The organism is uncultured Photobacterium sp., from assembly GCF_947039875.1.
Classification (GTDB): domain Bacteria; phylum Pseudomonadota; class Gammaproteobacteria; order Enterobacterales; family Vibrionaceae; genus Photobacterium.
The window spans coordinates 1-57,671 of sequence record NZ_CAMRAN010000018.1; the positions used below are offsets into that span (position 1 = coordinate 1).

General features: G+C 36.8%; 47 protein-coding genes and 1 pseudogene. 23 read left to right on the forward strand and 25 right to left on the reverse strand.

Annotation, left to right across the window (positions count from 1 at the left end; all coding sequences use genetic code 11):
• Both Q0V26_RS08200 and Q0V26_RS08205 read left to right on the forward strand, forming a co-directional pair.
• The coding region (locus Q0V26_RS08200) for an Ig-like domain-containing protein (RefSeq protein WP_297480464.1) at positions 1–2,489 on the forward strand (2,489 nt) is incomplete at its 5' end.
• 78 nt (positions 2,490–2,567) lie between these two features.
• On the forward strand, positions 2,568–7,952 hold the full coding sequence (locus tag Q0V26_RS08205) for a putative Ig domain-containing protein (protein ID WP_297480466.1): 5,385 nt from the start codon (positions 2,568–2,570) through the stop codon (positions 7,950–7,952).
• Between the two features lie 120 nt (positions 7,953–8,072).
• On the opposite strand, the gene Q0V26_RS08210 is transcribed toward Q0V26_RS08205, so the two are convergent.
• The gene (locus Q0V26_RS08210; protein WP_297480469.1) at positions 8,073–8,642 is read right to left on the reverse strand and encodes an SPOR domain-containing protein; all 570 of its coding nucleotides are present in this window, start codon (positions 8,640–8,642) and stop codon (positions 8,073–8,075) included.
• Positions 8,643–8,984: 342 nt separating this feature from the next.
• On the opposite strand from Q0V26_RS08210, the gene Q0V26_RS08215 reads away from it, so the two are divergent.
• Both Q0V26_RS08215 and Q0V26_RS08220 read left to right on the forward strand, forming a co-directional pair.
• Positions 8,985–9,221, forward strand: a complete 237-nt coding sequence (locus Q0V26_RS08215; RefSeq protein WP_297480472.1) for a hypothetical protein — start codon at positions 8,985–8,987, stop codon at positions 9,219–9,221.
• Between the two features lie 258 nt (positions 9,222–9,479).
• Complete coding sequence (locus Q0V26_RS08220) at positions 9,480–10,793, forward strand: anaerobic C4-dicarboxylate transporter (RefSeq protein WP_297480473.1); 1,314 nt, start codon at positions 9,480–9,482, stop codon at positions 10,791–10,793.
• A gap of 153 nt (positions 10,794–10,946) precedes the next feature.
• Here the strand turns inward: Q0V26_RS08220 and Q0V26_RS08225 are convergent, their stop codons facing one another.
• From Q0V26_RS08225 to Q0V26_RS08260, 8 genes are all read right to left on the reverse strand, one after another.
• Positions 10,947–12,662, reverse strand: coding sequence for an amidohydrolase (locus tag Q0V26_RS08225; protein ID WP_297480476.1), 1,716 nt, complete (start codon positions 12,660–12,662; stop codon positions 10,947–10,949).
• Between the two features lie 209 nt (positions 12,663–12,871).
• Positions 12,872–13,819 carry a putative sulfate exporter family transporter gene (locus Q0V26_RS08230; RefSeq protein ID WP_297480478.1) on the reverse strand — a complete coding sequence of 316 codons (948 nt, stop codon included), beginning with the start codon at positions 13,817–13,819 and terminating at the stop codon, positions 12,872–12,874.
• Positions 13,820–13,931: 112 nt separating this feature from the next.
• On the reverse strand, positions 13,932–14,273 hold the full coding sequence (locus Q0V26_RS08235; RefSeq protein WP_297480481.1) for a YdbL family protein: 342 nt from the start codon (positions 14,271–14,273) through the stop codon (positions 13,932–13,934).
• A 32-nt stretch (positions 14,274–14,305) separates the two neighbouring features.
• Entirely contained in the window at positions 14,306–14,521 is a 216-nt protein-coding gene (locus Q0V26_RS08240) for a YnbE family lipoprotein (protein WP_297480485.1), read from the reverse strand.
• 17 nt (positions 14,522–14,538) lie between these two features.
• Complete coding sequence (locus tag Q0V26_RS08245) at positions 14,539–18,015, reverse strand: YdbH domain-containing protein (RefSeq protein ID WP_297480487.1); 3,477 nt, start codon at positions 18,013–18,015, stop codon at positions 14,539–14,541.
• A 243-nt stretch (positions 18,016–18,258) separates the two neighbouring features.
• Entirely contained in the window at positions 18,259–19,119 is an 861-nt protein-coding gene (locus Q0V26_RS08250) for a DUF4344 domain-containing metallopeptidase (RefSeq protein WP_297480490.1), read from the reverse strand.
• Positions 19,120–19,218: 99 nt separating this feature from the next.
• Complete coding sequence (locus Q0V26_RS08255) at positions 19,219–21,930, reverse strand: bifunctional acetate--CoA ligase family protein/GNAT family N-acetyltransferase (RefSeq protein ID WP_297480494.1); 2,712 nt, start codon at positions 21,928–21,930, stop codon at positions 19,219–19,221.
• A 376-nt stretch (positions 21,931–22,306) separates the two neighbouring features.
• Entirely contained in the window at positions 22,307–22,816 is a 510-nt protein-coding gene (locus Q0V26_RS08260; RefSeq protein ID WP_297480497.1) for a DUF2301 domain-containing membrane protein, read from the reverse strand.
• Between the two features lie 218 nt (positions 22,817–23,034).
• On the opposite strand from Q0V26_RS08260, the gene Q0V26_RS08265 reads away from it, so the two are divergent.
• Both Q0V26_RS08265 and Q0V26_RS08270 read left to right on the forward strand, forming a co-directional pair.
• The gene (locus Q0V26_RS08265; RefSeq protein WP_297480500.1) at positions 23,035–23,775 is read left to right on the forward strand and encodes an SPOR domain-containing protein; all 741 of its coding nucleotides are present in this window, start codon (positions 23,035–23,037) and stop codon (positions 23,773–23,775) included.
• A gap of 225 nt (positions 23,776–24,000) precedes the next feature.
• Positions 24,001–24,999 carry a D-alanine--D-alanine ligase gene (locus Q0V26_RS08270; protein WP_297480502.1) on the forward strand — a complete coding sequence of 333 codons (999 nt, stop codon included), beginning with the start codon at positions 24,001–24,003 and terminating at the stop codon, positions 24,997–24,999.
• A 95-nt stretch (positions 25,000–25,094) separates the two neighbouring features.
• On the opposite strand, the gene Q0V26_RS08275 is transcribed toward Q0V26_RS08270, so the two are convergent.
• On the reverse strand, positions 25,095–26,060 hold the full coding sequence (locus tag Q0V26_RS08275; protein ID WP_297480504.1) for a tyrosine-type recombinase/integrase: 966 nt from the start codon (positions 26,058–26,060) through the stop codon (positions 25,095–25,097).
• Positions 26,061–26,235: 175 nt separating this feature from the next.
• Here Q0V26_RS08275 and Q0V26_RS08280 point away from each other — a divergent pair, with 175 nt between their 5' ends.
• The gene (locus tag Q0V26_RS08280) at positions 26,236–26,580 is read left to right on the forward strand and encodes a DUF3319 domain-containing protein (protein WP_297480507.1); all 345 of its coding nucleotides are present in this window, start codon (positions 26,236–26,238) and stop codon (positions 26,578–26,580) included.
• 50 nt (positions 26,581–26,630) lie between these two features.
• On the opposite strand, the gene Q0V26_RS08285 is transcribed toward Q0V26_RS08280, so the two are convergent.
• Together Q0V26_RS08285 and Q0V26_RS08290 are read right to left on the reverse strand one after the other, a co-directional pair.
• Positions 26,631–27,155, reverse strand: a complete 525-nt coding sequence (locus tag Q0V26_RS08285) for a RimK/LysX family protein (RefSeq protein ID WP_297480510.1) — start codon at positions 27,153–27,155, stop codon at positions 26,631–26,633.
• A gap of 97 nt (positions 27,156–27,252) precedes the next feature.
• Positions 27,253–27,858, reverse strand: coding sequence for an HAD family phosphatase (locus Q0V26_RS08290; RefSeq protein WP_297480513.1), 606 nt, complete (start codon positions 27,856–27,858; stop codon positions 27,253–27,255).
• A 121-nt stretch (positions 27,859–27,979) separates the two neighbouring features.
• On the opposite strand from Q0V26_RS08290, the gene yciH reads away from it, so the two are divergent.
• Complete coding sequence (yciH, locus tag Q0V26_RS08295; protein WP_080155930.1) at positions 27,980–28,303, forward strand: stress response translation initiation inhibitor YciH; 324 nt, start codon at positions 27,980–27,982, stop codon at positions 28,301–28,303.
• Between the two features lie 127 nt (positions 28,304–28,430).
• Here the strand turns inward: yciH and Q0V26_RS08300 are convergent, their stop codons facing one another.
• The gene (locus Q0V26_RS08300) at positions 28,431–29,513 is read right to left on the reverse strand and encodes a choloylglycine hydrolase family protein (protein ID WP_297480519.1); all 1,083 of its coding nucleotides are present in this window, start codon (positions 29,511–29,513) and stop codon (positions 28,431–28,433) included.
• Positions 29,514–29,911: 398 nt separating this feature from the next.
• Here Q0V26_RS08300 and dtpA point away from each other — a divergent pair, with 398 nt between their 5' ends.
• From dtpA to Q0V26_RS08320, 4 genes are all read left to right on the forward strand, one after another.
• Positions 29,912–31,366, forward strand: coding sequence for a dipeptide/tripeptide permease DtpA (gene dtpA / locus Q0V26_RS08305; protein ID WP_297480522.1), 1,455 nt, complete (start codon positions 29,912–29,914; stop codon positions 31,364–31,366).
• A gap of 398 nt (positions 31,367–31,764) precedes the next feature.
• Complete coding sequence (locus Q0V26_RS08310; RefSeq protein ID WP_297480525.1) at positions 31,765–34,134, forward strand: cellulose-binding domain-containing protein; 2,370 nt, start codon at positions 31,765–31,767, stop codon at positions 34,132–34,134.
• 459 nt (positions 34,135–34,593) lie between these two features.
• A complete protein-coding gene (locus Q0V26_RS08315) occupies positions 34,594–35,910 on the forward strand; it encodes an ISNCY family transposase (RefSeq protein ID WP_297480528.1) in 1,317 nt (438 codons plus the stop codon).
• Positions 35,911–36,072: 162 nt separating this feature from the next.
• Positions 36,073–37,425, forward strand: a complete 1,353-nt coding sequence (locus tag Q0V26_RS08320) for an ISNCY family transposase (protein ID WP_297480616.1) — start codon at positions 36,073–36,075, stop codon at positions 37,423–37,425.
• 181 nt (positions 37,426–37,606) lie between these two features.
• On the opposite strand, the gene Q0V26_RS08325 is transcribed toward Q0V26_RS08320, so the two are convergent.
• Both Q0V26_RS08325 and Q0V26_RS08330 read right to left on the reverse strand, forming a co-directional pair.
• Positions 37,607–38,908 (reverse strand): type II toxin-antitoxin system HipA family toxin, encoded by a 1,302-nt coding sequence (locus Q0V26_RS08325; RefSeq protein WP_297480529.1) that lies wholly within the window; start codon positions 38,906–38,908, stop codon positions 37,607–37,609.
• Between the two features lie 2 nt (positions 38,909–38,910).
• Positions 38,911–39,171 carry a helix-turn-helix domain-containing protein gene (locus Q0V26_RS08330; RefSeq protein WP_297480532.1) on the reverse strand — a complete coding sequence of 87 codons (261 nt, stop codon included), beginning with the start codon at positions 39,169–39,171 and terminating at the stop codon, positions 38,911–38,913.
• A 656-nt stretch (positions 39,172–39,827) separates the two neighbouring features.
• Between Q0V26_RS08330 and Q0V26_RS08335 the strand changes: the two genes are divergently transcribed.
• A complete protein-coding gene (locus Q0V26_RS08335) occupies positions 39,828–40,622 on the forward strand; it encodes an NERD domain-containing protein (RefSeq protein ID WP_297480536.1) in 795 nt (264 codons plus the stop codon).
• 158 nt (positions 40,623–40,780) lie between these two features.
• Positions 40,781–41,401, forward strand: coding sequence for a hypothetical protein (locus Q0V26_RS08340; protein WP_297480538.1), 621 nt, complete (start codon positions 40,781–40,783; stop codon positions 41,399–41,401).
• A gap of 85 nt (positions 41,402–41,486) precedes the next feature.
• Here Q0V26_RS08340 and Q0V26_RS08345 read toward each other — a convergent pair whose 3' ends face one another.
• Complete coding sequence (locus tag Q0V26_RS08345) at positions 41,487–42,374, reverse strand: LysR family transcriptional regulator (RefSeq protein WP_297480618.1); 888 nt, start codon at positions 42,372–42,374, stop codon at positions 41,487–41,489.
• Between Q0V26_RS08345 and Q0V26_RS08350 the strand changes: the two are divergent.
• Positions 42,322–43,071 (forward strand): annotated as a pseudogene (locus Q0V26_RS08350) (alkene reductase); the annotation flags it as partial. The gene Q0V26_RS08345 and the pseudogene Q0V26_RS08350 overlap by 53 nt on opposite strands.
• Positions 43,072–43,334: 263 nt before the next feature.
• On the opposite strand, the gene Q0V26_RS08355 reads toward Q0V26_RS08350, so the two are convergent.
• Positions 43,335–43,700, reverse strand: a complete 366-nt coding sequence (locus Q0V26_RS08355) for a hypothetical protein (protein ID WP_297480541.1) — start codon at positions 43,698–43,700, stop codon at positions 43,335–43,337.
• A gap of 229 nt (positions 43,701–43,929) precedes the next feature.
• Between Q0V26_RS08355 and Q0V26_RS08360 the strand changes: the two genes are divergently transcribed.
• Positions 43,930–44,289 carry a DUF6559 family protein gene (locus tag Q0V26_RS08360; protein WP_297480543.1) on the forward strand — a complete coding sequence of 120 codons (360 nt, stop codon included), beginning with the start codon at positions 43,930–43,932 and terminating at the stop codon, positions 44,287–44,289.
• Between the two features lie 723 nt (positions 44,290–45,012).
• Here the strand turns inward: Q0V26_RS08360 and Q0V26_RS08365 are convergent.
• Positions 45,013–45,753, reverse strand: coding sequence for an endonuclease (locus Q0V26_RS08365; RefSeq protein WP_297480621.1), 741 nt, complete (start codon positions 45,751–45,753; stop codon positions 45,013–45,015).
• Positions 45,754–45,898: 145 nt separating this feature from the next.
• Complete coding sequence (locus Q0V26_RS08370; RefSeq protein WP_297480547.1) at positions 45,899–46,096, reverse strand: YwbE family protein; 198 nt, start codon at positions 46,094–46,096, stop codon at positions 45,899–45,901.
• Between the two features lie 186 nt (positions 46,097–46,282).
• Between Q0V26_RS08370 and Q0V26_RS08375 the strand changes: the two genes are divergently transcribed.
• Complete coding sequence (locus tag Q0V26_RS08375) at positions 46,283–46,738, forward strand: protease inhibitor I42 family protein (protein WP_297480551.1); 456 nt, start codon at positions 46,283–46,285, stop codon at positions 46,736–46,738.
• A 58-nt stretch (positions 46,739–46,796) separates the two neighbouring features.
• Here the strand turns inward: Q0V26_RS08375 and Q0V26_RS08380 are convergent, their stop codons facing one another.
• The 4 genes from Q0V26_RS08380 to Q0V26_RS08395 all read right to left on the reverse strand — a co-directional run bounded on the left by Q0V26_RS08380 (position 46,797) and on the right by Q0V26_RS08395 (position 49,560).
• The gene (locus tag Q0V26_RS08380; protein ID WP_297480554.1) at positions 46,797–47,069 is read right to left on the reverse strand and encodes a hypothetical protein; all 273 of its coding nucleotides are present in this window, start codon (positions 47,067–47,069) and stop codon (positions 46,797–46,799) included.
• A 130-nt stretch (positions 47,070–47,199) separates the two neighbouring features.
• Positions 47,200–48,084 (reverse strand): LysR family transcriptional regulator, encoded by an 885-nt coding sequence (locus Q0V26_RS08385; protein ID WP_297480557.1) that lies wholly within the window; start codon positions 48,082–48,084, stop codon positions 47,200–47,202.
• A gap of 123 nt (positions 48,085–48,207) precedes the next feature.
• Positions 48,208–48,981 (reverse strand): helix-turn-helix transcriptional regulator, encoded by a 774-nt coding sequence (locus Q0V26_RS08390; RefSeq protein WP_297480558.1) that lies wholly within the window; start codon positions 48,979–48,981, stop codon positions 48,208–48,210.
• Positions 48,982–49,080: 99 nt separating this feature from the next.
• Positions 49,081–49,560 carry a YbhB/YbcL family Raf kinase inhibitor-like protein gene (locus tag Q0V26_RS08395; protein WP_297480561.1) on the reverse strand — a complete coding sequence of 160 codons (480 nt, stop codon included), beginning with the start codon at positions 49,558–49,560 and terminating at the stop codon, positions 49,081–49,083.
• A gap of 267 nt (positions 49,561–49,827) precedes the next feature.
• Between Q0V26_RS08395 and Q0V26_RS08400 the strand changes: the two genes are divergently transcribed.
• Entirely contained in the window at positions 49,828–50,076 is a 249-nt protein-coding gene (locus Q0V26_RS08400) for a DinI-like family protein (RefSeq protein ID WP_107275540.1), read from the forward strand.
• A 99-nt stretch (positions 50,077–50,175) separates the two neighbouring features.
• Positions 50,176–50,553 carry a cupin domain-containing protein gene (locus tag Q0V26_RS08405; protein WP_297480567.1) on the forward strand — a complete coding sequence of 126 codons (378 nt, stop codon included), beginning with the start codon at positions 50,176–50,178 and terminating at the stop codon, positions 50,551–50,553.
• 456 nt (positions 50,554–51,009) lie between these two features.
• On the opposite strand, the gene Q0V26_RS08410 is transcribed toward Q0V26_RS08405, so the two are convergent.
• Positions 51,010–51,549, reverse strand: coding sequence for a TetR family transcriptional regulator (locus tag Q0V26_RS08410; RefSeq protein ID WP_297480569.1), 540 nt, complete (start codon positions 51,547–51,549; stop codon positions 51,010–51,012).
• Between the two features lie 121 nt (positions 51,550–51,670).
• Between Q0V26_RS08410 and Q0V26_RS08415 the strand changes: the two genes are divergently transcribed.
• The 3 genes from Q0V26_RS08415 (at position 51,671) to Q0V26_RS08425 (ending at position 54,640) form a co-directional block, all read left to right on the forward strand.
• A complete protein-coding gene (locus Q0V26_RS08415; RefSeq protein WP_297480572.1) occupies positions 51,671–52,273 on the forward strand; it encodes a glutathione S-transferase family protein in 603 nt (200 codons plus the stop codon).
• A 33-nt stretch (positions 52,274–52,306) separates the two neighbouring features.
• Positions 52,307–52,816, forward strand: coding sequence for a carboxymuconolactone decarboxylase family protein (locus Q0V26_RS08420; RefSeq protein ID WP_297480575.1), 510 nt, complete (start codon positions 52,307–52,309; stop codon positions 52,814–52,816).
• 378 nt (positions 52,817–53,194) lie between these two features.
• Complete coding sequence (locus tag Q0V26_RS08425; protein WP_297480578.1) at positions 53,195–54,640, forward strand: tyrosine-type recombinase/integrase; 1,446 nt, start codon at positions 53,195–53,197, stop codon at positions 54,638–54,640.
• A 439-nt stretch (positions 54,641–55,079) separates the two neighbouring features.
• Here Q0V26_RS08425 and Q0V26_RS08430 read toward each other — a convergent pair whose 3' ends face one another.
• The gene (locus tag Q0V26_RS08430; RefSeq protein WP_297480625.1) at positions 55,080–56,297 is read right to left on the reverse strand and encodes an Nramp family divalent metal transporter; all 1,218 of its coding nucleotides are present in this window, start codon (positions 56,295–56,297) and stop codon (positions 55,080–55,082) included.
• A gap of 480 nt (positions 56,298–56,777) precedes the next feature.
• On the opposite strand from Q0V26_RS08430, the gene rpoS reads away from it, so the two are divergent.
• Complete coding sequence (gene rpoS, locus Q0V26_RS08435; RefSeq protein WP_297480580.1) at positions 56,778–57,656, forward strand: RNA polymerase sigma factor RpoS; 879 nt, start codon at positions 56,778–56,780, stop codon at positions 57,654–57,656.
• The last annotated feature ends 15 nt before the right edge of the window (positions 57,657–57,671 follow it).

Here is a 57,671-nt window from a genome sequence, read left to right on the forward strand (position 1 = left end):
TAACCGTTACTGTTGGCTCACAAACGTACACCACCACAGTGCAAACGGGTAATACGTGGACAGTGAATGTTCCGGGTAAAGTACTGGTTGATAATGGCGGACATGAAGTTCAGGCGTCGGTAACGACGACGGATGTTGCGGGTAACACAGCCACAGCGAATGCCGATCATCCATATACCGTCGATACTACGATTGCGGCAACAATCACAATCGATAATATTACGTCAGATGACGTGATTAATGCAGCGGAAGCCAAAACAGATATTCCTGTCCACGGTACAGTGGGTGCAGATGTTCAAGTTGGCGATATCGTCACAGTTAAAGTTGGCGATAATATATTTCATACAATAGTAAAAGAAGGCAATGTTTGGAGTGTATCCATATCTGGTTCAATTTTAGTTAATGCAGATTTAGATACTGTTTTTGCAAGTGTTGCCGCTCATGATAATGCAGGCAATATTGCTGTTGCTGATACTTCTCATGATTATAATGTGAGTCACATTAATGCTGTTATTACTATAGATCCAATTACTGGTGATAATATTATTGATGCTAAAGAATCAAGTCAGACAGAACCTTTCCTTATTACGGGCTCTGTTAGCGGTGATGCTAAAGTTGGTGATATTGTTGAAATAAAAGTTGGTGATCAAACTATATCTACGCATGTTATTTCAACTGCAGATGGTCTGGGCTATTCGACATCTATTGATGTTACAACGCTTGATGATTTAATTAATCAAAGTAATAATCAACATTTAGATATTTCAGCAACAGTACATGTTTCTAATCAGTATGGTGACACCGCTAGTGCAGAAATTAGCGAAGTTATTACTGGTAGTGGTCTTGTTGAAGAATATGGCAGTGAATCAAATACTATCACTGGTTCTGCTTTTAATGATGTTTTGTTTGCTGATGATTCATTACCCGTGGCAGTTAATCAAGATGTCGCTATTGTTTTAGATTCTTCAGGCTCAATGAGAGATTATATAATCTCTAGAACTGATTTAGGATTAAGTTCTGATATAAAAGAGATTCAAATTACAGTAAATGGATACAATGATCATTTACCACCAATTATTTATAATGTTACAGCTTCAGAGTTAGAGGCGGGGTATCATTTTTCTTATAATGATTTTTTAACAGCGAAAAATATTACTTACTCTGTGGATGGTGGTGATGTAAAACCACTTGATTTTACTAATATGCCAGATCGTGCTTTTTATGCAAAAGAAGCGATTGAAACATTAGTTAATGAAATGATCACTGATCAAATTCTGCATCCAGAAAGACACTTAGGCGCCGATGGGATTAATTTAATTGCATTTGCTACTGAAATTAAAATAAATGCTAATTTTTTATGGGACGATAAAGAAAAAACATTTCTAAATAGCGAACATCAAACAGTCAAAGATGTATTAGATAAGATTGATTTTTCAGGTGAGAATAATTTTGAAGAACCATTAATTGATGCGCTTAGCGGTTTCAAAGAAGGTAGCAAAAATGCCATGTTTTTTATTAGTGATGCTGATCGCTATGACCCATTAAATTTGAATAAAATTATTGCTGAAGTTGGAGAGCAGCATTTAAAAAATACACATCCACAAATTGTGACTGTTGGTGTTTCTACTGATTATACTGGTGATATTTTACAAAATATTGCTTCCTTAGGTGAAGATTATAAAGCAAATAATACTGGAGATAGCCACTTCATTAAAGTGGTTAACCTTAGTGATTTAAATGATATTTTCTTAGCTGAGGCAGATAAAATCACTGCAGGTAATGATACGGTTAATAGTGGTGATGGTAATGACATTATAATTTCAGATCTTATTGATTATGATTGGTTAGATGCTCAAATAGATCACCCTGTTGATAATCATCATAATATTATTGGATTAATTATTGATGCGGCGTCTCAAAAGCTTGGACATGAAATAACAAAAACAAGCACTGAATTTTATGATTATGTAAAAGATAATATTGATCAGCTTACTGGAGGAGACCAAGATTTTTATGGTAATGATATTATTAATGCTGGAACTGGTGATGATTTAATTTACAGTGGCGGTGGCAATGATATTATCAATGGACAAGAAGGTAATGATATAATTAATTCAGGGATAGGTGATGATGTTATTTATACTGGACAAGGTAATGATACAATAAATACTGGTTTAGGTGATGATACAATCATAATTTCTAAAGCTGCTCAAGGTGAAAGTTTTTCTACAACAATAGAAGATTTTTCTAAAGATGATCGAATTGATTTATCAGAATTCCTTGATAAAGATACAAGTATAGATAATATATTAAATAATATAACATCGGCATCAATAAAGAATGATTTATTAACTATTGACTTTAAAGGTAATGATAAGTCAATAAGTATTGAGCATATTAGTCAAAGTTATAATGATTTGGGTTCGTCTACAACAGATATTGTAACAAGCTTATTTAATCATAATGTATTTACGCCTGATATACATTAATAAGCAATAAAAATAACAACAAATACGTTCCTTTTTATTAAAGGAACGTGTTTTATTAACTATTAAGAATAATTAAATATGATTTTAAAAAAGACGCTGCTTTCATCGTTAATCTTGCTCACTCTTTCTGGCTGTCATGATGGCGATGGTGATAACGAATTAATTTCGCAAATACCTAAGCCGGAAACGCCGAATATTAAACCTAAAGATCCCATTATTGATTTAAAACCAGAGAAACCTATTTTTAATACTCAAGGTATTATTAACGGTATGGCTGGGCAATCAATTCATGGTCAAATTACAGCATCCGATAAACAAGGGGCTGCGATTATATATACCTTGTCAAATAATCCTAGTTGGTTAACTATTGATGCTCATACTGGTAAATTACTAGGTATTCCTGGACGAAATGATAATGGTCGTTATACTGTTACAGTAACAGCTTCTAATGGTAGTGTTTCTAGTCATCTTCAGATTAATGTAGTTATTAGTGATAGTAATCACGTACCTATTATTAAATCACCTGTGACTCAGACAATTGTTGTAAATACCCCTTTCTCTGTCGGAATAGTAGCAAAGGACAATGATGGCGATCGATTAACTTATCGTCTTATTAATGGACCTTCTTGGGCTAAAATTGATGCCAATAATGGTTTAATTTCAGGTCAACCAACAGTGTTAGGTAAACACCCACTAAATATTCAAGTTTCTGATGGTAAAGCAAAAGCTTTTGCATCAGTTATTATTGATGTTGTGGTAAATCCAACACCAATGATCTTGATGCCATCATCAATGACAGCTCAAACTCGGCATCTTTTTAGTAAAAAAATAGCCGCTAAAGATCCTAATGGTAAACAACTTCGTTATTCAATGTCAGGTCAACCGAGTTGGTTACACTTGAATCCTAATACCGGTGTTATTTCTGGTACACCAGGTATTAATGACGAGGGACATTTTTCTATTCTTATTTCTGTATCAAATGGAAAAGAAACAGTTACTAAGCAATTATCATTAACTATTAATGATGCAAATCATGCTCCTGTTGTTAATACTATTCCAGATCAAACCGTCATTGTAGATCAGAATGCGTTTATACGAATTGTTGCTCGTGATAGTGATAGCGACAACCTTATATATTCTTTAAACAATTCACCTTCATGGTTAAAAATTAACCCTAAAACAGGTGAACTATCTGGCACACCAATAGCGGCGAATATTGGCTCTAGCTTGATCCAAGTAATTGTTAGTGATGGTAAAGCTAGAACAGAAAAAAGTTTTAACTTGAACGTGCTTATTGATCCCACCCCCGTTTTTTCAGGAATGATGACATTTAATGCTTTAACACGTCAAGATTTTACGGCTAAAATAACTGCAACAGATCCAAATAATAAACCATTAACTTATGCATTATTAAATGCACCGGAATGGTTGAAAATAAATCCTAAAACAGGTTCTCTTAGTGGTAAGCCGGGTGTCGATGGTGCCGGTGATTTTAGTATTAATGTTACTGTTACTAACGGTAAAGAACTACAATCTGAAAAAATCTCTATACATGTTAAAGATGGTAATAAAGGTGCAAAAATTGATGCCGTTACTAAACAAACAATTGTAAAAGGGGATGCTTTCAGCGTTCAAATTGTAGCCGTCGATTCTGAGGGTGATAATTTAACTTATCGTTTAGCCAATGCGCCAACTTGGTTTAACATTAACAGTAGCGGTTTATTGCAGGTAAATGCTAGCGATGAGGTTCTAGGTAACTATACAATTCAAGTTGTTGTTAATGATGGTCGATTAGATAGTGTACTTAATATTCAAATAGACGTTGTGGTCGATCCAACACCAATCATTAATTCTACTGAATTTACTGCTCAGACTCGCCAAATTTTTCAAGCTCAAATCAAAGCAACGGATCCAAATAATAAGCCATTAACTTATAGTTTATCTGGTCAGCCTACATGGCTAATAATAAATCCTAAAACGGGTGAAATATCAGGTCAGCCAAGCGTTAATGATGCTGGGACGGTGAGCTTTACTGTTACAGCTACCAATGGAACACAAAAAGTAGACCAACCTATTCAGTTAACAGTAGTCGACGCTAATAATGCACCGATATTTGAGCCGGTAACGCCTCAATCTGTTATCGCTGGTGATATGTTAAATATCCTAGTAAAAGCAACAGATAAAGAGAATGATTCGCTTACTTATAGTCTAAAAAACAAGCCGTTATGGCTTAATATAAATCCGCTATCTGGCTCTATTTCTGGTACGCCAACAGAGAGTGATATTGGTGATGTAACAGTAACAATTGTAGCTTCTGATGGTTACAAAGAAAGTACGTTGCAGGTTGTTGTACATGTTGTCGTTGAGCCAACGCCAATAATTACTATGCCTGAAGCGTTAACTGGCGAAACGCGCAAAGCTTTTAATGTAAAAATTGTAGCGAGTGATCCAAATAATAAAACACTGACTTATAGTGTGTCGGGTAATCCAAGTTGGATGCATATAGATTCCGCTACTGGTATTTTATCAGGTACACCTGGTCGTGATGATGATGGTGAATCTATAATTTCAGTGGCGGTGTCAAATGGAGAGCAACACGCAACATCTGTTATTAAAGTTGTCATTGAAGATGCGAATAAAGCACCAGTATTAACCTCAATTGCAGATCAAACAATGACTGCTGGTAAAGTGATAGATATTCAAGTTATCGCAACAGATGCAGATCAAGATCCATTAACTTATACCGTTACTAATGCTCCAGCATGGTTAAATATTAATAGTAAAACAGGTGTTATTACAGCAGCTCCAGAACTTGATGTAACCGGTGATTTTATTATTACTGTCACAGCAACAGACAGTAAATTATCAAGTACTACAACGCTAAACCTTCATATCAAACAGGGTCAATTTGATATAACAACGGTGGTTTTAGGTGGTGGCAAAATAACGCCTACTCAAGTAACCGTTGTTGCTGGCGACAGTGCTACATTTACGATTAGTCTTGATGGTAAAAATAAAGTAAAGAGTATTACAGGGTGTAATGGTGTCCTTACTGATAATAAATATGTAGTTAGTGACGTACAGGCAAACTGTCAGATTAATGCTAATTTTGAAGATGTAGGTTATATTCCACCTGAAGCGTTTAATACTAATGATTTTCCAAGTGATTTAAGTGGAAATTTAGAGGCATCACTATTATTTGCTCAGAATCATGTTATTCCAGCAAAATCTCATATTGATGGTGATGTTCATCAGCATCTTATTGGTGAGCGTAAAACATTAGTAATGCTAAAACCCAAAGATCCTAATTTTGATGAAGCTATTCCATTGACAATGACGGGATATGATATTGATGGGAATGAATTAGGTACATTAGCACTAGATCGTCCTTATAAATTACCGCCAATTTCTGGCGTTATAGACCCTAAAATTAGAGCTGAAATTAAGTTTGATCCTGCAATGACGATTGATTCATTGCCTCAAGTTAATACCAATAACTTGAGAAGTAATGGTAATTATCTTGCCGAGCAGATTGCTAATTCTGAGAAGGGTGTATTAATAAAATTAGCCGATGGTTATTTTACTCGTACAATTACTTTAAAGGCTGATAAGGCCCTAAACGGTAAGGTTGTGATTATTTCCTCGACTGCGGGTTATACTTCAACGATTAAGGGTAGAGTTGCAACAACGATTAGTAATGGGCAAACATTATATTTTATAAATGTAAACGGTGTCTGGTACGCGAAATCAGATGTTGAAGGTAGCATTAATAAGGTAGCTTACGGCCATGGTTATTGGACTACAACCATGCCTGCAGAATGGTTACATTATGGCTTACGTTTGACTTTTAATCATGATAATAATGAAGGTCAATTTAGCGATACTAATGTCGGTGCACCGACCGTTATTTATATGAATACGATTGATATTGGTATGCTAACCCAACGTCATGATAGCTTTGAATTTGCTAAAGACTCTGAGTTACCGCGTGAATTTTATCAAACATTACCAACAAGTCGTTTAGTGGTTAGTCGATATCAAGGCATGAATTTTGATGAAATTATGATGCCAAATGGTGATCTTTATACTGATCATGCACCTGATGACGGTGGGTGGCAAGCGGGCAGTATGCGTGGTGATATCGCTAAATCGTTGATTTCTATTGGTATTGATTCTGCTAACTATGGTTTTAATGCCTCAGCTGGACCAGAACAAAATGGTCATGATAGCTACTTAGCTAGAATGATGACAGCACATACCTCTATCGGTAAATATAATAATGGTGATATAGACCATGGTGGTTCGGGTGGTGGCGGTATTATTACCTTAACCGGTACGGTTGGTAATGAAATGAGCCATGAAGCAGGGCATGGGCTTGGATTAGGTCATTCTGAAGGTGGTGTTCTTAGTATTCAACATCCAGCTGATCAGGTTGACTCAACTTGGGGCTGGGATAGTAAAAAGAATCTGTTTGTTCCGAACTTTGAACAAGGGCAATCGAATCAACCTGTCTGTTTTGGAAGTGATGAAAATAAACAATGTATCGAACCTTGGCATAAGCATAGATTTGGCCAGGATGCTATGTATGGTGGTTGGGGAAGTATGTACCCTGATAACCGTTATACAATGTATACCCCATATTCAAGTGCAAAAATTCAACGAAATTTAGAAGCAAATATGGTGTTTTCAGAGTCATCACCAACAGGAGCCTTAAAATGGAATTCAACCACGCATAAGATGGAGCCATTTAGCTATAAGATCACTATAGCAGATATGTTGACAATTGGTGGTAGTACATTAGAAGCAGAAAGTGATGATGCTGCTTTTATTGCTAAAAAGTTTGCAACGATTAATGCTATTTACGTGGTGTCTGGAAACCAGAATTGGACGGGTGATATTATACTTCCTGCTGCGGAAAATGTTCCCGTTGGTAGCATACTACGTATAAATCATGATGCGCTTTGGGCTTCGAATTTCCATATAAATGGTAAAACAATTACAAATCCGCATAATCTAACGTATCGTTCAAATGGTACTATATGGGTTGAAGATAATAGTTTCAGCACAGAAATCTCAAAGAAAGCAACACACTTTGGTGTTCCAGTGTCAACACTTCTTGGATATTACGATCCAGAACAAAAGTTGCAGAGCTATATTTATCCAACATTCCATGGCTCTCGTGGTTATACATATGCTGATGACAAAGAATATATAACGCCTAGAAGTTGTCATCTTGATGTTGATTTAGCAAATGGTGAGACATTAAAATATTGGTTACCAGCGACACGATTAAGTAGCAGTGTGATGAATAAATTTCATATTAATATTGCAGAGTCTGATAATCCTATTAATGCGACAGTTATTTGTGATGGGACAACATTAGCAACGAGAGCTGTCTCTAAGCCGGAACCGGGGTTGATTCAAACTGTTGATGGTGAGAAATTAACGAAGACAATCAGTTAATTGCTAGAAAATAATAAGTAAATATATTTAAGGGGAATAACATCATTGATGCTATTCCCCTTTAATTATTTCAGGTTTTATATATTACATTTCACTGTAACACTAAGTACAACGGTGCGATTAACGCAGTTGGTATACTTGACCTTCTTTATCTGCTTTAACAGCAGCAAAGCTTAATACGAATGGACCTTGTGCTTGGACATTTGCAGGTAATGTTTGAATCGCTTGTTTTGCTTCTTCACGGGTTGCGTAATTACCGTAAATAACAGCATACCAGTTACGACCTACTGCATGTTTCCAGTTAACCCAAATTGGTTGATCGCTAGCGATGGGCTGAAGGTAACCGCGTAGGTTACGCTCTTCACTTAAGGCTAAAATTTGAACAGTAAAGTGTGACGGGTTTATATCGCCAAATGCTTGATCGTTAGTCATTGACTCTTCATCAGCAAGATGCGCATCATCATTATTAATATAGTCACTGTCAGTAGCAGTATCTTTATTGATATCGTCACTATCTGTAGCTGGTTCGCTAGTTTCTGGTATGGCTTGTGCTTGCCTACATTGAATATTGTCATTATCAATTTTTGATGGTAATAGGTAACCTGAACTACAAGGGCTATCAGATGATGCACAACCAGATAATGCGAATAAACCTAATACAACTGCTGCCTTTAATGGATGAGATGTCATTGTTTTCTCCGAAGAATATTTAATAATTTGTAAATGTGGTAGCAGTATTCATGACTTTTCATGACGCAAATATCACTATTAACAAATGTCTTTATAATTAAAATGTATTGTAGCGAAAAACGGCATAAAATTTACATGATAATTACGGATCAATGATTAAATGTATGTTTTTTAATCAAGTTAGCCGTGGTAAATGAGAATGCTTTATATTCTCTTAGATAATTGATGCACGAAGAGGGCATATATTTTTTTACTCTTTCATAGAGGGAAACAGTATTTTTTAAAGCTTAGATTGTTAGTTAACATATTAATAACAAGTTGAGTTTTTAACTGGAGCATTTTATGAAAGCAAGACTACTCAGAATACATGATCGTAATCGCCTGACAATGGCAACGGTTATTGCAATGTTATTGATTACGGTTTCTTTAGTCACAACGGGGATCATCAGTGCATTATGTGATTTAAGTGCATTTGCGATTTTATTGACTGTTCTATGGTTAAAAGCGAGCGAGTCAAAGTCCAAAAATAGATCTTATGAACAATTAATCCCTTCAGCCAAAATAAAAATTGAGCCCTAATAAATAATTATTCCTATAGTAAGTTTAACAATCTTAAGAGGTATAACTACTCAAATCAAAAACAATCACGCAACAGTTTAGAAAACTAAATCAAACATGTGGTTAATTAATTGTTTATATTAATACTTTTATTGATATATATTTTAATAAATTGTGATTAGGTGCTAATTATTGCTTCTATATAAACTTTATTATCAGCACGAATTTTTACTGAATATTACATCAGTAATGTAAACGCTGTTATTAGGGAGTATAGATGTGTTTATTATTGAATTTTTGATTGTACTTGTATGTATCTTAGTAGGTGCTCGAATTGGTGGTATTGGTTTGGGTGTTATGGGGGGGATCGGCCTTGCGATTCTAAGTTTTGTTTTTGGTTTGCAACCAACCAGCCCACCGATTGATGTAATGTTAATGATCATGGCTGTTGTTGCTGCTGCTGCTGCAATGCAAGCGGCAGGCGGTCTTGAATATTTAATTAAAATTGCGTCAAATATTCTGCGTAAAAACCCTCGCCACATTACCTTCATTGCGCCGTTAGTTACCTATATGTTTACCTTCTTAGCAGGTACTGGTCATGTTGCTTATTCAGTGCTACCTGTTATTGCAGAAGTAAGTCGCCGTAGCGGTATTCGTCCTGAGCGTCCATTAGGTATGGCCGTTATTGCTTCACAGTTTGCGATTGTTGCAAGTCCTATTGCTGCTGCGGTTGTGGCATTAGTTGCTTTCCTAGAACCACAAGGGATTACATTAGCAGACGTGTTAATGGTTACTATCCCAGGTACTTTCTGTGGTTTAGCCTTAGCATGTGTTGTGGTTAATAAAATAGGTAAAGATCTAAAAGACGATCCTGAATATCAACGTCGCATGCAAGATCCTGCTTTCCGTAAAGAAATGGAACAAGAAGTAAAAGTAGAAGAAATTGTTATTAAGCCAGAAGCAAAGAAAGCGGTTGGCCTGTTTTTATTTGGTGCATTAGCGGTTGTTATTATGGGGGCATTTCCATCACTGCGCCCTAACTTTAATGGTTCAGCAATGGGCATGGCACATACGATCGAGATCGTGATGCTAGCTATTGCGGCATTAATCATTTTGATCTGTAAGCCTGACGGTAACGCGATTACGCAAGGATCTGTTTTCCATGCCGGTATGCGTGCGATTGTAGCGATTTTTGGTATTGCATGGTTAGGCGACACATTTATTGCAGGTCACAGTGAAATGGTGAAAGAGGCCGTGTCTGGCTTAGTCGAAGTCGCCCCATGGACTTTTGCTTTTGCATTATTTGGTTTATCAGTGATGGTTAATAGCCAAGGTGCAACAACTGCTGTGCTGGTACCAGTAGGTATTACATTAGGTCTACCACCTGAAGTGATTATTGCGACATTTGTTGCGGTTAACGGGTACTTCTTTATTCCTAACTATGGTCCAATTATTGCTTCAATTGATTTCGACCGTACTGGAACAACTAAGATTGGTAGTTACATTTTTAACCATAGCTTTATGATCCCTGGTTTATTAAGCATGGTATTTAGTATTATCTTTGGCTTTATTTTTGCAAGTTTTGTCTTGTAATAAGTTTTATAAAAGCGTTTGTAAAAAGTACAGTAAAATATAAAGTGAATTAATAAAAACCTCTATATCTTCATGTTGAATATTGAAGAATAGAGGTTTTTTGTTTTTAAAGACTGAAGATTACGTTGTCAGTATTTTTAATCGTATTTAAATTTACTGGTTTAAGTAAATAGTATTGCCTTCTTTGATGGTTTCGACAATCTTAATATTTTTAATTTTTGTTGGTTCAACAGTCAATGGATTGTTATCAAGGATAACCATATCAGCAAGTTTCCCGACTTCAAGAGACCCCTTATTGATGTCTTCGTTATATTGCTCTGCGGCCCAAATAGTCATCGCTTTTAAACCTTCAAGTGCTGTGATACGTTGTTTTTCACCGATAACTTGACTATTTCGTGATAACCGATTGACAGCAGATGAAAGCATCATCATTTGATCTAATGGTGCTACAACAAAGTCAGTATGATTGGTTGGGCGTAGTCCGATATCAATCGCATCTCGCATTGGGCTAATATAGTCGGTCTGCTTTTGGCCTCGGTTTTTAAGATGAGCATCTGCAAAATAGTAGGTATGTAAGGTATAGAAAGAAGGGCGGATCTTATATTCTTTAAATTTATTCAATTGCTCTTTACGAGAAAATTGTGCGTGGATCATTGTAATGTTACGATTTTTAGTTAGATCACCATTGGCTGCAAATTGGTGTGCTTCAAAAAAAACGTCAATAGCACCGTCACCGTTGGCATGCAGATTTAAAGGAACATTTAAGTCATAAACCTTTTTAACCATTTTATTTATCGTCTCTTGGGGGAAGGTTAATTCACCCGTCCAATTTTCTTCACCACCCGGACCACCTGTTAGGTAAGGTGTTGTAAATTTAGCTGTACGTCCCTGAGGAGATCCATCAATCGTTACTTTAACCCCGCCAACTTTAAAGCGGTTATGGTATTGCTGCCATTGTTCAACAGGGTATTCTGCCAAAATTTTATCAAGATCGGTAATAAATGGATAAGCAATAACATCGATAATATTTACGCCAGCATCAGAAGCGCGTTTTATTACTTGAAATTGATCTAAGTGAGTTGCACCTTCATGAGCGGTAGTTATTCCATTTTGAGCATACAGCTTTTGACCAGCTTTGGTGGCAGCTATCTCTTGTTCGGGGGGCATTTTTTCTGCTTGTGCTACTACTGGAAGATAAGCGGTTTCCATGATTAAGCCATAAGGTTCATTGGTACCTTGTTTGCGAATGATAATACCACCAGCAGGTGTTACTGTTTTATCACTGTAACCATATTTTTTCAAAGCGAGACTATTCAATACTGTCCCATGCATGGAAACATGATCGATACGAACTGGGTTATCAGGAAAAACTTTATCTATATCATCACGATTAAGTAAACGGCCATTTGGCATCACAGTATCATCATAGCCATAAGCAATAATCAATTCGCCCTTAGGGATCTTATGTCCATCAGCATATTGCTTAATAGCGGCAAGAATGCTGCCAACATCTTTACCTGTACCTGATGGTGGCGCATAAACTTGAGCTTGGTTAGCAACGAGTAATGAATTGAAATAATGGCTATGAGCATCGATAAATCCTGGTAATAAACTCTTCCCGTTTAAGTCTATTAGTTTGGTGTCTTTTGATTTAAAAGTATTATTAATTATATTGGTATCACCCACACCTATGATTTTTCCATCTTTAACCGCAATTGCTTGGACTGATGGTTGATTATCGTTCATAGTAATAATATTACCGCCACTATAAATAGTATCAGCACTAACGGTAGGTTCTTTCTCATTACAACCTATAACAAACAATGATGAGATTAAGGCTGACATTACTTTTAATTGTGGAATTTTCATAAAATACATCCATATAACGAAAACATAAATATTGTTAACTATTACGCATATTGGTAGCACTAATAAGCTTTTAATTCTCAAAATTAAGATAAAATTGTTATCGTAGAGATAATAATATCAGCAGGAATGAAGAGGTTGTGGCGAGAGTGATACAAAAAGCCAGATAATGAATCTGGCTTAAATTGTTATATGAGCACAATGATTTATTATTAAAGAAATAGCTCAATGTAAGTCAATGATGCAGTACCAATCGCTAACCATAGTACAACACCCAGTAATAAAGGTTTATGTCCTGCATTGCGTAATTTGCTGACGGTTATACCTGAGCCAATTAAAAATAGGCACACTACTAATAAACGTTTTGATGCATCAAAGATAAGAATATAGGTTGAGTGAAATTGCGGAATAAAATGCGCAATTAAGATAGCTAGGCAATAAAACACAATAAAGTAAGGAATACTGATTTTCTTACTGTCACCTTTAAACATTAAAGCACTGCCAAACGCGACAGGAATGATCCACAGTGCACGAGCCAGTTTTAATGTTGTCGCTGTTTTTAATGCTTCATCACCATAAGAACCTGCGGCACCTACCACTGATGATGTATCATGAATGGCAATGGCAGCCCAAGTACCAAAGGCATGTTGGCTCATTTCTAATAAATGCCCAACGGCAGGAAAAAGGAAAAGCGCCGCGGCATTGAGTACAAATACAGTTGCTAAAGCCAATGAGGTTTGGTCATCACGCGCATTAATGGCTGGTGAGACAGCAGCAATGGCACTGCCCCCACAAATCGCGGTGCCCGCAGCAATTAAATGGCCTGTTTTTTTATCCAACTTTAAAAAGTGCGTTGCTAGCCAACCCAAAAATAAAGTAAAGAAAATAGAAGAGATAATAAGCCCTAACCCTTGACGGCTCGCTTCAATGGCTTCGTTTAAATTAATCCCAAACCCTAAACCTATAATGGAATATGATAAAAGTTTTTTGGTTAGAGCGGCAAGATTAAATTGGGTCGGTACGAAACCAAAGCTGGCTAAAGTAAAGCCAAGAATTAATGCGATGGGTGAGCTAATGAAAGGCGCTAAACATATTATTGCCGCTAATATAAATATAATATCAGCAGGGCGCAAGTTTCTAATTTTTTGATTTATGGTCATTTTTTATGGTTGAGATAGATTGTTTATAATATCTCAAATTATACGCACGTCATTCTATTTAGTTTAGTTAAATCTTTTTAAACGAGGGTTAAGAGTAATTTAATGTATGGTATTACTTTTTTTGCCATGATCCGTGGCTGTTTTGATAAAAATGACCGGCTTGGGTTTTTTCTATCGCTTTATGGTACGCCCGTTGTTTGACGGTAGTTAGAGATAAATCATGCGATTGGCTAATGGCTTGGTATGTCTCTTGTCTATGGTTATTAACTGAGTTTATAAGTTGGCTTACATCAGCGTTATTACTCGATTTAATTGCAGCAATAAAGCCCGTATTTGTTTCACCGACTAAGCCTTGTTGTTTGGCTTGCTGCAATGTAATTGCGAGTACAGTGCTTGAATTGAGCAACAGTAAATAACTGCCAAGTAACACAGCGTAAAGAGATGACGATTTCATAAGGTTACCTTAATATTGAATGACAAAAGCTATTAAAACACGGCTTTATTATCAAATAATTGTTCTATTTCTCGATCAACTTTTATTTTGATTTCATGTTCAATTTTAACATTAAGATTAACCTCTATTGGTTTGTCTGAGGCTGCAACTTGTATGGTTGGCGTGCACCCAATAAGCAATAGAATGATGATAATAGCGAATACGTAATGCAAATTAAGCTGGTGAAGTGTTTCTTGAAAATAGTTCATGCTGATAACCTTTAATGCTATGGGGGGGTAAAATGCTCACTAATTTTTTTCTCGACATTTGAAGCATTTAGCATGTTAATTGTTCTAATAAGTTCAAGAATATTATCTTCAATGGCTAAGTTTATATTGATTGGGCGACCAGATTGAAAATCAGGGTTATAGCCTTTGAAATGAGATTGTGTTTTTAACATGCCATCTTTAGCATAGTTAACTTTTATGGCTAAGGTACGATAATGGTAGTTTTTAAGTATTTCACTGACCATTAATGGACTTTGATGACCGACCGCTTTAATTTTCTCATCAATGACAGACCCTGCAATATAACGTAATACGCCACCAGGATAGCGAGAATGAAGGGTGGCATGATGAATTCTAAAGTGACCATCAACCATTGTGATCGGGATTGTGCCATCAAGGATCCCTGTAAACTCAATACCTTCATGATCAATAAGATCCGTTACTTGTTTAATATTAAGACCAAAGACAGTTATTGGTATTGGTGCTAATTTTTGTAAATTTGAGAGATTAATATTATGCGCACTGATATTTCCACCCAATAACGAAGCTGATATTCGATGTAATGTATATTGGTTTGTTTGCGTATTAACATCAATGAGTAAACTAGGGTTAGTGAGTATGATGCCTGCATGTAGTTGTTGTGCAAATAACGAAATAGGATGCAGGGTTTGAATCCCTTGAGGAGAGAAAGCAATATTAGCACTGCTTTCTAATTGAGTAATATTAATGCCGTAGTAACTGCCTGACAGTCGATCGGTTGCAACTGTTGCGTTGCCGGTGATGTGGTTATTACGATCAATAATAAACGAAGCGCCGTAGGTGATCTTTCCGTCTGTAATATCAATCGGTAAAGCCAGTGCTGGAAAGTAGTAGTTTTTTAAGCTATTAGCTGGTGTAAAAGCAATGGCTTGACGGTGTAATTTAACATGGGTTTTTTTGGTTGTGAGATCGGCGTCGATATCTACTTTTGCTAAAACATCGTCATGTCGATTAGTTAAGGTAGATCTAATATTCAATTTCTTGCCTTCTAAATGTAACTGTCCATATAACGTGCTTAATGGAAACAGCTGCTTATGGTTACGTTGAGCTGCATCTATCGTGATTTTATAGTGACTTGAGAATGTTAACGGTGTTGCAGGGGGGGGCTGTAAAGTATTTTTTATGGATCTGTTTTTCAAAAGATTATCGTTTAATGGTGTCTTTTCAAATAAGAACTCATGGTGTAATAAAAATTGGCTTACATCAATGTGGAGTTGCGCTTTATAGTCAGTAATCGGTAATGTTTTTTGTGTTTGATGACGGGTTGCCAATTTGGCGGTTAGCTGTGCCTGAGTTTTTTGAGGTTGGTATAGCGTCAGGGCAATGCGATCTTGCTTTTTTTCAAACAATCCAATTAATTGATTTAAACTGAAATCAATATCATCAATCTTATTACTGGCTAAAGTCGGAATACCTTCAAATGTAAGCTTTTTGGTTTGTAGATGTGTGTGTTGTAATTGTGAGATCAAGTAATTATTAGCCCACGTGGCTTTTATGTTTGATCTAAAAATGATGTCATCAACTTGACTATCAACGACGGGTCGTAATGTATTGATACTGGCATTGATCTTAGCGTTAAGGTGACATTGCAAGTTAGGATACAAACAGTTGAACTCATCAACAAGCAACTGCAGGTTAGATTTTGTTTTAGCGCTATTAAAACGGATCGTTTCATTTTTATCACTTAAAGCGATGCTAAAAAGCTTTGAATGATAACTGATATTGAAATTTATTTTACCGTCGCTGTTCATCTCAATATTTGTGACATGCTTAGAGGCCTTATGATGGCGCGAGGTTTTATCTTTAGAAGTAAAGAAAGGAGCTTCAAATGCATATTTGTTGAGTTCAATGGTAAAAGATGACGGTAATTCAATGCCGATTAGATAATGCGCATCGACAATTTTATTATTAATAACCATTGGATGAGTTGCTTTGGATAAGTCACTCACGATTTGCTTTGCATAAAAGCGTAACGGGCCGTTTATTTTAGCATCAGGTACATTCTCAAACCCTAACCGATCGGTAAATTCCTTGGTGTTTTTAAAGTTAGCATTGCAATTTAAATAGTGTGGTAATGGCTGATGAAAAATGACTTTAATATCGCAATTCAGGTTATTACCGTCACTGCGAGTCATTATAGTGTGGGCACGCGCATCTGTTTTTGATAGATGATAAATATTAACATCAAGCAGGTATGGGTGTGGGCTTAACGCTTTTCCCTTAACAATAAAACGCGCTTTGGTCTTCTTTTCTGTCGCTATATTTAAATCTTTAGCTTGTTGATCTATTTTTTGACGCGCTTGTTTTCGACGTTGACGTTGTTGTTTATTCTCACTGATAACGGCTGGAGGTTTATCAAATGTGATTGTGCTGTGGTTAATGTTTGCAGCTGTTGCTAGGTTTGCCATTGTGGACGATGCCGTTGCTGTTGGTGTTTCTAAAATGACTTTAGCATCAATTAATAAATCACCATAAGTCAGTGCATTTACTTTTAATTTCTTAATGGGTAAGCGAGCAAGATTAGCAATAGCTTGTCCTAGGTGGATCCCTTTGCTATCGATGTCTGTGCGATTGATAAACGTGGGCAAATATTTTGGTTGTTCGAGCTTTATTGTTCCAGCGGCTAAGACCATTGTCGGTAAACTACGGTTAAGATCAAACGTTAACGACAATTGAGAGATAATTTGCTTAGCTAGCGTGTTATTCAGTGTCTTCCATTGCGGGTGGATAGAGGCAATCGTAACGGTAACTGGGGTTTTATTATCTAGCCATGCAATCGAAAATTGGCTGTTATTGTACAGTAAGGGATAATGCGGTGAAGGCTGAGTATGGGGAAAAAAAAGGGTTAATTTACCGTTACTTGAATGACCTGAAATAACCAGATGCGGGTTATGGCTGATAGTGACATCAACCTGTTCTAAAATTTGGGTTGCAGTAGCTTCCTTACCATCACTGTGTGTCGCTGATGTGGTGACCTTACGGGCATTAGCATTAATAGCGAGTGGATATTTGAAATCAACAAATCTGAAAGTAGTATCAAAAAAGTGGATATAACGTAAATAAAGCTGCTGTTTTTCGAGTATCGCAGTGGCCGCTGGAGAAAGCTCAATTTCATATTTCTTTGCAAACAAGCGATAACTTCCTTCATCAAGGTCATTATCAGGATCTGTTTGATGTTGTAAAGCAAGCTGGTGGAAGGTGACGTTGTAACTGAAAATGCGTAACGAAACATGTTCTGCATGTAAACCGTTATTGTAGCGGAGTCCTTTAAGATCGGTGATTGTTATATGATTAATGTGAAGCCATACGATACCGATTATCGGCATCAATAGTATCAATCCTAATAGTGATAAACCAATTTTGGTCCCGCTACGTAGCCGTGACGGTCTAGCCTCCATTGGTGGTGAAGGTGCGGTATTATGTACAGAGGATTTCACAACGATAGTTCACCTCTTGAGAAAGAATAATGTAACTTCAGCAATAAATCAGCAATAAATGATTCATTGTAATGATGAGCTCTTGCCTTATCTTTAAACATATACCAGATTCTGCTTTTCGTGAGTTATCAGCTAAATTAACCCAATGGAATATGCCTCTAAAGTGACTAATTATTCTTATCGTTACAAAATATACGGTGTTACATCTTTTAGTTTGAATTTATATGCATTTAAATTGTTTTGCTAATTATCTAAATAATAGAGCCAACCTTGATGTGTTGTCGAGAAAACATCACTACATTGGCGTTGTTGTTGCTGGCGTTGTACTAAGGGAAATGAATCAAATAAACGTTGATAGCGGATGGGATCACTGCCGTATACTAGACATAAAATATGTTGGTAACGCTGTTGGTTAAAACTATGTTGCTGAATAAAAAGATTGTTACTTAAAGGGGGGGCATTGAGTTCACGGATACTAAATAATTGATTACTATTAATTGCTATTTCATCGCCTCGATCAATATCATTCAATAGCAATATAGTTACGAAGTTATCAACCATAGTTTCATTATTACCTAATATAGGAATCGCACGATCAAGAATATAGGCATGTCCGATCTCGTGCAGTAACGTCAGTAATAGGGCGTCGTTTGTTGCTTGATAACGTTGTTGTTGGGTTAGGTAAGTGCCTGTTTTAGACGCGTGCTGTAATAGCTGATAAATATACAGATAAGGGATTTTGATTTGTTTTTTTGTTGCATCAAAATTAGGCCCTTTAGTACTTCCAAAAACTATTTCTAAGCTGGGGGCGAAAATATACCGAGTTTGACTCAGTTGCTTAATGGTAGCGAGAATAGATGAATGCTGAATAATGTCTTTTGCTTGCTGTTGCTGCGCGTTAGCGGGTGTTAGAAAAATAAAATTAACCGTAGGGACGGGATCTAATGCTAACCCATAACTACCACCTGTTGGCTGTTCTGTGCCTGCGTAACAAAAGTAAGCCGCAGTTATACAGAATAAGCTGAATGTAACCCTTGCTAGTGACGATAAACATGAAGATTTTACTCTAGTAATTTGATTAAAATTGAGAGAATGTCTATTCACGTTGCCACCTCATATTGCTATAGATGTATTATCAGTGATAATTATAGCGGATGAGACAATATGTAACGCTGTAAAATCATTAAAATGCCCTATTAATGGCTAATTATTGTGCACTGCGTGTTGTTTTATATTGGGGGGTAATTGTTTTAATAATAACTGCATATCAACCACACCATCAGCTAATTGTATATCAATCTCAAACCCCATTTTTTGCGCGAGAGTGATCATACCGCGGTTAGTTGGCATCGTCATACCTGTTAGGGTATGAAGCCCGCGCTGTTTAGCATAATCAATAAGTTTGCTCATCAAAATGCGCCCTAAACCAACACCTTTAAGATCTGAACGGACTAAAATCGCAAATTCAGCGTCTTTATTGTTTGCATCTGATAACGCACGTGCAACACCGATGATCATTTCATCGTAAACAGCAACAAAGGCCATTTCACGATCGTAATCGATTTGGGTAAATTTGGCTAAGGCCTCATGATTTAATTCTCCCACATCAGAGAAGAAGCGTTTATAAAGATCCTCTTTTGATACTTGGTTTATGAAAGCTTTATGGGCAGGTTCATCTTCCGGTAGTATTGGACGAAGCAATATTGATTTACCGTCTTTAAGCTGACACTGTTGCTCATATTCTTTAGGGTAAGGTCGAATCGCTAATCGTTGCTGAATATCACCATTAAAGGGCGCAATATCCATTGAGGCATCAATAATAGTTAATTCATCACCAGAGATAAGTAGAGGGTGAATATCGAATGCACGAATATCAGGGCAATCAATGATCATTTGTGAAATTGTGACTAATAATCGGCATAATGCTGGAATCGATATCTTTTCTAAACTACTGCGTTGTTTGATTTTATTACGCTTTAACGCATTGATTACCATGTAACGGGCAAGAGCCATGTTTAACGGCGGTAGCGCAACCACGGCATCACGTTCAATATTCCAATGAATGGTTTCCTCACCTAGCATGATCACTGGCCCAAAAATAGGATCGCTATGGACACCAATACGCAATTCTTGCGCGCCAGAGCGGTTAGCCATACGCTGAATCAATAAGCCATCAATTCGTGCACTTGGATAATGTAAGGCGACGCGAGATAAGATAGCATCGGCGGCATTAGCCACTTCATTTGCATCATGCAGATATAACACGACACCATGAATATCTGATTTATGGCGAATATCGGGAGAGCGTAACTTCACAGCCACGGGATATCCAATCTGTTCCGCAATATGTACCGCTTCAGCGGCATCAGAGGCTATCCATGTTGGTAATGTTGTAAAACCATAGCTTTCTAGTAACGGTCGTACTTCATGAGTTTCAAGATGGTAAATATTTTGTTGGAGCAATTGCTGTATTTCATGGCGTACATAATGAGGATCTGCTGCAATTTCTCCTATGGACAAAGGCGTTTCCATTAATTGGCGTTGGTTACGGCGGTATTCGACTAAATGCATGAAAGCTGAGATGGCACTTTCTGGCGTACGGTAAGTCGGTAAACGCGCTTGAGTAAAAAGACTACGCGCGTTGGTCGTTTCATTTTCACCAGACCAATTGGTTAAAATGTTAAATCGTTGGCTGCGAGGATGCTGGTGGAGGGTATCAATGATCACTTTGGCGGTGTTAGTGCTATGAGCTATCGCAGACGGGCTATGTATAATAAGTAAGGCATCAAAATCATCACTATCCAAGAGAATATTAAGTACTTGTTGGTAACGTGCAGTATTAGCATCCCCCATGATATCTATCGGGTTTGCTTGTGACCAATAGGGGGGTAAGACTTGTGATAGCTTTGTTATTGTTGCATCACTTAATTGTGCTAATTTACCACTTCTATCCGATAAAGCATCTAATGCCATAATAGCAGGACCACCACCATTGGTGAGAATCGCTAATCGTTCACCGCGTAACGGTACTGAATGGGCCAGTGTTTCAACCGCAGCAAATAGATCATGGGTTGTATGTACGCGTAACATACCAGAGCGTCGAATAGCTGCATCATAAATTTCATCAATCCCATACTCACCATTGGTATGTAATAATGCCGCTGACCGTCCTGCGTTTGTACGTCCACTCTTTAATACTAAAATACGACGGTTTCTTGCTGCTGCGCGGGCTGCTGACATAAATTGGCGCGCATCTTTAATATTGTCGATATAAAGTAAGATTGCCTCAGTTTTTGTATCTTGGCTTAAAATATCAAGTAACTCGGCAAAATTAATGTCGCAGGCATCTCCTAAAGAAATAAAAGTAGAAAAGCCGATTTGTTTATTCTGTGCCCAATCAAGAATAGTGGTACACACTGCTGCTGATTGTGAAATAAATGCGATATTGCCTTTATTGGCACGAGTCGGGGTGACAGAAGCATTCAAGTTCAACCACGGTAAAATGATTCCCATGCTATTAGGTCCAATAATGCGCATATTATAGCGCTGTGCATTGGTAAGCATTTGTTGCTGGTGGCTAATAGTTTCTTTGTTGTTCGTATGAGGAGCCATACCCGCGGCAATAACAACAGCTGCTTTTACTCCCTTTTGTCCAAGCTGAGTAATAATGTCTGGCGTAAGTTCTGCGCGAGTACACACGATAGCAATATCAGGAATAATAGGCATTGCTTCAATGTTGCGATAAGCCAAAATCCCTGCGACAGCAGTATACTTGGGTGTAATGGGAATAATAGGGCCATTAAAACACCCCGCTAGCAAGTTACTGACAACAATGTAGCCAATACGGTGTGGATTGTTTGACGCCCCAATGACGGCAATGCTGGTGGGGTTTAAAAAAGCCGCTATATTACTCATAAGATAATCATCTCCCTTTGCTTAGTGATACTTTATATCTAAATATGACAGAACTACTTTTTTTATCGTCATAATGTGATCTAAAAAAGAGGATGCTTTATATGCTTAATCGTATTCGTATTTGTGGTCGGTTTGAATTATTACTGACTCGTTTGTATTGAATGTTGCTCAGTAATAGTTTGAATTAATATAATATTAAAGCCTGTTTTTAGTAATAGAGTTATATTTGCGTTTTTTTTGTAATTATTGGTATTGAGGATGGGGTAGACAGCGTTGTGAATAAAGCGGGGTGTAAATAATAATATAGGAAAGCTGCAGGAAATAAAAAAGAGATCAAATGATCTCTTTTTGCTGGTGGCTAAATATTAGTAGTAATTTATATTTGATAACGGCTTTTATCACCAATATCGAAATGTAGCGGCATTCGCCATTTGCTAAAGGCTGCAAATGCAAGTAATGCAGCGCCTACCATAGCAAAGCCAATCTCAATATTTACAGCATTAAACACGAAACAAAACCAAAAACCGGCTAAAGCAAGAGGGGTTAGCAGGAGTATTTTTACTTTAAAGCAGAAGTATTCTTTTATTGAAAGCGCGCTAAAGACAAATAAAGCAGCACCTAAGGCTAATGGTTGCCATAAGCCCGCGATCAACCAGATTGCTGAGAATAAGCCCGCGCCTTGGATTAGCCAGCGAAAACGTTTGTCATAAATATGCACTGTTGTTGAAGCCAATAAAGCAACTATAACGAGAAAGGGCGTTGCAGCATGGGTTTCTGAACTAATGATCGCCATAATAATAGCAGCAACAGTGAATGCTGAGCGATATAGAATAACGGTTAGTTTATCAAGTATATCGAGTTCGCATTTAATATGTGGATCAGCCATTGAGGCTCCTAAGCAGTAGCAGAAAAATATGAGTAGTATTATTGTTAACAAAACAATATTTATTGTGAGTATGGTAACATAAATGCCTTTCGATTGATCAATCGTTATGAACTGTTTGATCGTAATCAAAAGCTGCGGCAAACTATTATAAATCCTTTGTCATTCAATTGTTTTGATGATGGGCACGCCAATTTTCGGCTGAGAATAGAGAGAATGAAATGAAAAAAATTATTACATTGAGCCTGTTATCGAGCTTAGTGGGTTGTGCTCAATTGATGCCACCCAAAACATCATTACAAACCCCAATTGAAACCATTAATACGGGGCAAGTGACTGAAAAATTTTTGGAACCAACGATAGTGGCCGAGATAGATGAGTCGGTTAAAACTGATCCTCTTTATCAATCGTTAGACTCGATTGTTGTGAGTGAACAAGTTATAGACGATCAGCCTGTTGCAAAGGGCATCTCAACAACAGAAAACAGCTCAGAGCCTGCTGTTATTGAGGAAATGAGTGAGGTCACCACGAATGCTGATAGCGCTGCAGTAATAGCGACAAACGATGATTCAAGTGCCACAATAGATGAACCAGAATCAATAGAGTCGACGATTGATACGACAGTAGATGATCAGGTACAGAACAACGATCCTATCACTGATGATGAATATAAAACAACGGTTATGCATGGTTATAGTGTGCAAGTTACCGCATCAAGAGATGAGCAATCATTAGTGACATTACTATCGTTATTAGATAGCCAGCAACCTGCTTGGTTAAATAAGAAAATGATCAATGGGAGTCAGGTTTATAGTTTATTATTAGGACATTACTCAGATCATGAGCAAGCAAAATCAGCACTGGCGTTGTTACCTGAAGCTTTACAGCACAGTGGGGCATTTGTGAGGAATTTTTATGATATTGAACATAGTCGTTCACCACAATTGAAACAATTACAATAACTCAGGCGCAAATAGTCTGATAAATGGTGCTTTAATCACCATTTTTAGCACAAACTACGCATGATTTAAAAATAAATCACGATATGATGATGTTGAGGGTACATTCGTATTACTTTTTTGATTACTATATTCAGTAGTGAATGCCTTATTCTTTTTGACCTTGGTAGTGTATCAAGGCTTTTGTAATCTGCATTGTATTGTGATTGGCCTAATTAAGGAACGATAATGAGTTCTATCCATGTATTATTATTATGCGGCGGCGGTAGTGCTGAGCATGAAGTTTCTCTCGTATCTGCAAACTTTATTGAACAACAATTAAAAGCGATTGATGGCGTTAGCTATACACGTGTTGAAATGACTAAAAATGAAGGTTGGTTAAATGAAAACCAACATTCTTGTGAATTGAACTTAGATAAAACCTTATCTGCTGTCGGTGAACAACCTATCACGATTGATTATGTGATCCCTTGTGTACACGGTTTCCCTGGTGAAACTGGAGACCTGCAATCATTGTTTGACTTAGCCGGTTTGCCTTATTTAGGCTGTGGTGCAGAAGCAAGCACGAATTGTTTTAATAAAATTACCACTAAATTATGGTTTGATGCGCTAAATATTCCAAATACGCCCTATGTTTTCTTGAGTGAGAACACTGAAGAAGCGCACCAACAAGCGTTAGCTGCATTGAATAAATGGGGTAAAGTCTTTGTTAAAGCGGCATGCCAAGGTTCATCTGTAGGCTGTTATAGCGTTGCAAACGCAGAAGAATTACGTACAGCTGTGAATAATGCATTTGGTTTCTCTAACCAAGTGCTTATTGAAAAGACGATTAAGCCTCGTGAGCTAGAAGTTGCTGCTTATCAATTTGGTGATCAACTAATCATTACCAAGCCGGGTGAAGTGTCATGTCCAGATGATAAGTTTTATAGCTATGAAGAAAAATATAGCACAGACAGCTTGTCAACAACGCAGGTTGAAGCGCGTAATATCACTGAAGAACAAATTGAAGCTATTCAGCACTATGCGCGTAAAGCGTTTGAGCAAATGAAGCTTAAAGATTTATCTCGTATTGATTTCTTTTTAAGTGAAGACAATGAAATTCTATTAAATGAAATCAATACCTTCCCAGGTATGACGCCAATTTCAATGTTCCCTAAAATGCTAGAGAACTATGGCCATAACTTTACAGATTTTATTGAAAAAGCGATTAAAAACGCCGTTAAATAATATCTGACTAAATGTTTTATTAGCCAACCTCTTATTATACTTTCAACGAGAAAGAATATGGGGTTGGCTTTTTTATGCTATTTATCGAGCCAGTATTATTTTCCATTTTTATTGGCAAATTTCTTTAAGGTGTTATCACGTTTAGCTCGCTGACCGATATATTGTGCAGGCATAGCAGGACTTCGCCATCGACCTTGATGTTGTATTTGATGGATAGACAGTCCGGCATCGGCTAAATCTTGGCTAGCACCAACCCGTGGTGATTGGCCTGAAAAAATAACATCGGCGGGAAGGTCAAGTTCTTGGCTTGCCCGTCTAAATATTCGATATACAGATGAGTGATCGAGTGGATTATCACCAATATTGTTATGCCGATCAATTCGTCGAAAAACAAAACCACTATCAATCATAGATAATGTTAACCAACGATTAATCGCTTGAGAGGCGACATCACTTAGGGCAATTAAGGTTCCATTCACCGACAAGGTAACTAAGCCATCGGGGGTTACTTCAATGTCATTGATGGTTAGTGCTGTTACTTCTGAACGTTTTAGCATAGCTTCAAATGTGATTGCCCAAATAGCCATATCTCGAACATCTTTAGCTTTTGTTGAAAGTATAAAAACATCAAGAAGATCGTGTAAATGATTATCACGAAAGCCTTGAGCATTAGTGTAATCATCGTGTTTATCAAGGCGTTGTTTATGCATGGCGAGTTTAATTTCATTACTTAAACAGGGATTAGGTAATGCATGACAACGGTGTACCAAACTAATAGTGACAATGTAACGTTTAAGGCTGGCTAACTTACGGGTTTGTGCCATTTTTTCTATATAGCGGTGTACAATTTCAGCTGATGCTGGTAATGCTGATGCTTGATGTTGTTCACAAAAAAGTAAAAAGTTATTCCAATCATTTTTAAACGCAACCAACGTATTTTTAGCGTATTGTTGGTGTGTTAGCCGTTGCCAAACTGTAATGGACTCAGCAATGGTTGAAAAGTCAGTAATACTTGCATTACGAACGGTTTCATCTTCAATAACAGTGATCTTCTTAGCCATAACACTCTCTAATGCACTATAACTTTATATGATTAAATAATAACAACGATCATCATAAAACGAAAGAATAATCACAAAAAAACTGGCTTAGCTATGCAAGTCTTATTATTATATAAGTAGATAACGTAATGATTATTAAAGAAACTAATGCTTTAATAAAGTAGAGAGCAGGACAATGAAAAAACGCCTTTTTCATCGTGGCTATACGATTGAAAATAGTACTGGGCTTACATCAGACTGGAAAACAACCATTAATGGACAAACCGTCAAAGGAATGATAACCAACATTAAAAATAGTGTAGATTGGTGGTGCGATACCAAGGCTTTTGTACTGCCAGAAAAATTTAATACTCATCCTCAGTTAAAGCAACCAAGTGCAAATTCTGAACAGTATCGAGGTATTGTTTTAAAAAATGATAGTGGTAAAGCCAATGAGTGGTATGTAATGGTGCGTGGGCAGTTGATTAAAGGTGATATTGTTTCAATTAAAAAATACTTAGATAGAACGCTTGTTGCCTAAAGAACAGTGCCTATTTATTACAGGCACTGATTTAGTTATTCATTGAAGAATTAATCTTCGTCATCGTGTTTTGACACATCAACTAAATAACGACCATCTAACCAGTTCCGGCCAATAAGTAATTTATATTCTAGTTTTTTACGATCACGTAAGTTGACGGGAATCGCATGATTTTTACCATTCCAAACTAAATCCATCACAACAGCATAGCGGCGCTCAACACCTTGTGCGTTACGTATCTTGCTGATTTTAACAATTTTACTTGTATGGGTTTGTTCTTGTCCTTGTGCATTTTCTGTTTTGAAACTGATCATTTTCCCTAAGTTTTCTTGCCAGCTTTTTTTGCTGTTGGTAGGGCTGTTATTGCCATCGATAACGTGTAAATCATACGCATTAATAGATGTAGTATGTGCCCCTGTATCAATACGCGCTTTGTAATCCATATCAAGATCTTTAACGTGAATTGTCTCAACAGGACCAACAATGTATTTTCCATCGCACTGGTTATCAGCATAGCTCATGGTTGATACTGTTGCCGCAGCAACTAACATGGCGGACATAAAAACTTTTTTCACATAATCTCCTGATATTATTCGGTCTTATTTATATATAATAGACGGGGTAGTTATAATAATATTCAATTTTATGTAAAATTTAAGCGATTATTTGGATTTAATGTAGAAACAGTTGCTTTTTGATTTGCTGAAAACAGGATTTTGTTTGATCAAATTGAATAGTATTAAAACCGAGTGTAGATGCTATTTGAATATTCTCACTATTATCATCAATAAATAAACTTTCTTGGGGGGATAATTGATAACGTTCGCATAGTCTTAGAAATATTTCTGGTTCAGGCTTCATGACTAATTCTTTTCCTGAGACTAATCCACCATCAAAAAATGAAATAAAATGATGCTTCTCATAAAGGGTATCAAAAAAAGCACTACACATATTGGTCAGATAATAAAGTGAATAGGGTTGCTGTGTTAATTGAGTAAAGAGTGTTTCTGTTTGTTGTATTTTGGTCAAGCTTAGTTGAATATGCGTTATAAAATCTTCTATACGTTGTGGCGATATTTGAGTTCGAGCTGAAAATTTAGGGATCACTTCAGCGATAAGCATTGTACCACGATCAAGTGATAGCCAATCAGGATGTTGGAGTACATCATGTAGCAATATCTCTCGCTCTGAAGGTGATGTAGTAAAACTATTAACAATGCGGTGTGGATTCCACTCAAATAGTACAGCACCAAAATCAAAAATCACATTACGAATCATAAGATGTTCCGTTAGAGTACCATTTATTGATAGTATTGGTTCATGAGTATTTCGCAAGATTGATGTGCTAACTTTTAATGTTATTCACACAATCAAGCAACCAAGTGAGATAGATTGCACAATGAGTGATAATAGCCGTTTAGTTTTTTCAACCGAAACTGGTCGAATTAAAGAAGAAAAAGAACAACCTGTTCGCCCAAAAGGTGATGGTATTGTTCGTATTCAGCGAGAAACAAAGGGACGCAAAGGCAAAGGGGTTTGTATTGTTTCAGGTCTTGACGTTGAAGATACCCAACTGAAGCTCATTGCTGCTGAATTGAAAAAAGTGTGTGGCTGTGGCGGTGCAGTAAAAGAGGGTAAAATTGAAATTCAAGGTGATAAGCGTGATGTAATAAAAGCGCACCTTGAAAAGAAAGGCCATACCGTTAAATTAGCGGGCGGTTGATAGCCATTATTACTTATGTTTTTTGATAATATTAGTCAAAGCTGATAGCTAAATAAGAACCTGAGAAAATGATTAAAAAACGGATAGGAGATTAGCCTATCCGTTGATTTATTTTATTGCGTTTTAATTATTGGTTAAATTGCCCAGTAAGGTCTTTATAAGTATGTTCTCCTTCCATCTTAATGACTTTAGGTGCTTTTAAGTTAGCAAGAGCGTCGATAATATTCACTTTCATATGCTGTGGAGTAAGGTAACTTTTAAAGTAATAATCTTTGTTTTTGGTATCAACTACCGATGTCCATATAGTATAGTCGGTCAATACTTCATTATTTGCCTTTTCTCTGATTACACCTTTTGGAATATCAAAAGCATTAAGAATATGGAAAGCACGGAAAACGGCTTCATCGCTATTCTTTGAAGGTAAAGATGCATTAACAAAACTTGCCGCACGAATAAAACGACTTGGAGGGGTGTAATCACCAGGTAAACCAAGCATGCCGCTACCTTGACCTGTTGGCGATAAAGTTACGCCATTAATAGTAACGCTACCTTTATTTTCTGCTGTCAAGCCAACATAGTTATGCAAATTGGTCATGTGCCAATCATAAGTCGGGTTATTCGTCACAACACCAATCTTATTTTCGTGAATGGTTAAGCCTTTTGCTGTGTACTCAAGTACAACAGACTTACCTGAAGCATCAGTAATTGCATAGTGGAGTGGTGCGATACGGCCAATTTCAGCGATATGAGTACCTACAACATTGATAGATTTAATACCTTTAATCATTTCATCTACAGTGCTGAAATTACCTAAAATATAATTACCTAGTTCCTCACTAGAAACGGCATTTTTTGGGTTTGCATCTGTTAATTCAGTATATTGTGCAAGCCCTGCAAAATAAAAAGCACCAAAATAAAGCCCTTTTTCATTGAGTCCATCAAGTACAATATTTTTACCTAATGCATTTGCGCCACCAAATCCATATTTAGTTTTATAAGTCAAACCCTCTTTATCTGGATTATTGGAAAGAGAGGTGATTTTAGTTCCAGCAGGAACCATAACGATATTAGACTGGATATCAAAGCCGAACTCCATTGTTCGAGCTGGAATTGTTGCACCATCTGCACTTTTTAATACTATGCCTGTACATGCAGCGACTGGTAGAGAAGTTAATAGTCCAAGACAAAGTGGTGCAAGTAACTTTTTCATTATTATGCTCTTTAAATAGATAGATTTGGACTAATATAAGAAAAATATGCGTATATTACAAAAATATTTACTATATCTGCGTAAATGTTCAATTTTCCCTGCATAGATTAAATAAACGAGATCTACATTATTGTTTTTCAGTTCGGTAGGTTTTGGGATAGGAAATCCAGTCTGAAATTAGATCAAATATTTGGGCATGACGTTACTCTGATGCTTGAGGCTGTTATGCATGTTTCTAATTTAATGGGCTGATATTACGAATAGAATATTTTTTATCATAGATATACGAGATGGTAAATATTGCCGTGTTGATTTGCCACTTGAATCATCCTCACGACCCGTACTTGAAATATAACGACTACTATTAAAACAATTGCGACTGATTTAAGGAAGGCCGAATGTCAGATGTGAATGTATTTAAACAACCTAAGCCGTTTTATCTTATATTTTCTGTAGAGTTCTGGGAGAGATTTGGATTCTACGGTATGCAGGCCATCCTTACTGTATATATGGTTAATATTCTTGGCATGTCAGAAGCCGAGTCATTTACCTTATTTGGTGCATTTTCTGCGTTAATTTTTAGTTCCGTCGCGATTGGTGGTTGGGTTGGGGATAAGCTCCTTGGTACTAAACGAACCATTACTCTCGGTGCGTTTATTCTTACTATTGGTTACTCTTTATTAGGACTTTCCGCTGCGGGTGAGTTTGGCGGCAAAGATCTCATCTATATAGCAATGGGCTTTATCACCATGGGCAATGGTTTATTTAAAGCTAATCCTTCAAGCCTACTTGCAAAATCTTATGAGGAAAATGATTCGCGCCTTGATGGCGCATTTACTATGTATTATATGGCGATTAACTTAGGCTCATTTTTCTCAATGTTATTAAGCCCTTGGATAGCTGAAAAAATGGGCTATGGCATGGCATTTGGGGTAAGTGCGATTGGATTATTAATCACTATGGTTAACTTTATGGTGATGGGGCGTATCGTTAAAAACATAGGCTCAAAACCCGATATGCAGCCCGTTAATAAACGTTATTATTTTATGGTTGTGGTTGTAACGGTGGCGTTGAGCTTTTTGAGTGCCTTTTTATTGCAACACTTGTTTTATGCGCATGCTATTTTGGTTGTTATCGGAATAACCATTGTTGTTATATATTTCAAAGAAGCGTTTAAAACCCAAGGGCTTGAAAGGACGAAGATGTTTGTCGCCTTTGTTTTAATGCTACAAGGGATCGTATTCTTTGCACTATATTTTCAAATGCCAACCTCACTTAATTTTTTTGCTATTCATAATGTCAGTCATGATTTATTTGGCTTTAAAGTCGAGCCAGAACAATTCCAAGCATTGAATCCATTTTGGATCATGATTGCGAGCCCATTATTAGCCATTCTTTATAATAAACTCGGTGAACGGTTTGCAATGCCGTTTAAGTTTGCGTTTGGGATGGTGTTATGTAGTTTGGCTTTTTTAATTCTAAAGTTATCAACGGGGTTTGCTAATCCACAAGGGATCATCAATTCAAATTGGTTAGTGGTGAGCTATTTATTACAGTCGTTAGGGGAGTTATTGGTGTCAGGGCTAGGCTTAGCCATGATTGCACAGTTAGTGCCACAGCGAATGATGGGGTTTGCAATGGGGATGTGGTTTTTAACATCAGCGACAGCCGCCATTTTAGCTGGTTGGATTGCAAGTTTAACGGCCGCACCCGAAGGGATTGTTGAACCTACTCAAAGTCTTATTCTTTACGCAGAAGTTTTTGGTGAAATTGGTTATGTTACCGCTGCAATCGCCGTGTTTACATTGCTTATTGCGCAAAAACTAACACGTATTATTCAAGGTAAAGCGTAGTTCTATATCATTACTATTTATACAAATCTAAGTTATTGTTATTGAGAATATTTTACAAAACACAATATATCCAAAATCACTGAGTACTGTTATTTGTTCAATAATTGATAAAAAATTGCGTTTTTAATCGATAGTCATAAAAGTTATTGTCTTGACTCAATCTCACATTTATAAAATCCGCACTCTCTTCTTACTGTTTTTTTCTTTGATCAAACGATCATATTTCATTGATATTAGCTAGTTGCATATTGTGGCTTTTAATTTGCGATGATAAATAAGTTAGCAAGTAATTAAAAAATTGTTATATGCAGTGGCCAATGAACAATATTTTTAGTTAATAACTACTCAGATTAGATTTTTGATCTATTTAAACGCACGAACATAGAAGGAATTAATTTGTGAGAAAAATAAATAAAATAACAATAGCGATATTCAGTACTATGCTTAGCGGTTATGTATGTGCGTCTGATGTCAATCAGATATCAAGCATTGCACCTTTGGCGTCAGCGGGATTATGTGATGAATTTAATGTTTATCCGGATTGGACGCGGGGTGATCATGCTGGTACTGGCGATATAATGGTTAACAAAAATATTGCTTATTCTGCTGTTTATTGGACTCAATCTATTCCTGGTAGTGATAGTTCATGGAAGCTGCATCTTAATTGTGATGGATCTGAGCCAGGTACAGCGGCTGTACTTTCATTACCAAATCCAATGGATCCTGTGCGTCTTGAAGTTGCTGGATGGCCAAATGATTTTGTGGTTGCAAGTCCATCATCAACAGCACCACCAACAATAACTATTGCAACGAGTGCCACTGAAGATCTTACTGATGTTAATAAGTTAACCGCTAAGTTTGTTTCTATCATAGAGACGGCGACACAAGCGGGGCGTTCATCTGTCATTATTAGTAGTGATGTGCTTGATAAAGCAACATTAGATAAAGGTCAGTCTCTGGGTGTTATTGCGGTTAAAGAGGCATTACTCAAAGCCGTAGATACAACCGCAGCTAGCATTGATATTGATAAAATTAATGCCCTTAGTGATGATTTGAAAGGTTGGTCACAAGCTCACAACTTAATTCTAACCACGCTTGCTTCTGAAGCGAGTTTTGGTTGGTCTTTCAGCATTGGTGATTTTGCATTTGATACCCATTCTGGTCGCCAATCTGTGTGGAATGCTGCATCAAGTGCCACCGCAGACCTATTAAATACTCTCGATGTTTACAAAGCAGAGTCATTAACCAAAGCTGACTTTATTAACTTTACCAAATCAACAGCAACCGCTGCATTATCAACTGAGCAATGGCACAACGCACTTGAATATGTAAAACAAGTTACGGATTATATTAAGACGCCTGCAATGCTTGCTAATATTCCAACCGAGCAAGCTGCGAATTATTTTATGGGCCAAACAACACGTGATCAGCAAATTCGTAAAGCGGCTCACAGCAACGTATTTGCAATTTTATTTGATAAAGACAGCGCAGATTTAACCAGTAAAATTGAAGCTTACCAAAGTGCGAAAGTACCACTATATTACGTTGGTGAAGAACTCGAAAAAGGCTCATTAACACGTATTGAAGCACTTAATACTGAGTTAACGAATGCCTCAGATGTCATGGATAATGAAGCCTTCCTCTATGAAACCCCTCAGTCACAATGGGTGCCATCTACAGTGTATAAGTGGAATGACTTCCTTGATGGCCTTAATGCGATGCACAATATTGGTGTTGCAGGTAATAAGTTTTGGCTACTGACTGACGAAGCAGATGATGCAACCAATATTATTTATGCCAAAGTCGCTATTGCTGCGTTCTTAGCACAAAGCATGCAAGAGACAATCCGTTATAACGCATGTGATGAAAACAACTGGTCTGAAATTAAATATGGCGCACCTGCCGATTATCCGATGTCTGCGAGTTGTGGTCAGTTAGGTCAAAAATACGCAGACTACGGTGTTAACCCAGTATCAGGCTTAGATTATGCTTATTCTTGTCCGCGTGATAACAAAATGGAAGTCAGCGCATTAACCCATGCTAAATGGTACGGCGCACCAGCACCTGTATTTGCCGCTCCCGATGCCGTATTAGAAGAGCAAGGCTTGCTGGTTAATGGTCATGTGGGACGCTGGACTAACAATGGTCACTGTAATGCAGTGCCAGACAAAATCGATACATCAAAGCAAGTATGGGAACGTGATGAGTGTAAAATCTACGTTGGTCAAAAAGCCGGTACATTCCTATGGGATGGCAGCAGTCAAGAAAGTGTTGAAGGCTGTGGTTGGTGGGGACGTGGCGTTATTCAAACCACTGGCCGCCAAAACTTTGGTACGTTGAACCATTATTTAGGTCGTTCACACGTTGATCCTGCAACCATTGGTCAAACCATTGATGGTGTAACGGTTGAAGCGCCACCTGTAAATCCGTTATATGCTGATCTTGATTTTTGTTCAAACCCAGGCTTAATCTGTAGCTCTGAGAAGAATAAAGAAATCAAATGGATTGCAGGTTTATTCTATTGGGTAACATCAGTGCAGGCATACTCTAATGAAGGCGGTGATTATGCTGATTGGAACTATTACAACGAACTGAAAAAATATGTAAATAGTGGCCTGAAAGGAACTGAATTTATTGATGATGTTTCTGGTATTGTGAACCGTGGCTGTCCAGATTCAACTTGTTCGACTGGCGATGTCCATAACATTAAAGAACGCCAAGCCAACTTTAAGCTAGTGTTACAAAAGCTAGGACTTAACCCACAGTAAGCAAAATAACTGATGAATTAAGTTTGTAATAAAATTAAACCCTGTTTTTCGAAACAGGGTTATTTTTTGCGTTTACATTGTGGTGATCTATTTTGTAAACCTGATCAAATTAGGTTTAATAATTACATGTTTCTAAGGGGCTACCGAATACAGAATGTCTGAGATAGCATCTTAGAATAAGTGTTAATTATGTACTTTATGGTAAATAGCGAATACTGTTAAATACACAAGTAGTAAATTGTAGGAGAGTGCCTTTATCCATTATTAATCAATGTTCTACGTGTAACTGTATGATGTTATCAATACCTGATACCCTATTTAACATAAGGTACATAATGCGCACTGAAGGTGTAAACCCAATATAGTAATGTCACTTTTTACCAACTTAGAGATGTCACATATTGGTATACTTGGTGGTGTTTTCCGCCAAGTATAGATCTCTGTGCCATGTTACTTTCCATGAGTCCAAAAGAATTAAATCGAGTTGATGTTATTCGTGATATTAGTGAACGAAGACTTCGACAAAAAGATGCTGCTGAGTTACTGAAATTATCTCGACGACATATCCAACGTCTCGTTAATCAATATCGCGGACAAGGTCCAGCGGGATTGGTTTCATTACGCCGTGGTAAGCCGAGTAATCGGCGCTATACACCTGAATTTAAGCAACATGTGATTGATATTGTTCGTCAGTTCTATATCGATTTTGGACCGACATTTGCTAATGAAAAATTGCGTGAAAAACACCAACTAAAACTATCAACTGAAACGTTACGTCAATGGATGATGGCGGAAGGTTTTTGGATCTCTAAACGTCAAGCAAAACCAAAGGTTTATCAACCCCGTTATCGTCGTGAATGCCTAGGTGAACTAGTACAGATAGATGGTTCTCATCATGATTGGTTTGAAGGTCGAGCAGATAAATGTTGTCTTACGGTGTATGTCGATGATGCGACAGGTCGACTCATGACCTTGCGATTTAGTGATGTTGAATCAACCTTTGACTACATGAATATCACGCGCCAATACATTGAAGAGCATGGAAAACCTATCGCTTTTTACAGCGACAAACATTCAGTATTTAGACTCAATCGAGACGAAGTAAAAACAGGTAAACAAATGACTGAGTTTGGCCGTGCTTTGTTTGAACTTAACATCGATTTAATTTGTGCCAATAGTTCTCAAGCAAAAGGACGCGTAGAGCGTGCTAATAAAACACTACAAGACCGTCTGATTAAAGAAATGCGTCTTGCTAATATTGATTCGATTGAAGAAGCCAACGCCTGGTTACCTGAATTTATTGCTGATTTTAATCAACGTTTTGCACGAACACCCTATTCACTTCACGATGCCCATCGCCCATTACGAGAATTATCAAGTGAACTTGATGATATCTTCGCTCGTCAACGAAGCCGCGTACTCACACGCTCTCTTACTATCCAATACGATAAAGTTGTTTACTTAATCGAACCTAACGATGCCAATAACCGTTTGATAGGTAAACCCATCATGGTTTACGACTATCCTGATGGCACCATTAGTATTAAGCATTGTGGCCAACCATTAACTTATTCTGTTTTCGATAAACTTCGAACGGTAAACCAAGCTGCTATCGTTGATAACAAACGACTAAGTGCTGCACTCGCCTTTGCTAAGCAAAGCCAAGACCAGAGAGAAAACACTTCGGAACGAACACGAAGTAAAAGGAACATTAGCCGAGCCGCACAACAACGAGCCATGAATATAGCCTTGATGAAAGAGTCTGACACAGTGTGACATTTCTATCTGGGAGAATTATGTGACATTACTAACTTGCACTAACAGAAGGTGTAAGTCCCATTTAGAAATGTCCGGTTTGAACCCGTTAGAAATGTCATGTTGAACTATCTTCAGATCATAGGTTTTGCTATGAACTGGAATCAATAAATGTTGCTCACTATGACTGAAAATGAATTAAGCCGAATAAAAGTTATTCAAGATGTTTGTGATAAACAAATTACTGGTGTTGAAGCTGCCCGTCGACTTAACTTGAGTTGTCGTCAAGTATCACGATTAGTAAAACGCTTTACTCAGTTCGGTGCTGGCGGATTACTTTCACAACAACGCGGCGTGCCAAGTAATCATCGTTATGATGATAATCATAGGCTGCGTATTTTAAATCTCATCCACGAATATTACTCAGACTTCGGACCCACGTTGGCGCGTGAAAAACTGATTGAGCACCACGGTATTAAAATTGGGTTAGAAACCTTACGCCAATGGATGATCGCTGATGGCCTTTGGGTACCACATTTCAAACGTAAGCCTCGTGTTTATCAACCACGTCATCGACGTGATTGTTATGGTGAGTTAATTCAGATAGATGGCTCACATCATGATTGGTTTGAAGGCCGCAGCGACAAATGTTGTTTATTGGTTTTTATTGATGATGCTACCGGCAAACTAATGAACTTGCGGTTTAGCGAAACAGAATCTGCGTTTGATTACATGGTGACAACGCGCGAATATGTTGAGCAACATGGCAAGCCCACTGCTTTTTACAGCGATCGACATGCGGTGTTTCATGTTAATAAACGGGATGCAAAAACAAACCGCATCACTCAGTTTGGTCGTGTATTGCATGACTTAAACATTGAATTGATTTGCGCAAATAGCTCTCAAGCCAAAGGCCGTGTTGAACGTGCCAACAAAACATTACAAGATCGCTTAGTCAAAGAAATGCGATTACAACACATTGATAATATTGAACAAGCTAATGCGTGGCTCCCCGACTTTATCACTGATTTTAACCGACGTTTTGCTAAAGCTGCTCAATATCCTAAAGACATGCATCGACCATTACGTGAATCGACAGATGAATTACATGATATTTTTGCATGGCAAGAGCCAAGAAAAGTATCAAAATCACTGACATTTCAATACGAAAAAATTATCTATTTGATTGATCCAACCGAAGAAAATCAACGGCTTGTGCATCAAGTCGTTAAGGTTATTGATCGTCCAGATGGCACCATCGCGATCCAATATGGTCACCGAAAATTGGGTTTTAAAGTGTTTGATAAGCTCAAAGATGTTGATCAAGGTCAGATAGTTGATAACAAACGTTTGGGTGCAGTATTAAAATTTGCCCAAGCAAAACAGCAACAATATGACCAACAACAAAAGCGTAGTCGCAGTAAAAGCGCCCCTAAACGTACTGCCCAACAACGGGCAATCCGTCAACTTGAAGAAATAAATCCAGTGTTAATTCACCCAGAACAATTTAGACCGAGCACCAGAAAAAAGCCGTGACTTCCCTACTCTATCCCCAATTTCACCCTAATGAACTACCTTAAAAGGAGACATTTTAATCGGGGAATAATGAGGACATTTTAAAAGAGAGAAAACAATGTAGCCACCAAGGTAAAGTGTCTCTTTTCTGCAAAACTAAAATGTCTAGCTGATCAATTCATGATTGGTACTACGAGTTTCATTATTCAGGCAAACGTTCGGCTTGCTTTAACACTCCATTAAATATCGATTCGCTAATATAATCAGGAAAGTCTTTCGGTAATTGCTCACGAATAGTGTTGATGACGACTGGTGTTTGGCTTTTCATTTCTATCATTAATTCACTGGCGCGTTGCTCTGAAAACCCAATAGCTTTAGCTGTGCTTAAAAAATGCCGTGGTTGAATAGTTTGCCATTTGTAATACTTCTTAGTGCCAATGAGTGCCATCGCCATTTTTGCTTTTTGTTTCGGAATGCTTTTTGAATCCATTAAAGGATAAGCAGAAATAATGTCATATAATGGCGTCATGCTGTAACGGCTTTCAGGTTCTAGAAATAAGCTGAAGTTTTTTCCGTGTCCATCAATGGCAGCTAAGAGCCAAAACAGAACTTGGGCTTTAAAAAATACCTCGCGATCATGGTTTGACGTTCGAGAACCCAGCAGAAATTGCATGATGTTTAATATGCCAGGGCCACCATCAGATTCATATTTTAATGCTGGCGCAATACCTAGTGCTTGGCACATGTCTTCTTGTGGCAATCGCATTAGCCAACTGCCATCTTGCGACCAGCGGCGATCAAAACGTTTGAGTGCTAGTGCTTTAATGTTCTCGACATAAACAATGTTAGCTTCATTAACGCTAAAACCATAAGCGGCTGCAATTTTTAAACATAGCCATTCGTTTTCACAGCTATCTCTTAAATCAATATTTTTATGTGGCAAGATCCCTATTGGCAGTTTAAGTATATGGCTTGTTGGTGTCGATCCTTGTGGTAAATGCCATTGATTTTTATACCACAATAATCCTGTCTTCTCTTGCGCACCTGCGATGGAGATTCGAAAATCATCCGTATCCTCTAACATACCTAATGGTGCATCACTTTGATAACCTCTTAATACTTGTGCCATACGGGTATCAGTTAATGGCTCTGCGTGTACTTGTCGTACATCTTCTAAAATTACATCGGGTGAATATAGCTGAATTGCACCAACACAATCTCCTCCAATTTTACTAAGGAGATCAAAGGGACGCTTGGTGGTAGCTTTAAAACGAGATTGAATGCGATTGCGGATTTCTTCGTTATCAGGCAATAAATTATCAAAAAAGTTATAGGGAATGTCGCCATGATAAGGATCCTGACGTAATGGCATCGAAAGTGAAATCGCACGCGATCCTGCACGAGCAAGCCATGTTGAATGGTACTGAAAGGATATGGCACCTGATGATGCTTTTGATAATGTGCCAACTAAAATCCCATTCATTGCCACGGATAACTTTTCCATAGTTACCATTCCTCATTCCATTGTTGATTGCTGTTCTGTGTTTCTGTATTACTATTACGAGGCTGAACATGCAATTCGAGATCTAATGCCGCCAATAATTTAAATAGCGTCTCAACCTTAGTGCCTTCTGGCATATTCTCAAATGCTGATACGGTCGTTTGTTTTATGCCAACTAATTTAGCGGTATCACTTTGCGTTATTTTTTGTGCTTTGCGTTGGTCTCTTACTGCATTTGCTAGCATTTTTGCCGATGTTATTTGCATTTTATCACCACATTTAAATTATCCTCTGTAAGGGATATTTAAATATTATCCCTTGCAGGGGATATTTGCAAGTTATCCTCTATAAGGGATAAAACTCGGCAAGCATACATTTTTATTAAACACCTATCTATTGACTGTATTGCCTTAGATATAATGTTCTTGTTTTACGTAACTGACTAACTTCCCTACTCTTTAACCCTGCTTTCACCAAATACAAAAATACCGCCCAAATAGACGGTATTAGATTGGTTCTAGTTATTTAGACTTCTCTAAACCATCAAACATTGTGGGCGGCATGTCTTTTAAAATTAATGACTATGCATTGCCGCTAAAATTGTTCTTCTCGGTGTCTTTAAACCAATAGTAAGTCGGCAGCCCTGAGTACGTTAGTTGCAACTTGTTGAGCTCATTATTGTATATTTTGCGTGTATTGATATTTCCCCGATGCTATGGCTAATTAGTTACAGTGTCACTCTGGCGCTATATAAATGCGCGGCATAGGTTGTTTGTTGTAGCAACAGTTAACTGCTCGATAACTATCAAATATATTCATTTATAGAGATAGCTCGCGAAAAAGCTTTTTTATGCTTAATTTTTAGCATAATACAATTAGGCTTTTAGCCAACCATTAAATTGCTCGTGAATAGGAAATCAAAGTGGATATATCGAAGCTATTATTTGAGGTGCTTGAACAGGTTTGGTATCTAATACCATTAATTATCTTGGTTAATATCTTCAAAAGCCGTTGGTTTAAAGGTATTTTTGGTGAGTTTATTGTAAACCGCCTTTTACTCAAGCTTCCAAAATCGGATTATACACTCATCAAAGATGTTACCTTGCAGACAGATGATGGTACGACTCAAATTGACCATGTTGTTGTGTCTAAGTTTGGTATTTTTGTCGTTGAAACAAAAAATATGAAAGGTTGGATTTTTGGTTCTGCTCGGCAAAAACAATGGACACAAAAAATTTATCGACATTCCTCTAAGTTTCAAAATCCGCTCCATCAAAATTATAAACACGTTAAAACTCTTGAGTCACTGCTAGGTTGTAGCGGTGAACAATTGCATTCCGTGATTGTTTTTATTGGTGATAGCACTTTTAAAACTGAGATGCCACCTAACGTGACTTATGCTCGTGGCTGTATACGTTATATTAAACAGTTTGATGAGGTGGTGTTCTCTGATGATGAATATTTGCGATTAATAGAATCTTTGAATCAGATTAAATTTAAACGTGGAATAACAATCAATTTAAAGCACCGTCAGCATGTACGAAAAATAGTTGCTGAGAAAGAGTCTATAAAACAGTGCCCTCGCTGTGGCTCTGCAATGTTAATGCGTGAAACAAAGCGTGGTGAGAATAAAGGCAAACAGTTTTGGGGCTGCTCTACGTTCCCTAAGTGTCGAGCGGTTGAACAATCTAACTCGCGGGATAGGTTAATATTTTAGATTCGTAAAGATGTAATAACGTACTGTCTAGTTAGAAATTTTGTCATCTCGTTAAGAATAGGCATTACTTATCGAGAAAGAATTACATTAAGCTTTGTTATGCATAGTGTTGTATTTATAATCATTTTATTCATAAATGTATTAAGGCTTTCATTACCATGCTGTCAGTTGTTGAATGGGTTGAGTTGTTCGAAAAACATCAATATGGCACTATTTCGATATTAATATTTATAACTATCTTAATGAATAGTAAAAGAATATTTGAATCATACTCGGATTTTAAAAAACACAGAATATTGACGATTAAGGCTGCTCTATCTGATGATGAAGTTTCATCAAAAATGAAAGCACATTTAAAATCTGAGCTAAATGTTGAGCATTTCAGATTAATTCACGGTGTAAAACTGAGTGTTCCAATGTTAAATGCTCTATTTATATTAAATAGTAGAATAGAGAAAAGTGTTTCATTTAAACATTTGGTAATAATGTCTAAATCGTCCCCTTCGTTACAAGATATAGATAATGAATCATATAGAATAAAACTATCTCGTTTTGAGAACTTCTCTCTTTTATATAACCTTGTTTTGGGGTGTATAATATTACTTATGGGCATAACTGTATTAATTTTTTCGTTATCTTTTGGGGTTCCAATCTCAACAACAATGTTGAGTGTAATATCGATTTTTTTAGGTTTAATTATGCTTAAAGAATCTAGACCTTTTTTCTCTATACGTTTTATCAATGATGCTCTAAATGATTACCAAAATTTAACTAAATAATGTTTGATAAGGTCGATATTATCAGTCGACCTTCTTACTTTTTTCTACTGTAAATTCTCATTCATTACTCTGCTTGCCTTAATAACTACCCTAACCTACCCACAAATCGTGCTATCAAGAAATCAATAAACAATCGCAGCCGTTTGGGTTGGTATTGGCGGCTTTGGTAAATCACATTTAAATCTGCACTGGCTGATGATGTCGATGCGTTGAAGTTCTTCATGTATCCATCAAGCACAGTGACCAGTCGTTGTTGTTTTATGTCTTGCTCAATATCTAAAATTGACTTTAATGCTATACCTGCGCTATCTAATGCCCATTGACGAATCACTTCGTCATCATCTGAGAATCGTTTGGGTAATACGGTTATAACGTTGTGTTGGGTATCGTCGCTAAAATGCCATGTTTTCAGCTCTTCATTACTGCGTACCATGGCTAAACAATGATGATCAGCGAGATCTTGCGGTGTGATGGGAGTGCCTTTATTGGCTAAATATTGAGGCGTTGCACACAATACACGTCTGCTGGATGCCAGTTTGCGCGAGATTAGGTTACTGTCTGCTAGTTCGCCATAACGGATAACAATATCTATGCCTGATTCCGCTAAGTTGGTGAGTTTATCGTCTAAATATAAGTATGGCACAACGTCTGGATACAATTCGCAAAACGCTGAAATTATTGGTGATATGTATTGTTTGCCTATGTCTCGGGGCGCAGCGATCTTTATCGTTCCGCGCACTTCTTGGCTACCGGTTTGGAGTAAGTTTTCTGTCTCTTTAACGCTGTCGATAATGTCTAAGCTGGCCTGATGATACATCGCGCCAGATTCTGTTAAAGAGAGATGCCTTGTACTGCGATTGAGCAACTTAACCCCATAGCGATCTTCTAATGCTTGCAGCCTTGCGGTGACAGTTGCTGATGATAAACCTATTGCGCTATCAGCACTTAAACCAGTAGAAACCAAAGTATGGATCGCTGATGAACAAGGTAATGGCAATATGGTTGATTGTGTTGAACCAAGAGCAATGACCCAAGCTGATATTGATCGGGTGGTGGCTGATTTTGCACATGCTGCGAAACGTGCGATTGATGCTGGCTTTGATGGTGTCGAAATTCACGGTGGTAACGGTTATCTTATCGATCAGTTCTTACGTACTAACTCTAATCATCGTACAGATAGTTACGGTGTCACTAGAGAGAACCGTATTCGTTTCTTATTAGAAGTCGTTGATGCGGTAAGTCATGTGATTGGTGCGCATAAAGTGGGTGTTCGACTGGCCCCCTTCATTACCTTTAAGGACATGAATTGCCCTGATATTGTGCCGACCATTTTAGAGGCGACAAAACAGCTTCAAGCCCGTGATATTGGCTATTTGCATTTGTCGGAAGCGGATTGGGATGATGCACCAGTGATCCCTGAGCAGTTTAGAATTGAGTTGCGTGAGTATTTCTCCAATACGATCATTGTTGCAGGCAGTTATACTCAAGCGCGGGCTGATGAAATGCTTAATAAAGGCTACGCTGATTTGGTTGCGTTCGGGCGTCCGTTTATTGCTAACCCTGATTTTGTTTCGCGGTTACAACACCAACAACCGTTAGCTGACTTGGATAGCACTACGCTATTTGGTGGGAATGAACACGGTTATACTGATTATCCTGCTCTGAGTTAATCCAAACCAACGGTTAACACACTGATGTTATTTACATCGGGTCACCATACCATTTATATCCGCTATAGGGGATATTTTAATTTTATCCCTTACAGCGGATAAGTTATATAACCAATTGACTTTGTTATATTTACATCATGCTTTAATAATCATTTGTGTTGAATTACAGTGTTTAAAACATATAAATCTAGATGCATTAATTTAATGTTAAGTTTTACTTGGCCATTTCAGTTGTTCATTTTATGTCTTTCAAAATCATATGGTTATAAAGTATTGCCTGACGTTGTTGTTTTATAAAAAAAGAACGATGAGCATCCTCCCCATGCAACAATATTTACCATCAAGGCTTTTATGATATTAATTGGCGTGACAGGAATGGTTTGAAAGACAAAGAAAGTGCATAAACTTGCGATAAAGCCCACTGCGATACCTTTGATAAACCATCTCTGTTTTAAAAAAGGCAAACAATAAAGCAATGCCCATAACCCGCCCCAAAATACTTGTTTATAGATAAAGATATGATCGGGTTGAGGTAATCCTTGCAATGGGTTGATGAGATAAATAGCGAGTACATTGGCGATACTGCCAATAAACCCTGCCCCTAAAGCGATTGTGATATTTCTAAGCATAGTGATCTCTATGTGCCAATTCTTGAAGTAATAGAACATCGCACTAATAGAAAAATTTCACTGTTATGAAAATAATTTTTTAGAGGCGTTATTTTGTTGGGCATTTCCCCAATGCTGATGGCTTATTAGTGACAGGGTCACTACCTGCACGGTGCTGAAATGATTATACGAGAGATACTATTTTAAGTAATATGACAACATCTATATTGGTTTTATGAAGGGAATCACAATGCTTAGAGTTATTCAGCGTCGTCGTATTAAAAAAGTTATTAAGTCACTTTCTGCAAGATTGATAAAAGGCTATGGCAGTCGCGATTTTTTCTCTTTAGGTCAAATTAAAGCCAGTACTAGTGAGTTTAGTGCGCGGCAATATCAAATTGCTGTGGCTTTGTATGCTGATCCGCAAGATATTAATTTTGAAGAAAACCCTACCCTGAAATTTTTACGTAATGATGTGTCACACTATTTCTTTGACGGGAATGATTACACCGGACAGAATGTGCTTAATCTGCTTGTTTTAGGTGGATGGAAAGGTGGTCGAATAGATGATGACATGTCAAACCGGTTTGGTATGGGGAGTCGTTATTAGTTATCTGAATTGTGATGGTGGGATTTTACTTAGTATGGCTGACTAGCCTACTACTATTGTAGAAATAGTAGTAGGCCAAACGTCATAAATAGAAAGATTCTATTCTTCAGTTTCTTTAAGCTTACTAAGCTCTATTTCAATTTTTTCAATATCAGCAGTGTAACGTGCTTTACTTGCACCATCTCTAGTAGACTTAGACATGGCTTGTAACTTAGAAAGCTTTTTTGTAAGTGTAGCTAATTGATTCTGGGTTCTACGATTGCTGCTCATTAATAAATGGTACTCCGATAAATGATGTTATTTGTTGTATTACTACGATTAAATTATATATCAATACAATAGTTTAACTAAGTAAATGGTCAATGCTATTGTATTTCTAGCTCGTTACTTTTATAGCGTAGCATATAAGACTACAAATAATGAAATATTAATATAGTTTAGTTTATTTTTGATAACTGACGCTTGTTATCAATGCTATCCGGGCTCGATAATTCCACTAATATAATAACATTGACGTTACGAGTGCTGCCTGTCGTTAACAAATCATGGAAAACGTGGGTATCTACTTGTGTGCCCAGTTTGAGTTGTACAATTTCTATCACCCCTGTCATTGCGATCAATTTATTGGTCTATTGTAATATCGCCATTGTTGGGTTGTCTAAATCAAATACAAAAAATCCACGTCGTTAAACGTGGATTCAGAAAAAGGTGAATACGTTAATATTAACCGATGCTTTTACAGCGTGAAGCTAAAATAGGATCGACATTACCTTGAATCTTTTGGATTTTAGCTGCGCGTTGACATTCCCATTTTGATACTGGGTATTGCTTGTCCCATATACTCATTAGCTGACGTTGTTGACGACTCATTTTGTAGTTTGGGTATACCGCTTCAAAATACATGTAAGTACGCGCAATAACACCACGAGCGCGTTCTGGTGGCTGTGCATCATGGTCTTTTTTATCAATAATCATGTCGCAGCTGCCAAATGAACGGTAGTCTTTGCTGGCTGTTTTAGGCAGCATTACATAGTTGTAGTTTTGACGTGCAGCGTTAACTGCCCCTACCGCTGGATACAGATTATAAAGGTCTGATTGCATTAAGCGATATTCAGCGTTTGCTTTTTCAGCACACTTACGGCCTTTAAATGACTTGCCTTTGCTATCAACACAGACTTTAGCGCCTTCACGCCATTCTCTAAATGAGCGACCAAAGTTCTCCGCTGGCACGACATGCTCTGCCTCCCAACGTTTTATGCGCTTTTTATATACGTCAGTTGTGAAGCCAGATGGTAAGGTAACGTATTTTTTATTATTAAAATCAGCACCACAGTAAATAGTTTTCATATCAACAGGGTTAGTATAAATTTGCTGTTGCATGATCTTTTTTGCTTTATTGAATGATTGGTTAGTCGTATTGCCTTGTGGTGATTGTGCAAATGCAAGCGTCGGCAATAGTGCCACACTGAGTAGAATAATATTAGTTCGGTTCACGGTGCTCTCTTTTTTATTAGGCGCGTTCAATTCGTTAATAGACTGATGCGATGAGATACCAAAGCGTTATAGTTTTGGCTTAGTTATTTGAAAATGAGTAATAGTTAAACGGGGCTTATTCGGAAACGATTACTTTTACACGCCCTACATTGCCAGAGGTTAGACGTACTTTAATGCCATGTGGATGTGTTGGTGAATTAGTAAGAATTTTCTCTACCGTACCAGATGTAAGTTTTCCGCTACGTTGATCCTGCTTTAGTACAATTTGTACATCTAATCCAACGTGGATATTTGAACGGTTCGTGCCTGACATATTGACTCTTTTGTTTTTAATTTTTCGAGTTGTATTATTGAGTTTTTACCGTAAAACGCAACTTTATTATTAAGAGATGATTATTTTATATACATAATTAGTAAATATGGCTTTTTGATACAGCCTTGAGTAAGGATTTTTTGCTAATCTAAAGGATAAATAAACCAGATAAATAAAGGTCAAAGGATGATGAAATATATTGGATTAGTCGCAGCTTTAGGGTTAATGAGTTTCAATGTGGCTGCGGTAGAACAAACATCACAACCAACCTGTGATGCGGGTTTTACAAGTATTGTAACGGGCGACTATAGTAAAACACCACAACATACTTGCTTGCCAACCGATAATAAACAAGCGGTAAAAATTAAGCTTGGTCAAACATTTCAATTAAGCCTACCAGCAAGCCCTTCTACTGGTTTTTCATGGGCATTACGTTCTATGCCAAATGCATTGATGTTATTGAGTATTGATTATCACAACTCAGAGCAGTGTAAGAAAGGCATGACAGGTTGTAGTGGTTTAAGAACTTACACTTTTAAAGCGGTAACAAAGGGAGTCGGTGAATTAAAATTAAATTATGGTCGCTCTTGGGAAAAAGAAGATTGGGAAACTAAAACGATTACGATTGCTGTCCATCCGTAATAAACAATCTGTATTATAAAACAAAGCCCTTTTGATTGAGGGCTTTGGTATTATACGATTACTGCTGAAGTGCTGGGCAATCTTTTGGAAGCAATTGTTCTGGTATTGCTGGCCCTATTCCCATATCCGCGGTCCAACCTTTCAATCCTCCTGTCTTAGGATCAAAATCACTGCATTTATACGGCTTATCTTTTATTAGCGTTGCCGGTGTTGCTTGTTGAACTGGCGTGTCGTTATTCTTGGTCTGCTCACTTTTGATCAGTGTAAACACAAGGCTGCAAATTACGATTCCGCCAAGCACTACCAGTGCAGATCTCGTTGACTTTTTCATGGGCGATCCCTTTTAGTAAAACGGGGGGTGATTATTTATCTTCTATTTAATGTTTATTTTATAGAGAAGATCAAATTATGTAATAAAACAAATGCGTTATTGCTTGTTTAATCACCAGTTGACTTGTTTTTTAGCGCAATGATGTGAGTAATGAAGCCACGGTTTGATAACGGATAGGTAATTGACGGTGCTGTTTTTGAATAATGAAAAGCTGTTCAGTGACTAACTTTGGGGGTGATACAACATACAATTTATGCTTATTCGTAAAATGGTCAATGGCACTTTGTGGTAATACGGTAAAGCCAATACCTTCCGCAACAGCAACTAAAATCTGATTTAGTTGATTGATGTAACTCGTGATTGGTAATTGTTCGATTTTAACTGCGGCTAAATGTTTATCGCCACAATGTAGAAAGTATTTAGATAAATAATACTGTGCATCAGGATGATCAATAAGGCCGCAAGTTGTTAATATTTCATCTGTAAGATCATGATCTTTGTAGTGTAGCGGTAAGACTAAACATAAGGCTTCTTGCCCGATTAAGGTGGTTTTAAAGAGATCGTTTACTGGTTGTTGAGTAACAATGCCCATATCTATCGTATTACTTTCAATGTCATCTAAGATTTTATGATTAGGGGCGGCTTCTAGATGAAAATACAATTTGGAATGTTGTTGCTGTAAGTGTAATAACTGAGGATATAACGATAACGCAAATGAACCAGAACAAGCGAGCTTACAAGTACCTTCATAAGGGCTGTCTGCTTGTAGCTCACTCATTAACGTTTGATATTGGTGTGTTTGCTGCTCGGCAAACTGATAAACTCGCAGCCCTTGTTCGGTGATTTCAAATTGTTTGTTATAGCGTGTTATTAGTTCATGGCCACAAGCGTGTTCTAATTTTTTGATGTGTTGGCTAACACCTGGTTGTGTCATATGTAAAAGATCAGCGGTTTGAGTAAAATGTCCGGTTTCGACTAGTGTTTTAAAGGTTGTTAACCATTGCGGATTTATCATCTGGCGCTCGCATAAGATCATTACAATAAATTATGATAAAAAGAATAAATGATAACGGTATTGTTATCAATTATCTTATGCAGTCACCCATTTTTATCGCTTATTGCAATCTTCTATTTAATTCTAACTCATTGTTTGTTGGTATTCTTTTAGCGATAAACCAAATTGTTTCTTAAACCGCTGTGCGAAACGTGTTTCTGACTGGTAACCACATAACTGTGCCAAATCAAGTTGTGTATAATGTTGTTGCTGTAATAGTGTCAATGCATAACCCATTCGTAACTCTGCTAAAACTTCTCGAAACTGGGTTGATTCTTCACGTAAACGTCGAATTAATGTCGACTTACTTAATCCTAAATGCTGACAGGCTGATTCAATACTATGATGCTCGCTTGGCTGCTGTCTAAATAACTCTACCAATTTGTCGCGCCATGATAAATCTTGATAACTAAACAGTTGATGAAGCTTGCCGATATTGGCTAAGTATTCAAAGAAAGCATTAACCAAACACTGCTGAACGTTACACGGTAATGACTTGGGCATGTTAGCCAAGTTCATAAACAGATATTCGCCTTCTTCATCAAACAAGTAATTTGGCGCAGTATTATGATGAGAATGTTGGCGAGAACGTTGAATAAGAGCAGTGCTAGGCCGAGTTAAAAAGCACAATTGTAATGATGAAAAGATCTGTTTTGAGGGCTCATTAATAAATGTATGTTGTGAATGGCCTGCCGTTAGCAACCAATTATTACGATCTATGTTTATCCAATCATTTTGCCATTGTAGTTTTTTGACACCAGTTTGCACCCAAACTACCGATGGGTAAATAAAGGGTACATTACGTAATGATTGTGATTTTTGCCCTGTATAATAGATGCACTGAACAACTGAAGCCAAACTATTCCCCTTTATCGATTTGCTTTTATTAATACGATCAAACAAGAAAGCCTCATAATATTTTACTATTACTGAGGCTTTTCTTTTTAATCAGCATTATTAGCGTTGGTAATGCGCTGTAATGGTTGATTTAGTTAATGCTGTACCATTAAGCATAAAACTTACTAATGCGCATGATGCATCATCTGGTACTTCTAATTTTTCACAAGGCAATGCCCATACTGTAAATATGTAACGGTGAATTCCGTGACCTTCAGGAGGACATGCACCGCCGTAGCCATTAAAGCCATAGTCATTACGCATTTCTAAACCGGCAGCAAGATCTGAAGATGATCCTTCAGCTAATTCATGTGTTGATGCTGGAATGTTAATAACTTGCCAATGCCAGAAACCACAATCTGTCGGTGCATCAGGATCGAAACATGTTACAGCAAAACTTTTTGTACCTAGAGGTGCATTTTCCCAAGCAAGTTGTGGTGAGATATTATCACCATCATTACCAAAACTATTAAATGAAAAACGCTTTTCGTGGTGTTGGCCTTCGGTGATGCTGTTACTTGTCATTGTAAATGTTGACATGATTATATGCTCTATTTGTTGTCGATGACATAACTATACGAGTTTTTGCCGAATAGTTTTCACCTTTAAGTGTCAAAATAAACTTAATAATGGTTTTTTTTGACTCTTTTTGTGTTTCTGTGATGTTTTATTTTTAAATAGTATGATGAATAATGAATTAGGTTAACAAGCCCTTCCAATCAAGACCATAAATAAATTGAATTGTTTATATAACCACACTGTAATTATAATCAGTGTTATTTTATCCAGTATAATAGATGGACTTATATGCGTATTGAATTAATGCTTAACAAAAATAATGTACCTGAAGCTACTTTTTGTCAGGTTGAATCCGAATTTACTCGACGTATGGCAATATCATGGCCTGATGCATTAGTGCGTGTACGTTTAGGCGGAAGTAATGAAATAAGCGTATTGGGTGGTATAAAAGAAGATAAACAACAAGTTGAATTACAACTCGAAGCGATGTTTGATGAAGCAGATGATTGGTTAGAACAACCAAATTACGATATGTAATACGTTATAATTGCACATTGAGCTTACTAAATTGATACTGATGACGTTACTAATAAGTGTCTATAATAGGTTCATTGTTATTTATTGGTAACCTTTATTATGAATACATTTATTTCAAAAGACATTTGGTCTGATTTTACAGCTGATCCTGAGTTTCCAGGGTTTAGTTTTCGAGATACAGATGAAAGTAATACCAATTGTGTAACAGCATTACTTGAACGTTGGGAAGCCGGCACTGTAGAAGATGCTCACCACCACCCGCATGATGATATGTCTATTATTGTAACGGGCGAAATCGCTATTCAATTTCATCTTCGTGTTGATGGTGAATTAGTAAATGATGGCGAACCAATGATCTTAAAAGCAGGTCAAACTGGTTATATCAAAGCAAACCGAATTCATAGTGTTGTCTACACCACTGATTGTGACATGGTATATATTCAGAATAAAACCTTTGGTTTTGAAGTTGATAAGTAATTATTAGCAATAATTGTCGTATGAAAAACTCTCATTCTTTTTCTTTAAAGTGAGAGTTTTTTAGATACAACAAGATGTTGATTAACACTAGCTTTTGGAAGCATTAGCAATAATTTAGAAAAAAAATGCATCACTTATTTTTATTTTGTGGTTTTTATCGCATGTTATTAAAACTATTCTGACTCCATAATTTAATTCTATATATTGAACATATGTTAAATAATATGGTGTGTTTATGTATATATTAATAAAAAATTTCGTCTGTCCAAAATGTGGACAATCAGAATATCTCGAAGGAAAAAGTATTATTTTATGCATTTGTGGCTATCGTACAGAGTACTCTAGAGAATAATAGCAACGCATTTACAGTCAGATAGAATACCGCTCAATATTGTTATTATCCTCGAGTGGTTATTCTTTTATGGTGTCTAAGTACAATGCTGATTGTACTTCGTTTTATTTCATAAGATTACGTATAATTTCTTTTGTATCTGAAATTAATGTTACGTCTTTATGTGCGATTAATTTAACAATAAGTCCTTCATAAAGTAATTCAATATGAAAAGCTAACTGAGAATGTTCAATACCCAATGCAGTCAATCTTTTTTGCGTTTCAATGTAAGAAGCCTGCTTATGCTTCACTGCTAACTGATGCAATGGATGCTGTGCATCTGAAAATTCTCGACAAGCAACCATAAAGATACAACCATAGAATTGTTGGTTAGTTATTAACATTTCTAATTCACTAAACCGAGCCAAAACTAATTCTTTCTTATCCTCAATAACATTCCATTCTTCAGCCCAATTTTGTTGAATATTATGGCTAAACGAAGTTAATGCCTCGATTACCAGCCCCTCTTTATTGCCAAAGTTATTATAAATTGTTTTCTTAGATATTTTAGTGTGTTCAGCAATCGTATCAACCCCCGTCAGAGTGATACCCTCTTTTTGTGCTAGTTCTAGAAAACCTGTAATTAATTTCTGCCGTTTGGTCATTTGTTATATTGCCTTATTTATTCGTTATTTTTGATTATACACAGGTCTGTGTAAAAATGATTGTATTTCAAAAAAAGTAGCTTATAATAATTTACACAGACTTGTGTAAAAAGAGATTAAAATGAAAATATATAGCTTTCCATATTCCTTACCTAGCTACCGTACGCGATTGGCTGCATCACTACTTGGTTTTAATATTGAAGATCAAATTATTGACTTGAGTAAGAACGAACAAAAATCACCTGAATTCTTAGCGATTAACCCTCTAGGTAAAGTTCCGGTCATGACAGATGATCACTTGATCGTCACTGACTCAATGGCTATTTTGCGTTACTTAGCGAGAAAATCTCAAACTGAGCATTGGTATCCAGAATCCGATATTGCAACCGCAGCTAAGATTGATTCGCTATTATCTTTAGTTAGTAATGAATTATATGAAGGAATTGAAAAAGCACGATTAATTACTGCTTTTAAAATGTTACCTGAAGAATTATTGCCACAATGTGAAACGATAACGCATGACGCTTTACAGATCTTAAACACTCAATTAGAAGGTAACGTATTTTTAGTTAACGATACGCCAACCATTGCAGATATTGCTGTTGCTTCAACACTGCTCTTTATTGATGAAGCTTCTTTTAGTTTAGATAACTATAAAAATATTCAAAATTGGCTTAATAACATCAAATCATTAGCTGGGTTTATTCAACCAACATTTCTTTAATTTATTTACATCCCATAGTATGAGTATTTATTTATGTCAGTAATTGATGATCAAATAGCCCTTCTGTCATCGCTGTTAACAAAGCAAACAGATCTAACGAACGATAATTTAGTGTATGCAACTTGGGCGGCTGCTTTAAATTCTCAAAGTAAGTATGTTGTTAAAAATATTAGTAAACAGATCAAACGTCCAGATGGGGATACGTTACAAGATATTGAATATGCTATTTCACGAATGGGTGTTACTAACCCTTATTTTATTGCGAGACAATTTGTTGATATCAAACAAGGTGGGTCTTTAAATAGCCTTCATTTTCAACCATTACACGCATTGAATATAAAAAATGAAACTGCTTATCATTATGCGTGTGTCGTTGTTTCGCTAATGAATGGTGGCCATATGTGTCTTGCTTCTCACGTGAATAGTTTGCTAGAACGTAATGAAACAGAGCAAAGTATTGATGTTGCGATGCGTCTTGCAGCAGTGTGCTGTTCGCTCTCTAAAAGAACATTTATCGATGATATTTTAAATAATAATCACTAGTTATCTGTCTTGTTATGCAACACTCATATCATATAAATTTCGTTATCATGATATTAAATAATCCCCCTTAGATACGGTTTAGTATTACTTTTTAATATGACACCGTATCTGATCTATGATCTTTACTCTTCTATTATTCCCTACAAACACTCTGTAAGTTACAACGTAACACTTTATTATGGTTTAACATTCCCACATATTATCCGTTAAAATAAAAAGTCAGCCTCTTTTGGGTGGTTATTTTTTAATCAATAATAACTGTGTTTATTGATTTTGATGATCTTGCTATTTTTCGCTAAGTAACAGATTTATATGGTTTTAATTTGTCAGTCTTATATAATATCTCTTATAGCAGATCAAGAATAAAGACTATAATCAATGACGATCGACCCTTCAAACGCACTAGTACATAACGACTTAAATCTTAGGCCGGGAACACTACGACAACAAACTGCAGTCAGTCAGCAGATCCGCCAACAGGATCTGTTTTTAGCAAATCCAGCATTAGCGTATATTAATTCATTGGCTGCGACGGATACGACCGGTGGTCAAGCAAATGCTCGCTATACAATAGAAAGATTTGGTCGATTTTTGTTGGGATCAACCTTCGATCGAATTGATTGGATCACACTATTAACGAGCCCGACTCTTATTGAAGAAGCAATGACTGCTTTTCTTATCCATCGTGCAAAAATAAAAGCTCAGATGAAGGGGCTATTTTATGATCCACAGCGATCACTAAAAAACTTACACATTAATCCTTTAAAAAAAGCATTGTTAATTGTTGGTGATTATTTTTATCGGCAGCGACAAATTTCATTATCGCAATATCATGATTGGCAATATGCTATTGAGACGTTTTCAATTCAAAGTCAAACAACGACACTAGAACAAGGTTGGCTTCCCCCTCTAATAACGGATAAAACATTAGCGATTGAATTTACGTCTCAAGCGAAAATTATGCTTGAAGCATTCAGTTGTTTTTGTATAAGACCGTGTATAGAAAGGATGGATTGGTATAGTGTTCTTTATGCACCCGTATTACAAACATCAATGCAATCCTTTTTATCTTCACGTTTAACCATGAAAAGTAGTGATAGAAAACAAGATTATGCACCGGCTACGGCTGATAATTTATTAAGAATGTTACGTGGTGTTGCTTACCATGCTTGGTTATCGGAATCGATTTCGATTGAAACCTTACAACGAATTAAGGCTATAAAGCTGCCGCGAGGCTCACGGCAATCAAGTGGACGTTATTTAAGTTATTCAGATGTTGACCAAATATCGGCACTAACTTTAACACAATCGAATAAAATAAAAGCATTAAGAGACAATGCCATTTTTTGGTTAATGTATGAATCAGGTTTACGTCGTGCAGAAGTCATTGGGCTTGATATCAATGATATTGACCTTTATTTATGCAAAATACGTGTTATGGGTAAAGGTAATAAAGAACGTTATGTCCCCTTTTCAAAAAGTAGTGATCTTTATACCGCTATTGAAAAATGGCTTAGTGTCCGCTCTCAACATTCACAACAAATATCTACTTTTTTTTGCGGTGTTAATCGGTACCAGCAATTAACGTCACAACGTTTAACAACTCAAACTTTAAATGATCTTTGTAAACATATACATCAATTGGGGTTTTCTCGTCAAATATCCCCCCATGATTTTCGTCACTCAGTCGCAACGAATTTATTACGCTCAGGGTATGATTTATTATTAGTTAGTAAGTTTATGGGACACAGTAGTATTACAACAACCCAGCGTTATGACCGTCGAACTGATGATGAATTACAAGGTGTAACTCCAGGTCGTTAATACCTCACACTATAGAAATTTTGTTTCAATATTTATTGTGAAAAATTGAGCCTAAGTATAATAACAGCATCATATTCTGCGATATATTAAAAGAAATGTTATCGTGTAAAAAATAACAAATTGGATTGATTATGTTTATATTTACACGCACATTATTATTGATGTTGTTCATTATTTTCACGGCATCAAGCTCGGCTCTAACACTTCAACAGTATACTCAACAATATGCTTTATTACCTTGTACAGGGTTAGAGACTCGAATAGGTAGCTTTGAAAAAAGGTTATCAATGATGTTATCGACGGCATCAAAAAGAGAATATGAAGATTTAAAACGAGAATATAAAGCACTTAATGAATTATATAAGAAAAAGAATTGTCATAAACGAAACTCCCGCTAATAATATTAACGGGAGTTAACAAAGGAGTTATGATCGTAGTTTTAAGCGAGTAATGTATAACTTAAATATAAGTTTAATGCTAATACAATAGCGACAATAACTAAGCCTAATGTAGAAACAACTTTATTATTCTTGTACTTACCCATAATGACTTTGCTATTAGTAAAGTATAGTAATGGAATGATTGCGAGTGCAATACCAAAGCTAAGCACCACCTGGCTCATGACTAAAATCTCAGTCGTATTAACCGCTAGAGCGATAACGACAAATGATGGGATCATAGTGATTGAACGACGCACCCACATTGGAATACTAAATTTAACAAAGCCTTGCATTACAACTTGACCTGCCATTGTGCCGACGACTGTTGATGAAAGCCCTGATGCTACTAACGAAATACCAAATAAAACTGATGCTGATTTGCCCACTAACGGTGTTAATGTTTTATATGCTGTTTCTATTTCAGCGATATCTTTATTACCAGAATAATGAAATACTGCGGCGGCCATTGCTACGATAGCGATATTAACAAACCCAGCAATAACCATTGCAATTAATACATCATATTTTGTTGAGCGTAACCGTGTTGAAACTTTTTCGCCGTACGTATTTTTAAATAATGCTGAGTGCAAATAAATAACATGTGGCATTACTGTTGCACCAAGAATACCTGCGGCTAAATATATTTGGTGAGGACTATTTAATGTCGGAACAATTAATCCAGTAACTAAAGCATGTGATGCTGGCGGTGCAATAAATAATTCAAATATATAAATAACAGCAACTAATAATAATAAAGCACCAATAACGACTTCGATCGGTTTTTGGCTTTTGTTATTAAGCATTAATATCATCATTGTTGCGATTGCTGTGATAATAGCCCCCTCCATTAAGCTAATACCAAATAATAATTGAAAACCAACAGCAGCACCAATAAACTCGGCAAGATCGGTTGCCATCGCTATTATTTCGGCTTGAATCCAATAAGGACCAATTGCCCATTTAGGAAGATGATCTCGTAAATGTTCAGCTAAATTTTTACCTGTGACTATCCCTAATTTAGCTGACAGATATTGAATCAACATCGCCATTAAATTAGCCCACAGAACGACCCATAAAAGCTGGTAACCAAAGGCTGAACCCGACTCAATATTTGTAGCAAAATTACCTGGATCAATATAACCAATAGCAGCAATAAATGCAGGGCCTAATAAAAGTAATTTCTTTTTTAACTTTAAGCTAAACGGGGTTGGCTGCATATAAAGTGCAATAGATGCTTTATTCATAAGTGACTCCTTTGTCTTGAGCCTACTTTACTTAAAGCTCAAATGAGAATCAATATCATTTAACAGCTAAATTTGGTTGCTTATGTTTCACTTATGGTTTTTGCGATAACAATAGTTAATACCTATTAGTATGATTGCTATTTTGATTTGAGATTGTAAATTTTATCATTTTTAATATTAAAAATGTCATCGACATCAAAAATTTGTGATCATTTGTCAAGAATAAGTATTAGAGTGTTTTATCTTTTTAAAAATATCGATATTGTCTTCTTGTTGATTTATATATCTTTAGCGCATTATATAACGGTGAGCGTTAATACTTATCAAACATATGAAAATATAATTATTTTAAATAACTATATTTCATGAAGATATTTATTGATAATAAATATTACTCTATACGCCATTGCTACAACTATGATGCGAAATGGATATTTATAATAGGGATGTAATATGGAAGCTGAAGTAAATGGCAAAACCCACACTTTCGAAACTGACATTATTCAGTTATACCTTCGTGATATCTCGATGAAACCACTTCTCTCTAAAATTGAGGAAATTCTTTATAGTCGTAAAGCCCTAACGGGAGATAACAGTGCTAAGAAGGTAATGATTGAGAGTAATTTACGTTTAGTGGTGAACATTGCTAAACGTTACCGTGGTAGTTCTATTCAATTTAGTGATCTGATTGATGAAGGTAATATCGGCCTTATTACAGCGGTAGATAAATTTGATCCTGAAAAGGGCTTTCGATTTTCTACATATGCGACATGGTGGATTAAACAAACGATAGAACGTGCTATCCATAATCAAAGCCGCACAATTCGTTTACCTGTTCATGTATCAAAAGAAATCAATACTATTTTACGGACGCATAAAAGTTTATTGCATAGTCAAAATAAAGAGCCAAAAGATGAAGATGTCGCAAAAACACTAAATCGTGATGTTGATGATATTACCACCCTATTATCTTACGATGCTCCTGTTATATCTTACGATCAAACAATCAATGATGACGCTAATTCACAATCACTTTCCATCTTCCTTGTAAATGATAAAGAATTACAGCCTGATGCACATTTAGATAAGATGGATATTAAGCATATAACTACAACAGTTCTTGATTCTTTACCTCCTAGAGATAAAGAAATTATTTGTCGTCGTTTTGGGCTGCTAGGCTACGAATCACAAACGCTTCAAGAAGTGGCAGATGAAGTAGGATTAACTCGTGAACGTATTCGTCAATTACAAGTTATTTCATTGAAAAAACTCCGTAATTATTTACAACGAGATAATTATGATATATCAATACTTTTTGCTGACACAGCATAATAGATTGTTTGCTAC

Excerpts from the sequence above, each read along its gene's own strand:
- Q0V26_RS08430 (WP_297480625.1), bottom strand. The coding sequence starts at position 56,297 with ATGCAGCCAACCCCGTTTAGCTTAAAGTTAAAAAAGAAATTACTTTTA.
- Q0V26_RS08210 (WP_297480469.1), bottom strand. The coding sequence starts at position 8,642 with ATGACATCTCATCCATTAAAGGCAGCAGTTGTATTAGGTTTATTCGCA.
- Q0V26_RS08425 (WP_297480578.1), top strand. The coding sequence starts at position 53,195 with ATGACGATCGACCCTTCAAACGCACTAGTACATAACGACTTAAATCTT.
- Q0V26_RS08315 (WP_297480528.1), top strand. The coding sequence starts at position 34,594 with ATGAGTCCAAAAGAATTAAATCGAGTTGATGTTATTCGTGATATTAGT.
- dtpA (WP_297480522.1), top strand. The coding sequence starts at position 29,912 with ATGTCAGATGTGAATGTATTTAAACAACCTAAGCCGTTTTATCTTATA.
- Q0V26_RS08325 (WP_297480529.1), bottom strand. The coding sequence starts at position 38,908 with ATGGAAAAGTTATCCGTGGCAATGAATGGGATTTTAGTTGGCACATTA.
- Q0V26_RS08380 (WP_297480554.1), bottom strand. The coding sequence starts at position 47,069 with ATGAAAAAGTCAACGAGATCTGCACTGGTAGTGCTTGGCGGAATCGTA.
- Q0V26_RS08300 (WP_297480519.1), bottom strand. The coding sequence starts at position 29,513 with ATGAAAAAGTTACTTGCACCACTTTGTCTTGGACTATTAACTTCTCTA.
- Q0V26_RS08215 (WP_297480472.1), top strand. The coding sequence starts at position 8,985 with ATGAAAGCAAGACTACTCAGAATACATGATCGTAATCGCCTGACAATG.
- Q0V26_RS08370 (WP_297480547.1), bottom strand. The coding sequence starts at position 46,096 with ATGTCAGGCACGAACCGTTCAAATATCCACGTTGGATTAGATGTACAA.
- Q0V26_RS08320 (WP_297480616.1), top strand. The coding sequence starts at position 36,073 with ATGACTGAAAATGAATTAAGCCGAATAAAAGTTATTCAAGATGTTTGT.
- Q0V26_RS08205 (WP_297480466.1), top strand. The coding sequence starts at position 2,568 with ATGATTTTAAAAAAGACGCTGCTTTCATCGTTAATCTTGCTCACTCTT.
- Q0V26_RS08265 (WP_297480500.1), top strand. The coding sequence starts at position 23,035 with ATGAAAAAAATTATTACATTGAGCCTGTTATCGAGCTTAGTGGGTTGT.
- Q0V26_RS08385 (WP_297480557.1), bottom strand. The coding sequence starts at position 48,084 with ATGATAAATCCGCAATGGTTAACAACCTTTAAAACACTAGTCGAAACC.
- Q0V26_RS08355 (WP_297480541.1), bottom strand. The coding sequence starts at position 43,700 with ATGCTTAGAAATATCACAATCGCTTTAGGGGCAGGGTTTATTGGCAGT.
- Q0V26_RS08290 (WP_297480513.1), bottom strand. The coding sequence starts at position 27,858 with ATGATTCGTAATGTGATTTTTGATTTTGGTGCTGTACTATTTGAGTGG.
- Q0V26_RS08255 (WP_297480494.1), bottom strand. The coding sequence starts at position 21,930 with ATGAGTAATATAGCGGCTTTTTTAAACCCCACCAGCATTGCCGTCATT.
- rpoS (WP_297480580.1), top strand. The coding sequence starts at position 56,778 with ATGGAAGCTGAAGTAAATGGCAAAACCCACACTTTCGAAACTGACATT.
- Q0V26_RS08400 (WP_107275540.1), top strand. The coding sequence starts at position 49,828 with ATGCGTATTGAATTAATGCTTAACAAAAATAATGTACCTGAAGCTACT.
- Q0V26_RS08415 (WP_297480572.1), top strand. The coding sequence starts at position 51,671 with ATGAAAATATATAGCTTTCCATATTCCTTACCTAGCTACCGTACGCGA.
- Q0V26_RS08280 (WP_297480507.1), top strand. The coding sequence starts at position 26,236 with ATGAAAAAACGCCTTTTTCATCGTGGCTATACGATTGAAAATAGTACT.
- Q0V26_RS08235 (WP_297480481.1), bottom strand. The coding sequence starts at position 14,273 with ATGAAATCGTCATCTCTTTACGCTGTGTTACTTGGCAGTTATTTACTG.
- Q0V26_RS08340 (WP_297480538.1), top strand. The coding sequence starts at position 40,781 with ATGCTGTCAGTTGTTGAATGGGTTGAGTTGTTCGAAAAACATCAATAT.
- Q0V26_RS08395 (WP_297480561.1), bottom strand. The coding sequence starts at position 49,560 with ATGTCAACATTTACAATGACAAGTAACAGCATCACCGAAGGCCAACAC.
- Q0V26_RS08225 (WP_297480476.1), bottom strand. The coding sequence starts at position 12,662 with ATGAAAATTCCACAATTAAAAGTAATGTCAGCCTTAATCTCATCATTG.
- Q0V26_RS08275 (WP_297480504.1), bottom strand. The coding sequence starts at position 26,060 with ATGGCTAAGAAGATCACTGTTATTGAAGATGAAACCGTTCGTAATGCA.
- Q0V26_RS08405 (WP_297480567.1), top strand. The coding sequence starts at position 50,176 with ATGAATACATTTATTTCAAAAGACATTTGGTCTGATTTTACAGCTGAT.
- Q0V26_RS08375 (WP_297480551.1), top strand. The coding sequence starts at position 46,283 with ATGATGAAATATATTGGATTAGTCGCAGCTTTAGGGTTAATGAGTTTC.
- Q0V26_RS08270 (WP_297480502.1), top strand. The coding sequence starts at position 24,001 with ATGAGTTCTATCCATGTATTATTATTATGCGGCGGCGGTAGTGCTGAG.
- yciH (WP_080155930.1), top strand. The coding sequence starts at position 27,980 with ATGAGTGATAATAGCCGTTTAGTTTTTTCAACCGAAACTGGTCGAATT.
- Q0V26_RS08330 (WP_297480532.1), bottom strand. The coding sequence starts at position 39,171 with ATGCAAATAACATCGGCAAAAATGCTAGCAAATGCAGTAAGAGACCAA.
- Q0V26_RS08260 (WP_297480497.1), bottom strand. The coding sequence starts at position 22,816 with ATGGCTGATCCACATATTAAATGCGAACTCGATATACTTGATAAACTA.
- Q0V26_RS08240 (WP_297480485.1), bottom strand. The coding sequence starts at position 14,521 with ATGAACTATTTTCAAGAAACACTTCACCAGCTTAATTTGCATTACGTA.
- Q0V26_RS08420 (WP_297480575.1), top strand. The coding sequence starts at position 52,307 with ATGTCAGTAATTGATGATCAAATAGCCCTTCTGTCATCGCTGTTAACA.
- Q0V26_RS08410 (WP_297480569.1), bottom strand. The coding sequence starts at position 51,549 with ATGACCAAACGGCAGAAATTAATTACAGGTTTTCTAGAACTAGCACAA.
- Q0V26_RS08360 (WP_297480543.1), top strand. The coding sequence starts at position 43,930 with ATGCTTAGAGTTATTCAGCGTCGTCGTATTAAAAAAGTTATTAAGTCA.
- Q0V26_RS08230 (WP_297480478.1), bottom strand. The coding sequence starts at position 13,819 with ATGACCATAAATCAAAAAATTAGAAACTTGCGCCCTGCTGATATTATA.